Below are 57039 nucleotides of genomic sequence, written 5' to 3'. Positions count from 1 at the left end.
GCGGCTCTGGGTGATGCCGGAGGCCCGGAGGAAGGGCCTCGCGAAGGCGCTCATGGCCGAGGCCGTGCGCCGGGCCGCCGCCTCCGGGGTGCCCGCCGTACGCCTCACGGTCTGGTCCTGGCGGGACGAACCGCTGGCCCTCTACCGGACCCTCGGCTTCGCCGTCGTGGACCCCTGGGACGACCGGCGGGACCTGCTCTGCCTGGAGAAGCCGCTCGACGTCGTCGAGCGGCTGACTCCCGAGGGCGTACGGGCCGCCGCCGACGGTCTCGCCGCGCTCCTCGTGGACGCCGTGGACGGCGGCGCCTCCGTCGGCTTCCTGGCGCCCCTGGACCCGGCCGTGGCGGCCGCCTGGTGGGCGGGCGTCGCCGACGAGGCCGCCAGGGGCGCCCGGGAGGTCTGGGCGGCCCACGGCCCGGACGGGAGCCCGGCCGGCGTCGTCACCCTGGTCCGTACGGCCGCGGCCAACGGCCGCCACCGCGGCGAGATCGCCCGGCTCCTCGTGCACCGCTCCGCGCGCGGCCGGGGCCTCGGACGGCGGCTGCTCGCCACGGCCGAGGCCCACGCCGGTGCCACCGGCCTCACCCTGCTGGTCCTGGACACCCAGACCGACAGCCCCGCCGAGCGCCTCTACCGGGGCGCGGGCTGGACGCCCGTCGGCACCGTCCCGGACTTCGCCGCCGACCCGTCCGGCGTCCTGCGGCCCACGACGCTCTACTACAAGCGCCTCGGATAGACCCGGGCACACGGAAGGGCCCCGGAGGCGCATCGCCTCCGGGGCCCTTCTCGTACGTCGTCCGCCTACGGCAGCTGGGCCGCCCGCGCCTCCCGGCTCTCACGCCGGTTGCCGCGGAAGGTGTTCACCCGACGGGCCGTCGCGAAGAGGGGGATCACGGCGCCCATCACTACCTGGAGCGCGCAGCCGGTCTGGAGCAGGAACTGTCCGCCCGGGGCGTCGAACGCCCAGGCCGCCAGCATGCCCATCGCGCCGACGATCCAGCTGAGCATCGCCACCGCGAGGACACCCCGCGGCTTGGGGTACTCGACCCGGCTCACCATCAGCCAGGCGACACCGATGATCGCGAGCAGCGTCGGGATGAACGGCAGCTCGAGCAGCACGATCGAGACCACCGTCAGCGCGCCGAAGGGGCTCGGCATGCCCTGGAACATGCCGTCCTTCATCGTCACGCAGGAGAATCTCGCGAGCCTCAGCACCACCGCGAGCAGCACCACGATCGCGGCGACCGCCGAGACCTTCTGCTGCGCGTCGTCCGCGACCATGCCGTACACGAGTACGAAGTAGGCCGGGGCCAGACCGAAGCTGATCAGGTCCGACAGGTTGTCGAGCTCCGCACCCATGGGCGAGGAGCGCAGCTTGCGGGCCACGATCCCGTCGAAGAGGTCGAAGATCGCGGCGGCCAGCATCAGGATCACGGCGGTGGCGGCGCTGTTGCGTGCCATGCCGGTCTCGCTGCTGCCGGTCAGGTGCGGGATGAGGATTCCGGTGGTGGTGAAGTACACCGCCATGAATCCACACGTGGCGTTACCGAGCGTGAGGGCGTCCGCTATGGACAGCCTCAACGAGAGCGGCATCTCCTCGGCCTCTTCGGCCGCTTCCGCATCGGTGCCGGCGACCCAGTCGGCGGCCCGTGTGTCGGGATCAATCACGGTCAATGCGAGTCACCCCCGCTTTGGTGGCCTGGCCGACCTCGACGGCGACCTCGACACCCTCGGGGAGGTAGATGTCGACGCGCGAGCCGAAGCGGATCAGACCGATACGGTCACCCTGCTCGACCTTCGTCCCCTGCGGGATGTACGGCACGATCCGCCGGGCGACGGCGCCCGCGATCTGGACCATCTCGATGTCACCGAGCTCGGTGTCGAAGTGCCAGACAACGCGCTCGTTGTTCTCGCTCTCCTTGTTGAACGCCGGGACGAACCCACCGGGGACGTGCTCCACGGACGTCACGGTGCCGGCCAGCGGCGCGCGGTTGACGTGGACGTTCAGCGGGCTCATGAAGATGGCGACCCGGGTGCGTCCGTCCTTCCACGGCATGATGCTCTGCACCACACCGTCGGCGGGGGAGATGACCCGGCCCTGAGCGATCTCGCGCTCGGGGTCGCGGAAGAACCACAGCATGCCGGCCGCGAGCGCGGTGGCCGGCACGGCGATGGCCGCGGCACGCCTCGACCTGCGGGCGCGCACGAGGCTGAGCGCCGCGGTGGCGACGGTCGGGAGGAGCCACGGCGATGCTCCGCGCGCGAGGCGTACGCCGGTGAGGCTGTCGCGGTGTGCAGAGGTTTGGCTGTGGGGCATGGATGACCTTCGTAGCGGATGATGCCGCACTGGCAACGGGGGACGGCGGCTTTCCCGCGATGTTATCGGTTGCGGGGCGCAACTGGGTAAGCCAGGAACCGAGTCGGCGGCCGGAAGACGAACACAGGGTGTGATCTTCTTCGCGGCCAAACCGACCCGAAACCGACAATCAACCCTGGAATCGGTACTCCTCGAGCAGCCGACGACCAATGATCATTTTCTGGATCTCGGCGGTACCTTCACCGATGAGCAGCATCGGCGCCTCGCGGTAGAGGCGCTCGATCTCGTACTCCTTCGAGAAGCCGTAGCCACCGTGAATGCGGAAGGCATCCTCGACGACCTCCTTGCAGTACTCGGAGGCGAGGTACTTCGCCATCCCTGCTTCGAGGTCGTTTCGTTCCCCGGAGTCCTTTTTGCGTGCTGCGTTCACCATCATCGCATGCGCGGCCTCGACCTTGGTAGCCATCTCGGCGAGCTTGAACTGAATCGCCTGGTGCTGGGCGATGGCCTTGCCGAAAGTGTGACGTTGCTGGGCATACGAGACACCGAGTTCGAAAGCACGCTGAGCGACACCACAGCCACGGGCCGCCACATTGACGCGGCCGACCTCGACGCCGTCCATCATTTGGTAAAACCCTCGGCCGGTGACCCCGCCGAGGACCCGATTGGCCGGAATGCGCAGTCCGTCCATGATGAGTTCGGTCGTGTCGACGCCCTTGTAACCCATCTTGTCGATCTTCCCGGGGATCGTGAGGCCGGGGCGGACCTCTCCGAAGCCGGGCTCCTTCTCGACGAGGAAGGTCGTCATCGACTTGTGGGGGGCGGTGCCCTCCGGGTGTCCTTCGTCACTTCGTACGAGAACGGCCACCAGCGAGGAGGTGCCGCCGTTCGTCAGCCACATCTTCTGGCCGTTCAGGACGTACTCCTCGCCGTCCTTCACCGCCTTCGACGTGATGGCCGACACGTCCGAGCCGAGGGCCGGCTCCGACATCGAGAACGCGCCGCGGGTCTCGCCGGCCGCCATCCGCGGAAGGAAGTAGTCCTTCTGCTCCTGCGTGCCGTGCTGCTTCAGCATGTACGCCACGATGAAGTGGGTGTTGATGATGCCGGAGACCGACATCCAGCCACGCGCGATCTCCTCCACGCACAGCGCGTAGGTGAGCAGCGACTCACCCAGGCCCCCGTACTCCTCGGGGATCATCAGGCCGAACAGACCGAGCTCCTTGAGCCCGTCGACGATCTGCTGGGGGTACTCGTCGCGGTGCTCCAGCTCGGTGGCGACCGGGATGATCTCCTTGTCGACGAACTCCCGGACGGTCTTGAGGATCTCCTGCTGGACGTCCGTGAGCCCGGCGGTCTGGGCGAGTCGGGCCATGGCTACTTCCCCTGTTCCTTCAGCTGGGGGCGGCCGGGCTGCTCGCCGCCGCGCTCCTTGATGTACGTCTCGGTGGGGACCATCACCTTGCGGCGGAAGACGCACACCAGGGTGCCGTCCTGCTTGTAGCCCTTGGTCTCGACGTAGACGATGCCGCGGTCGTTCTTCGACTTCGACGGGGTCTTGTCGAGGACCGTGGTCTCGCCGTAGATCGTGTCGCCGTGGAAGGTCGGCGCCACGTGCCGCAGCGACTCGATCTCCAGGTTGGCGATGGCCTTGCCGGAGACGTCCGGCACGGACATGCCGAGCAGCAGCGAGTAGATGTAGTTGCCGACGACGACGTTCTTGCCGAAGTCCGTCGTGTTCTCGGCGTAGTTCACATCCATGTGCAGCGGATGGTGGTTCATCGTCAGCAGACAGAAGAGGTGGTCGTCGTACTCGGTGACCGTCTTCCCGGGCCAGTGCTTGTACACGGCACCGATTTCGAACTCTTCGTAGGTGCGGCCGAACTGCATCGGGATCAGGCCTCCGGGATCTCGAACTTGGAGGTGCGCTGCATACCGGCGGCGCGGCCCTTGCCGGAGATGACCAGGGCCATCTTGCGGGAGGCCTCGTCGATCATCTCGTCGCCGAGCATCGCGGAGCCCTTCTTACCGCCGGCCTCGGACGTGTAGTAGTCGTACGCGTCGAGGATCAGCTCGGCGTGGTCGTAGTCCTCCTGCGAGGGCGAGAAGATCTCGTTCGCGGCGGCGACCTGGTCCGGGTGCAGCACCCACTTGCCGTCGAAGCCCAGGGCGGCGGCGCGCCGCGCGACGGCCTTGTAGCCCTCCTGGTTGCGGATCTGGAGGTAGGGGCCGTCGATCGCCTGGAGGTTGTTGGCGCGGGCCGCCATCAGGATGCTCATCAGGATGTGGTGGTACGCGTCCGCCGGGTAGCCGGGCGGCTGCTCGCCGACGACCAGCGACTTCATGTTGATGGAGGCCATGAAGTCGGCCGGGCCGAAGATGATCGTCTCGACGCGCTGGGAGGCCTGCGCGATGGCGTTGACGTTCGTGAGGCCCTGGGCGTTCTCGATCTGGGCCTCGATGCCGATCTTGCCGACCTCGAAGCCCATCGTCTTCTCGATCTGCGTCAGCAGCAGGTCGAGCGCCACGATCTGCTGGGCGTCCTGGACCTTCGGCAGCATGATGCAGTCGAGGTTCTGGCCGGCGCCCTCGACGACGGTGACGACGTCACGGTACGTCCAGTGGGTCGTCCAGTCGTTGACGCGGACCACGCGGGTCTTGCCGGTCCAGTCGCCCTCGTTGAGGAACTTCACGATGGTGTGCCGGGCCTCGGGCTTGGCCAGCGGGGCGCACGCGTCCTCCAGGTCGAGGAAGACCTGGTCGGCCGCGAGGCCCTGGGCCTTCTCCAGGAAGCGCGGGTTGGAGCCGGGGACCGCCAGGCAGGAGCGGCGGGGGCGGAGCCGGTTCACAGGGCTGGTCATGCGAGGACCTCCGTACTTTCAAGGGGGCTGAGCTTGTGAGCTGTCCGGATCTCGTCGACGATACGTCCGATGATCTCCGTGATACCGAAGTCCTTCGGTGTGAAGACGGCGGCCACGCCCGCACGCTTCAGTTCCGCGGCGTCGGCGTTCGGGATGATCCCGCCGACGATGACCGGTACGTCGGCCGCGCCCGCCTCACGGAGGCGGTCGAGGACGTCCGGGACCAGCTCGGCGTGCGAGCCGGAGAGGATCGACAGACCCACGCAGTGCACGTCCTCGGCGAGGGCCGCGCTCACGATCTGTTCGGGGGTCAGCCGGATGCCCTGGTAGACCACCTCGAAACCGGCGTCACGCGCGCGTACGGCGATCTGCTCGGCCCCGTTGGAGTGTCCGTCGAGACCCGGCTTGCCGACCAGGAGGCGCAGCCGCCCGACACCGAGCTCGTCGGCCGTCCTGGCCACCTTCTCGCGGACCAGGGCCAGCGGGGTGCCGGCCTCGGCCGTGACCGCGACCGGGGCGGAGGAGACGCCCGTGGGGGCGCGGAACTCGCCGAACACCTCGCGCAGGGCCCCGGTCCACTCGCCGGTGGTGACACCGGCGCGGGCGCACTCCAGGGTGGCTTCCATCAGGTTGCCCGTGCCCCGCGCGGCCTCCTTCAGGCGCTCCAGCGCCTTGCAGGGGCGCGGGTGGTTGAACGGCGGCTGGTAGCGGTTGTCCCGCCAGGTGGTCAGCGAGCCGACCACCCGGGCCTCGACCGCCGGGTCCACCGTCATGATCGCGGTGTCCAGGTCGGCGGTGAGGGGGTTCTCCTCGGTCGCCTGGAAGATGTTGACGCCGATGATCTTCTCGTCGCCGGCCTCGATCCGGGCGCGCCGCTCGGCGTGCGAGGAGACGAGCTGCGACTTGAGGTAACCGGACTCGACGGCGGCCATCGCGCCGCCCATCTCCTGGATCCGCTCGATCTCGGCCAGGCACTCCTGGACGAGCGAGTCGACCTTGGCCTCGATCACGTGCGAGCCGGCGAAGATGTCCTCGTACTCCAGCAGGTCGGACTCATGGGCCAGGACCTGCTGGATGCGGAGCGACCACTGCTGGTCCCAGGGCCGGGGCAGACCGAGCGCCTCGTTCCAGGCGGGCAGCTGGACGGCCCGCGCGCGGGCGTCCTTGGAGAGGGTGACGGCCAGCATCTCCAGGACGATCCGCTGGACGTTGTTCTCCGGCTGGGCCTCGGTCAGTCCGAGCGAGTTGACCTGCACGCCGTAGCGGAACCGGCGCTGCTTGGGGTTCTCGATCCCGTACCGCTCCAGCGTGATCTTGTCCCAGATGCGGCCGAAGGCGCGCATCTTGCACATCTCCTCGATGAAGCGGACGCCCGCGTTCACGAAGAAGGAGATGCGGGCGACGACCTCGCCGAAGCGCTCCTCGGGGACCTGGCCCGAGTCGCGGACGGCGTCGAGCACGGCGATGGCGGTGGACATCGCGTACGAGATCTCCTGGACCGGAGTGGCCCCCGCCTCCTGCAGGTGGTAGCTGCAGATGTTGATCGGGTTCCACTTCGGGATGTGGTTGACCGTGTACGCGATCATGTCCGTCGTGAGGCGGAGCGAGGGGCCGGGCGGGAAGACGTGCGTCCCGCGCGACAGGTACTCCTTCACGATGTCGTTCTGGGTGGTGCCCTGGAGCTGGGTCACGTCCGCGCCCTGCTCCTCGGCGACCACCTGGTAGAGCGCCAGGAGCCACATCGCCGTGGCGTTGATGGTCATCGAGGTGTTCATCTGCTCCAGGGGGATGTCCTGGAACAGCCGCCGCATGTCACCGAGGTGCGAGACGGGGACCCCGACCCGGCCGACCTCGCCGCGGGCGAGGATGTGGTCGGGGTCGTAGCCGGTCTGCGTCGGCAGGTCGAACGCGACCGAGAGGCCGGTCTGACCCTTGGCGAGGTTGCGCCGGTACAGCTCGTTGGACGCCTCGGCGGTCGAGTGACCGGCGTACGTCCGCATGAGCCACGGCCGGTCCTTCTGACGCTCAGTCATCTATGGTCCCGGGCTCAGATGTTGCGGAAGCGGTTGATGGCGTCGATGTGACGGTCGCGCATCTCGGGGTCGCGGACACCGAGGCCCTCCTGGGGCGCCAGCGCGAGGACGCCGACCTTGCCCTGGTGGAGGTTGCGGTGGACGTCGTACGCGGCCTGGCCGGTCTCCTCCAGGGAGTAGACCTTCGACAGGGTGGGGTGGATCTTGCCCTTGGCGATCAGGCGGTTGGCCTCCCACGCCTCGCGGTAGTTGGCGAAGTGCGAGCCGACGATCTTCTTGAGGGACATCCACAGGTAGCGGTTGTCGTACTCGTGGTTGTAGCCCGAGGTGGAGGCGCAGGTGACGATGGTGCCGCCCTTGCGGGTGACGTACACGGAGGCGCCGAAGGTCTCGCGGCCCGGGTGCTCGAAGACGATGTCCACGTCCTCGCCGCCGGTCAGCTCGCGGATCTTCGAGCCGAAGCGCTTCCACTCGCGGGGGTCCTGGTTGTGGTCGTCCTTCCAGAACTTGTAGCCCTCGGCGTTGCGGTCGATGACCGCCTCGGCGCCCATGGCCCGGCAGATCGCGGCCTTCTCGGGGGAGGAGACGACACAGATCGGGTTGGCGCCGCCGGCCAGGGCGAACTGCGTGGCGTACGAGCCGAGTCCGCCGCTCGCGCCCCAGATGAGGACGTTGTCGCCCTGCTTCATGCCGGCGCCGTTGCGGGAGACCAGCTGGCGGTACGCGGTGGAGTTGACGAGGCCGGGGGCCGCCGCCTCCTCCCAGCTCAGGTGGTCGGGCTTCGGCATCAGCTGGTTCGACTTGACGAGCGCGATCTCGGCGAGGCCGCCGAAGTTGGTCTCGAAGCCCCAGATGCGCTGCTCGGGGTCGAGCATCGTGTCGTTGTGGCCGTCCGAGGACTCCAGCTCGACGGAGAGGCAGTGCGCGACGACCTCGTCGCCGGGCCGCCAGGCGTTGACGCCGGGTCCGGTGCGCAGGACGACGCCCGCGAGGTCGGAGCCGATGACGTGGTACGGCAGGTCGTGGCGCTTGGTGAGCTCGGAGAGCCGGCCGTAGCGCTCCAGGAAGCCGAAGGTCGAGACCGGCTCGAAGATCGAGGTCCAGACCGAGTTGTAGTTGACCGAGCTGGCCATGACCGCGACGAGGGCCTCGCCCGGGCCGAGCTCGGGGAGCGCGACGTCGTCGAGGTGGAGCGACTTGCGCGGGTCCTTGTCGCGGCTGGCGACCCCGGCGAACATCTCCGCCTCGTCCTTGTGGACGGTGACGGCGCGGTACGACTCGGGGAGCGCGATGTTCGCGAAGTCGGCGGACGTGGCGTCCTGCGACTGGATCGCGGCCAGGATTTCCTTCACGGGTTGCCTCCGGCGGTGAGCGTCCGAGGGGAGGACGCCTGAGGGTTACGGCGGGGAGTCTGCTGCTGTGGAGGTGTGCCGTCGGTTCGGCTGGGTGGTGCGGTGGCGCGGCGCCGGGTGAGGCGCGGGGTTGCCTGTGACGCAGGCGTCCGGGCGCACAATCACGATCGCTTGTGGGGACAGCCGGCGCACGAGGAGAACTCTGCGCGCCGGCCGCCCGGACAACATCAACGTATGGCACGCCGTGTCACCTGACAAGGCACTGCGTGCCAACAATTTCACTCAGATGCCATCTGCCGGTCACAGATGAGCGATGATCGATCGAATCAGGGGTGAAAACGGACGAAGGCCGCCCCGGAGCGGGGCGGCCTTCGTCGTGGAATGGGGGTCAGCTGGGCTTCAGAGCCTGCTGGATCGTCCGCATGACCTCGTCGAGGGATGCGTCCGTACGGGCGACCGCGACCATCACGTCACCGGTGGTGGAGGCCCGTACGGCCGGAGCCGGCTCGGCGGTCCGGGACGGCGCCAGGGGAGACGCCGACGGCGTCGCGGAGGCCGTGGAAGGGGCCGGGCGGCCCGCGCCTATGCCCGAGCCGAAGGTCTCCCGCACGATCGCGAAGGCGTGGTCGAGCTGGGTCTCCACATCGCCCTCGCCGCCCGCCCGCAGCCAGCGCCGCAGTACGTGGTTGTGGGCCGTGACGACCGCCGAGGCGGCCACCTCGGCGAGCAGCGGGTCGTCGTTGCCGTCGTGGTGGTCCCGCTCGTCGAAGTGCCCGAGGAGATAGCGGGTGAACAGCCGCTCGTAGCGGGCCACCGAGGCGATCTCCCGCTCCCTCAGGGTCGGCACCTCACGGGTGAGCCGGTAGCGCGCCACGGAGACCGAGGGCGACCCCGCGTACATCTTCATGACTTCCTTGATGCCCCGGCACACCGTGTCGAGCGGGTGCTCGTGCGGCGGGGCCGCGTTCAGCACCGCCTCCGCCCTGACCAGGGTGTCGTCGTGATCGGGGAAGATCGCCTCTTCCTTGGAGCGGAAGTGGCGGAAGAAGGTCCGCCGGGCGACCCCGGCCGTGGCCGCGATCTCGTCGACCGTCGTGGCCTCGTACCCCTTGGTCGCGAAGAGTTCCATCGCGGCGGTGGCGAGCTCCCGGCGCATCTTGAGCCGCTGCGCGGCGGCACGAGTTCCCGCCGCGCTCTCCGGAGCGTCGGACGAGGAGGTGGCACGGGGTGTCTTCGCGGCCTTGGGCATGGTCCGAACGTACTGCATCGGAGGGGGAGTGTGCCCAGGTGGGGGCGGGCGCACCCCCGGGGCACCGACGGTGCCCGGGGGGCTCAGCAGACCGCCCCAGCCGGCCGCTCCCGGCTCAGCGTCGGGCATATTCGCGGAAGCCGCGCCCCGTCTTGCGGCCCAGGCAGCCGGCCGCCACCAGGTGCTCCAGGAGCGGGGCCGGGGCGAGCCCCGGGTCGCGGAACTCGCGGTGCAGCACCTGCTCGATCGCCAGGGAGACGTCCAGGCCGACCACGTCGAGCAGCTCGAACGGGCCCATCGGGTAGCCGCCGCCCAGCTTCATCGCCGCGTCGATGTCGTCCAGGGTCGCGTAGTGGTCCTGGACCATCTTGATCGCGTTGTTCAGGTACGGGAAGAGCAGCGCGTTCACGATGAACCCGGCCCGGTCGCCGCAGTCCACCGGGTGCTTGCGGATCTTCGCCGTGACCTCGCGGACGGTGGTGTGGACGTCGTCGCCGGTCAGCACCGTACGGACGATCTCGACCAGCTTCATGGCCGGCGCCGGGTTGAAGAAGTGCATCCCGATGACGTCCTGCGGACGCGTGGTCGCCCGCGCGCAGGCGATGACCGGCAGCGAGGAGGTCGTGGTGGCGAGCACCGCGCCCGGCTTGCAGATCTTGTCGAGCCGGGCGAACAGCTCCTGCTTGATCTCCAGGTCCTCGGCGACCGCCTCGACCGCCAGGTCGACCTCGGCGAAGGCGTCGAGCGTGCCCGCCGCCGTGATCAGGGCCAGGGTGGTGTCACGGGCCTCGCCCGTCATCCTGCCCTTGTCCACCGAACGGGCCAGCGACTTGGCGATCCGGGCCTTGGCCGTGTCCGCCTTCTCCTGGGAGCGGGCCGCGAGCACGACCTCGTACCCGGCCTTGGCGAAGACCTCGGCTATGCCGGAGGCCATCGTGCCCGAGCCGGCGACGCCGACCGAGCGGACCTCGCGGCCCGCGCCGCCCTCCGCGGAGCCGAGCGGGGTGAGCGCGTCCCGCACGACCGTGCCGGAACCGGGCGCCTCGTACGTGTAGAAGCCGCGGCCCGACTTGCGGCCGGTCAGCCCGGCCTCGCTGAGCTGCTTGAGGATCGGGGCGGGGGCGTGCAGCCGGTCGTGCGAGTCCGCGTACATGGCCTCGAGGACCGTACGGGCGGTGTCGACGCCGATCAGGTCGAGCAGTTCGAGCGGGCCCATGGGCAGGCCGCAGCCCATCTTCATCGCCGCGTCGATGTCCTCGCGGGAGGCGTACTTGGCCTCGTACATGGCGGCGGCCTGGTTCAGGTACCCGAAGAGCAGCCCGTCCGCGATGAAACCGGCCCGGTCGCCGACCGCGACCGGCTCCTTGCCGAGCTCTTCGGCGAGCCGGGTCACCGCGTCAACGGCGCGCGGGTCGGTCAGCACGGAGGAGACCACCTCGACCAGCTTCATGGCCTGGACCGGGGTGAAGAAGTGCAGGCCGAGGACGCGCTCGGGGTGCGCCGAGTCGGCGGCGAGCCGGGTCACGGACAGCGCGTTGGTGCCGGTGGCCAGGATCGTCCCGGGCCGGACGATCCCGTCCAGGGCGCGGAAGACCTCCTGCTTGGCCTCGTACGACTCGGGCACGACCTCGATCACGAGATCGGCCTCGGCGGCGGCCTGGAGGTCGGAGAAGGTACGGAAGCGGGCCAGCACGTCCTGCCGCTCCTCCTCGGTGATCCGCTCGCGCGCCACGGCGCGGGCGGTGGAGGCCTCCAGGGCGGCGACGGCCTGGGCGGTGGCCACGTCGCTGATGTCGATGCCGATGACCTCGCGGCCGGCCCGCACGAGGACATCGGCGATGCCCGTGCCCATGGTGCCGAGACCGACGACGGCGATGGTGGAGAGAGGGGTGTCCATCAGGGGACTCCTGGGAGGAAGAGTGACGACTGAGGGCAGTACGCGCACGAAAGGGTGCGGGAAAGAGCGAGGGCTCTGCCCGGAGAAAGGGCGATGCCCTGGAAAAAGGGGCCGACGGACTCTGTCCCGGAGTCACATCGAAACTGCCGAACCGACGAGCGAACACAACGGCTGCGTCACCAGGCCGTTGTGCGAAGTGCGGGGGGTGACCCGCTCACCTGAGACTAACCGGCCGGTAACGAGCGCGCCAGTCCCGGCAAGTTGGGAAAGTGTGATCTGGATCGCGGATAGGGTCGGATTCATGGAAATCTCCGCGGATCCGGAATTCTGCTCGATGATCGATCGATTGCGGGACGAGATCGAGAATGACTCCGGAGAAGTCCCGGCGGCATTCACGGAACTGGCCGGAACCGAGGACCCCGAGGAACTGCACCACGTCCTCACCGCACCCGGACAGCCCCTCTGGGCCCGCGAGATCGCCGCCTACGCCCTCGGGGTCGCCCGCGACCCGCGCGCCTTCGAGGCGCTCGTCCTCCTCCTCAACCACCGCGACCCGGAGCGCTGCGTCACGGCCGCCCACGCCCTGACCCGGCTCGGCGACCCGCGCACCGCCCGCGCGGCCGCCGCCCTCGCCACCAACGAACTCCGCGTCGCCTACGCCCTGCTGCCGGTCCGGCTGCTCGCCGACCTCCGCGCCCCCGAATCCGTCCCGGCCCTGATCACCGTCCTCGAACGGCGCCTCCCGGCCGCCGACCCCCACTGGCGGGTCGGCCTCGCCTGCGTCGAGGGCCTCGGCGCCCTCGGCGACCCCCGGGCGCGTCCCGCCCTCGAAGCGGCGCTCCCGCACCCCCGGCTCGGCGCGGCGGCCGAACGGTCGCTGGCGCGACTGGGCCCCGCCGACTGATCCGTCAGCGCAGCAGACGGAGCTCCGCCCCCGCCTCACCGGGCGCCGCCGGCGCCCGCTCCGGGACGAGGGCGAACGCCTCGATCTCCAGGAGCAGTTCGGGACGGACCAGCGCCGACACCTGCACCGCCGAACTGGCGGGCAGCGGCGCCCCCGCGAAATACGCGTCCCGGGCGTCCCGCACCGCCGGCAGATGCGCCACGTCCGTGACGAAGTAGGTGAGCTTCACGACGTCCGCGAACCCGGCCCCCGCCGAGGCGAGACAGCGCTCCAGATTCGCGAAGACCTGACGGGCCTGCGCCGCCGCGTCGCCCTCGCCGACCACCGCGCCCGAGGCGTCGAACGCGCACTGGCCGGATATCGCGACGAAGCGGCCCGTCCCCCACACGACATGGCTGTACTGCGGGCTGGCGGCGACGCCCTCGGGGGCGGGGACGTGGGTGAGGTGGCTGGTCATGGCCCACATCCTCGCGCACGGCACTGACAATGCCCGCGCCTCTGGGGGCGCGGGCATCGTGGGCGGGCTTTCAGGGGTCGGTCAGAGGTCGGTCAGAGGTGTGTCGGAGGGCGGGCGGCGGTGTCAGCGCACGTGGCCGAGGAGCCCGTGCAGGACCGCGGCGGCGGGCTCGGCGGGCTCGGATGCCCCGGCGGGAACCGCGACGGACCGGCTCGCGGTGGTCCCGGCCGGCTCGCCGGTCTCCTCACCGCTCCGCTCCCCGGCCCGCTTCCCGCTCTGCTGGCCCGTCGGGGGCGTCACCGGCTCCGGCTCCGGTTCCGGGCGGGAGGCGCAGACCGCGTCGACCTCGCCGTCGTCCTTCGCGCGCGGGACCTTCCCGGTGGCGAGGTAGGTGGCCAGGTGCTCGTCGAGGCAGTCGTTGCCGCCCAGGGTCACCCCGTGGTTCTCGCCGCCCTCCTCCACGACCAGGCTGGAGCCGCGCAGCAGCCGGTGCATGGCGACCCCGCCCTCGTACGGCGTCGCCGCGTCGTCCGTGGCCTGGAGGACGAGGACCGGCGGCACCTGGTCGTTGCGGACGTCCGGCGGGGTCAGCGGGTCCACCGGCCAGAACGCGCACGGCGCGTTGTACCAGGCGTTGTTCCACGTGGAGAAGGGTGCCTTGGCGTGCACGTCCCAGCTGTCCTTGCGCCAGACGCTCCAGTCCCGGGGCCAGCCCGCGTCCCGGCACTGCACGGCCGTGTAGACCGAGTAGCCGTTGTCGGCGGAGGCGTCGGCCTCGCCGTACCGCGCGTACGCCTCCGTCAGCGGCACCGCGTTCCGGTCGTTGACGTACGCGGCGAACGCGCTCGCCAGCCGCGGCCAGTAGCCGTTGTAGTACCCGCCGGGCAGGAACGTGTCCTCCAGCTCGCCCGGTCCGACCTTCCCGCCGGCCGGGGTCGCGCGCAGCTCGTCGCGCATCCGGTACCAGGCCGCCTCCACCGCCGCCGGGTCGGTGCCCAGCCCGTACGTGGCGTCGTTTCGGGCCACCCACGCCATGAAGTCCTTGTGGCGGGCGTCGAAGGCGTAGTCCTGCGCGATGTTGTCCTCGTACCAGACGCCGTGCGGGTTGACGACGGAGTCCAGCGCCATCCGCCGCACCTTGTCCGGGTGGAGCCGGGCGTAGACGGCGCCCAGGTAGGTGCCGTACGAGTAGCCCAGGTAGTTGATCTTCGGCGCGCCGAGCGCCCGGCGGATGACGTCCAGGTCCCGGGCGGTGCTCACGGTGTCGATGTACGGCAGCACGTCGGCGTGCTTCTCGCCGCAGGCCCTGGCGAAGGCCTGCGCCCGTTCGACCGCGACCCGCTCGTCCTCGGCGCCGCGCGGCACCGAGTCCGGGCGGACCGGCTTGAAGTGGCCGGGCTTGCAGTCCAGCGCGGGCTCGCTCTTCCCGACCCCGCGCGGGTCGAAGCCGATGACGTCGTACTGGGCGGCCACCTTCGCGGGCAGCGCGGCCGCCACGTACCCGGCCATGCCCCGCCCGCTGCCGCCGGGCCCGCCGGGGTTCACGAGCAGTGGCCCCTGGAAGGTCTTCGCGGTGTGCTGGACCCGGGTCAGGGCGAGGGTGACGGTCCGGCCCGCCGGGTCGTCGTGGTTGAGGGGCGCCTTGACGGTGGCGCACTGGAGCTTCGGGTACGCCTTCGTGGCGCAGTCGGTCCAGGCGAGCGGGGGGAAGGGGCGGGGGGTCGGTTCGCCGGCGCCCGCGGGGGTGGCGGGCAGGACGGCGACCGTCCCGGCGACCAGCGCTCCAGCGGCGATCAGCATTCCTGCGCGTGGGGTCATAGGGCGTCCGTGCCCCGAACGGGCCGTGACAGGACCTGTTCCGGCCAGAGTTGACCCGAACAGAGGACGGTCCGACGGTGTGTCAGGAGACCGGTCCGATGATCGGACGTCAGAGGAGGGTCAGCTGCTCGGGGGCGGCGGGGGCGGTAGGGGCGGCGCCCTCCGATGCCCGTGACCGTGCGGGCGCCGATGCGGATCCCGTTCCCGAGGGCGTTCCCGCTCCCGATGTCCGCCGCGACGCGCCCCGGTCGGCCGGGCGCATCCCGAACTGGGCCGCGAGTTCGTGCACCTGACGGGTGATCCGGCGCTGGTACCAGGTCGGGGCGTAGGCCCCGTCCGCGTACATCCGCTCGTACCGCCCCACCAGGCCGGGGTGGTGGCGGCGCAGCCACTGCATGAACCACTCGCGGGCGCCGGGCCGCAGGTGCAGGACGAGCGGGGTGACCGAACTCGGCCCGGACTCGGCGATGGCCCGGACCGTGTCGCGCAGCTGCTCGGGCCGGTCGCCGAGGAAGGGGACCACGGGTGCCATCAGGACCCCGCAGTCGATGCCGTGCTCACCGAGCGTGCGGACGACGTCGAGCCGGCGCTGCGGGGAGGGCGTGCCGGGCTCGATCGTCCGCCACAGCTCCTGGTCGGTGAAGCCGACCGAGACGGAGATGCCGACCTCGGTGACCCGGGCCGCCTGGGTGAGGAGGTCCAGGTCGCGCAGGATCAGCGTGCCCTTGGTGAGGATCGAGAACGGGTTGGCGTGGTCGCGCAGCGCCGTGATGATGCCCGGCATCAGGCCGTACCGGCCCTCGGCCCGCTGGTAGCAGTCGACGTTGGTGCCCATCGCCACGTGCGCGCCCTGCCAGCGGGCGGAGGCGAGCTGGCGGGCCAGCACCTCCGGCGCGTTGATCTTGACGACGATCTGGGAGTCGAAGCCGAGCCCGGTGTCGAGGTCGAGATAGCTGTGGGTCTTGCGGGCGAAGCAGTACACGTACCGTACTGCTCGTTAAGACCCGCTAGGATCCCGGCACCCAGGGTAACCACGAACGGGGCGACCATGACCGGCTTTCAGCGGGGTGCGATCTACACCCGGATCAGTCGAGACGACGAACTCACCGGGGACGGTGTGACCCGACAGGACGAGGATGCCGGGACGCTCGCCCTCGCGCGAGGCATCCCGGTACAGGGCCGCTACACCGACAACGACATCTCCGCGACCACCGGCAAGCGGCTGCGCCCCGACTACGAACGACTCATGACCGCCGTACGCGCCGATCAGGTGGACGTAGTGATCGTGGCCGCCCTGAGCCGACTGTGGCGCAACCGGCGCGAGCGAGCCGAGGGCATGGAACTGTTCCGCAATCACGGGGTATCGATCCTCGCCGTCAAGGGTCCCGAGCTGGACCTGACCACAGCGAGCGGCCGGCTCCTCGCGGGGCTCCTCGGCGAGGTCGACTCGTTCGAGGTGGAGCAGATGAGCGAGCGCGAGAAACGGGAGATGCTCCAGCGGGTGGAGAAAGGCCTGCCCGCGACCGGCCCGAGGGCGTTCGGCTACAGCGCAGACGGCTGGACGATCATCCCCGAAGAGATGCCCGAGGTCGCCAAGGCGTACGAGAAGTTCGTGGTCACGAGGTCCGTGTCCGGCATCACAAGGGACCTGCGTGAGCGAGGAGTCCTCAACAAGGGTGGGGAGCCCTGGACCACCAACGGGGTGCGGTGGATGCTGAAGAACCCTCGGTACGCGGCGCTTCGGGAGTATGAGGGAGAGCTGTATCCGGGCAAGTGGCCAGCGGGCGTTCCGGAGGATCTATGGCGAGCCGCTCGGGCCATCTTCGAGGAAGAGGACCGGGCCACCTCCCCGGGACCGGCGCGGCGCCATCTCCTCTCGGGCATTGCATTGTGCGGTGTCTGCGCCGACGGGGAGACCACCGTGACCAGTGGATCCCGAGGGGTGAAGAAGAACCAGGCCGAGGGCGACGAGGAGCGCCTAGAGGACGAGGCCGAACTCCTCCTGGAAGACGGTGCGGGGACGTCGCAGCCGATCTACAAGTGTCGGCTGAGCAAGCACCTCGCCCGGAATATGGAGCCGGTGGACGCCCTCGTGGAGGAGTTCGTGATCGCCCGGCTCTCCCGCCCGGACGCGGCCGATCTGTTCCACGACGAGGCGGCCCCGGGTGCTGGGGAGTTGCGGACACAGGCGGTCGCCCTGCGGGCCCGTCTGAAGGCCCTCGCCGCCGCATTCGCGGAAGACGACGCGGCGGACGTGATGGAGTTCCGCGACGCCACGCGGCGCCTGCGCGAGCGCGTCGCCGAGGTGGAGGGCAGCATGGCCCACCCGCAGCGGGCACGCGTGCTCGCCGGACTCGTGGACGCCGACGACGTGCGCGCCGCGTGGGAGAGGCTCGGCCTGGACCGTAGGCGCGCCGTGGTGGATCTTCTCGCCTGGGTCACGATCCTGAAGGCGGGCGGCGGTGGGCGCCGGCCGTTTAACCCGGACACGGTGGTCATCCGCCCCCGCGTCTGACGCTGGACGCACGAACGCCCCCTCGGGACTGGGATCCGAGAGGGCGTTCGCATCCGCGGATTCCTCGGGGAGAACGCCCTGGGAATCCGCGGCTCAGGGGCCACCTCCGCCTCAGTGCCGAGAAACGCGGACACGGCGCTCTGAAGAGCGCCCCCCGTCCTCCTTCAGGGAGTCCAGGACGGGCGCCGCGAGGTTCGTGGCGAGGGGGTTCGCCGTGTCCGCTTCAGCGCGTTCTGGAGTCACGCGGTCACGTCCCAGCGCAGCTCGGGAAAGTTCTCCGTGAACCTCTCGTCGGCGAGTGCCATCACCCTGTCGGCGTGCTCCGCGCCGAAGTACTCGTATCCCCTGACAGGGCGGACCCCCTCCAGAGCGAGGCGGTCGAGTACGTGGCCCTCCACGCTGCGTGCCACGCCGACCGGGAGCCCGGTGACGAGACGACGCGTCCGGTCGATCCCGTGCGTTACCCGGTGGGTGTCGAGACGACCCCGCCCGTCGCCGGACGAGATGCCCGGCTTCACCATGCCTCCGCCGGTCGCCACGTAGTAGACGGTGGGCTCGGGGTGGTCTCTGCCGGAGCATCGGGCACACAAGGTCCCGCGCTTCACAGCAGCGCTGACCACGACCGAACTGAGATGACCAGCCACGCAGGCGATGTCCGCCCGAGAGGCGAGCCTGTCCGGCATCGGGCTCAGGACTAGAACGCCCTCTTCCCAGGCCCGCCGCTTGAACTCGGAGAGCCGGGGAGTCCGATCGATGTGTGAGCACGAGCGGCAAGACAGCGGGCTGCTGCCATAATCCCTGTGAGGGGTCTCGCTCGGCAAGAAGGGGGGCACGCATGTAAGTACCGTCGACTCGTGCCCCATAGACACCGGACCGCCTTGCGGCCGTTCTCCGTGTCGCCGAGGATCCGCAGTCCGGCTTCCGCTGCCCACGCGGGGAAGGCGGCTCGCGACTTCTCTTCGAGGTTCCGCCGGTTGCACGAGGAGCACCCCGTGAACGCGGTTGGGATCTCTTCGGTGAGAGCCCCGATCCGCAGGGTGAGGGTGCAGCTTCCAACCTCGGGGTGAAGAGCGGTCAGGGGCGTCACCCGGACCGTGTGTCCGCAGGCTGCGCAGCTCAGTTCCACAGGGTCAAGGATCCCGCGTACGGCGCTGCGTACGCTCCAGCCCAACTCGTAGGCCCGTGCCGAGAAGAGTGCCATGACTGCCCCCTCGGCGCGAGCGAGCAGCCTGATGGAGCGCAGTGCCTCCTCAGGTGACGACGCTGAAGCCTGGACGCCTTCGTTCGTATCGTCCCTTCTTGATGGCTAGGTCCCCGAACGGCTAGCGCCGGAGGGAGCGTTGCACGAGGCGCTGACAAGCAGGGCGGGCACTTGCCTGGTAGGTGGCCGCACAGGCGAGAGCGCCCACTCCCGGGACGTGGGGAGGGGCGCTCCGGCATGCTGGCTCAACGGACCCGGTCAGGGTCGAGTGCCCGGTAGATGGTGGCGCGTCCCACGCCGAGTTCGTCGGCGATCTCCTGCACGGTGTGCCGCGGTCGGCCGTCCTCGTTCCGCTCGTCGCGCATGAACCGGGCGTGCCGGACCTGTGCCGGGGTGAGCGCGCTCTTCCGGCCGCCCACCTTCCCCTTGGCCCGAGCGGACGCGAGTCCATCCATGGTCCGCTCCACGTTCAGGCTGCGCTCGAACTCGGCGACGGCGCCGAGGATCTGGCACATGAACCGCCCCACGGGGGTGGAGGTGTCCAAGCCCTGATCCAGCACGACGAGGTCCACGGTGCGCGCCTCCAGTTCGGCGGACACCTCCAACAGGTGCTTCAGGGAGCGTCCGAGCCGGTCGAGCTTCGTGATCACGAGGGCGTCCCCGGCGCGCAGCCGGGTCACCCTGGAAGCTCTGAGTCGTGGTCGCCACGAGCATCCGGGCGGCGAGCGCACCTGACTCGTCGGCGAATGTCGGGATGTTGTTGGGCGGGATCGCGAGCCGGCCCGGTTGAGGATCGAGCGGGCGCGTACCTCGTGGAAGGTGATGCCCCGGAACTCGGGGGTGTCGAAGGTCCTGGTGGTGACCGCGTCCGTGCCGAACAGGGCGATGTCGGCGGGAGCGGCGGGGGTGTCGCCCAGATTGTCCCAGCGCATGGACGCCTCCTCGGTGGTTCTGCTGCGGGCCTGCTTCGGTCTGCCGGGGGTCTTCGCCGGTTCTGCCCGGGCTCCGTCGCGGCCGTCCCGCGGCTCGGTCCTCGGCTCGGCTCTTGGCCGTTCGGTCAGAATAGAACACTTGTTCCCTTAATCGTTGCAACCCGGATTTCGCGCCCCGGAGCCCACGTGGTTCGCTTGGCCCACACCCCCTGAGAACCACGAGCTGGAGGAAGTCATGGCGCAGGTCGAGGCCACCACGGAACGGATCGTCGCCGCGGACGCGGAAACGGTGTTCGACGCGCTGGCGGACTACAGCGGCACGCGCGCGAAGCTGCTGCCCGAGCACTTCAGCGAGTACGAGGTGCGCGAGGGCGGTGACGGCGAGGGCACCCTCGTCCACTGGAAGCTCCAGGCCACCAGCAAGCGCGTCCGCGACTGCCTCCTGGAGGTCACGGAGCCCACCGACGGGCAGCTCGTCGAGAAGGACCGCAACTCCTCCATGGTCACCACCTGGGTCGTGACCCCCGCCGGCGAGGGCAAGTCCCGCGCCGTCGTCACCACCGTCTGGGACGGTGCGAGCGGCGTCGGCGGCTTCTTCGAGCGGACCTTCGCCCCCAAGGGCCTGGGCAGGATCTACGACGCCGTTCTCGCCAAGCTGGCGGACGAGGTCGAGAAGTAACGCCCGGAGCGTTCACCGATTCGAGTGGATCGCCCGCACCCCCGTAACGGCGCCCCGGCGCATCAGGGGGCGCGGGCCCCCTCGTAAACGCGCTGATGAGCGACCCAAGTGCGCCGGAGCGCGGGGTCGTTCGGCACCCCGGACGTCACCGGCCTCCCGTACCGCCCGACTTGCTCCCGCTTCGCGACGAATGCGAAGAATGGCGCGGCGCAGACGCCGTCACGAGGGGAGCAGGTACGTGGGTGCGATCACGATGGTGAAGTCCGCCGAGGACACGGCGGACACCGAGGGCGCGCAGCCGCCCGCCGACCTCGCACCACCGCCGCCACCTGGTCCCGGACCCGCCGCCCTCGATCCCCGCCGCGTCCGTCTCGTCTTCTGCGGCCTCATGCTCGCGCTGCTCCTCGCGGCGCTGGAGCAGATGATCGTCGCCACCGCCCTGCCGAAGATCGTTGGTGAGCTCCAGGGCCTCGACCGGATGTCCTGGGCGATCACCGCCTACCTGCTGACCTCCACCATCGGCCTCCCGGTCTACGGAAAGCTCGGCGACCTCCTCGGCCGCAAGGGCGTCTTCCTCTTCGCCATCGTCGTCTTCGTCATCGGTTCGGGACTCGCCGGCTGGTCCCGCAGCATGGACGAGCTGATCGCCTTCCGCGCGGTCCAGGGCCTCGGCGCCGGCGGCCTGATGATCGGCGTCCAGGCGATCATCGCCGACATCGTCCCCGCCCGGGAACGCGGCCGGTACATGGGTCTGATCGGCGCCGCCTTCGGCCTCGCCTCCGTCGCCGGACCCCTGCTCGGCGGCTTCTTCACCGACCACGTCTCCTGGCGCTGGTGCTTCTACTTCAACGTGCCGTTCGGGCTGGTCACCCTCGCCGTCGTCGCCGTCGTCCTCAAACTCCCCAAGCCCACCGCCCGCGCGCGCTTCGACGTCCTCGGCGCCCTGCTCCTCGCCGCCGCCTCCACCTGTCTGGTCCTGCTGACCAGCTGGGGCGGCACCGAGTACGCCTGGGACTCGCGGGTCGTCATCGCCCTCGCCTGCGGCGCCGCCGGAAGCGCCCTGCTCTTCCTGGTCGTCGAGCACTTCGCGCCCGAACCCCTCATCCCGCTCCGGCTGTTCCGCGACCCGGTCTTCGCCGTCACCGCCCTCGTCGGCGCCGTCATCGGCATCGCGCTCTTCGGCGCCGCCAGCTACCTCCCCAGCTTCCTGCAGATGGTCGAGGGCGCCAGCGCCACCGAGTCCGGCCTCATGATGCTGCCGCTCATGGGCGGCATCGTCGTCTCCTCGGTCGTCTCCGGGCAACTCATCAGCCGCACCGGCCGCTACAAGATCTACCCGGTGACCGGCGCGGCCGTCGCCGTCCTCGGCATGTGGCTGCTCTCCCGCATGGACACCGACACCCCGCGCATCCAGCACAGCCTCTGGCAGGCCGTCCTCGGCGCCGGTATCGGCCTCGTCATGCCGGTGCTGATCCTCGCCGTACAGAACTCCGTACGCCCCGGCGACCTCGGCACCGCCACCAGCGCCCACAACTACTTCCGCCAGATCGGCGGCAGCGTCGGCGCCGCCGTCTTCGGCACCCTCTTCGCCTCCCGGCTCGACGACGCCCTCGGGGACCGGCTCGCCGGGGTCCTCGCCGCCGGTACGGCCCTGCCGCCCGCCGAGTCGATCACGCCGCAGTCGGTGCACACCCTGCCGCCCGCCGTGCGCGACGCCTACATCCAGGCGTACGCCGACGCCATGCCGCGCATCTTCCTCTACCTCGTGCCGGTCCTCGCGGTCGGTCTCGTCCTCGCCTTCTTCCTCAAGGAGAAACCGCTGGTGTCCCACCACAGCCCCACCACCGAGGCCACCGAGGCCGACGACTTCGGCTCCACCCAGGCGGTGCCGCAGGCCCGCCACGCCGCCCCGCAGTACGGCGCCCCGCACCCCGCCGCGCCCGCCTCCGCCGCCCCGCCGCACTCCGGCCTGCCCGTCTGCGGCACCGTCCAGCACCACGACGGCAGCCGCGTCCCCCGGGCCGCCCTCACCCTCATCGACGTCCAGGGCCGGCAGGTCGGCCGGGGCGCCAGCGGCGAGGACGGCCGGTACGCGCTGAGCGTCCCGGGCGGCGGCGCGTACGTCCTCATCGCGGCGGCCGGCGGACACCAGCCCCAGGCCGTCTCGGTCACCGTCGGCGACCGCCCGATCGAGCTCGACGTCGTCCTCGGCGGCGCCGGGCGGCTCGCGGGCAGTGTCGTCACCGCCGACGGGACGCCGGTGCGCGACGCGTCCGTCACCCTCACCGACGTACGCGGCGAGGTCGTCGCCTCCACCCGCAGCGGCCGCGAGGGCGGCTACGAGATCACCGAACTGGTCGCGGGCGAGTACACGCTCGCCGCCAGCGCCCCCGCCTTCCGGCCCGCCGCGCTGCCGGTCAGCGTCCAGGCCGCCCGTGAGACCCGCCAGGACATCGAACTCGCCGGCGGCGCGGTCCTGCGCGGCACGGTGCGGGCCGGCGGCGGGCGCCCCGTCGAGGACGCCCGGGTCACCCTGCTCGACGCGGCGGGGAACGTCGTCGACACCCTCACCACCGGGGCCGACGGCACCTTCCGCTTCGTGGACCTGTCCTCCGGCGAGTACACGGTGATCGCCGCCGGCTACCCGCCCGTCGCCACGGTCCTCCAGATGGCCGGCGGAGGCCGCACCGAGCGCGACCTCCAGCTCGGCCACCAGGACTGAGCGACCGCTCTCAGGAGGTGGTCGACGCCTTGCGCAGCGCGCTGATGCAGGTGCCGATCGCCTCCTGGAGGGCTTCGAGGCGCTGGAGCATGTCCGCCTCGTAGATGTCCTCCTCCATGACCTCGTCGAGCGTCAGCTCCTCGAAGACCTTGGTCGCCTTCTGCAGGCTGTTGTAGAACTTCGTCCGCCGCTCCTGGACGCGCAGCTCCGGGTCCTCCTCCACCGCCTTGGCGACCAGCCCCTTCACGGTGTCGTACGCCTCACCGGCCCACTCGCCCGCCTCCTCGGAGTCGTCGAGCTCGTCGAGGAGCGAGAGGTGCCGCTCGGCCTCGGCCCGCAGCTCGGCCGGCGCGTCCACGGTCTGCCCGGCAGGGGTCTTGATCTGGCCGTTCTCGACGATCTGCCGGACGTACCCGATGCGGTCGGCGGCCTTCGCCTCGCTCGCCACCGCCTTCTTCAGGTCGTCCGTCCGCGCGATGGCGCGGGCCATCTCGGTCTGCAGCGCCGGGTCCTCCTTCATCCGGTCGAGCAGCGCGCCGCGCGCGGCCTCCGCGGTCCCCGGGTCCGCCAGGATCGCGGCCCGCAGCGCCGTCGGGTTCTCGGCGACCTCCAGGGCCTTCGTCGGCCGGATGCCCTCCGCCTCGGCCGCCGCCGTGATCGCCTGGCCGCGCACCGACGAGGCGCTGTTGCGGGAGGTGTAGTACGACAGCCAGACGTCCGCGTCCGGCAGCTCGATGTCCTCACCCGGGACGAGCACCTCGAACTGCGGGACCAGACCGTCGTCGGCCGCCATGTCCCAGGCCTTGTAGTGGCGCATCACCCGCTCCGGCGAGCAGCCCGCGAGCTCGGCGAAGGCCTTGGCCGAGATCTTCGTCCGGGCCGTCCCCTCGGCGGCCTGGCCGCCGGGCCGGACGCTCCGGGCCACCTTGAGCGCGAAGGCCCAGCCGCCGGTGCGCGCGTACACCCCGAAGTCCCGGGCGTCACGGACGACGACGGGGTCGAGGTCCTGGGCGGGCTCGTCGTCGGTCATAGGGACGTCCTGCTCGTCCTGCGTCCCCTGCGCCTGCTGGGTCTCCTGGGGCTCACGGGCCTCCTGGGGCTCGGGAGCCGACGGCACCCAGAACTCCGGCTCGGAGATCGCCGTGACGGTCTCGGGCGCGGCGGGGGACGTTTCGGACGGGGTGAAGGCGATGGTCACCGAGAGCTCTCCGGAAGGTCGACAACGACAACTGCGGCCGACAGCCTATACGCACCCGTTGACGATGTTTCGTCCGATTCGAAGCCTCGGAATATCGGTGGCGGGGCAGGCTGCCAGGAGGACAGGATGCCGCCATGACTCATGGAATCGAGCACCACCCCGCGCGATGAGCGCCCCGTCCGAGCGTCCGACGCTCGCGCCCTCCCTGTACGCGTACGCCAAGGGCCTGCGCGACAGCGACCCCGACGGACCGCCGCCCCAGGGCGGCCACCCCGTACCCGACAGCGCACGGCCCCGCCGCCGACGTCCCGGCCTCCGCCACCAGGAGGCCTGCGCCGCCGTCACCGACACCCTGCTCCCGTTCCTCGGAGCCCTCGAAGCACCTGCCGCCGGCGACCTCGCACGGGCGGCCGCCGAGGCGGATGCCGCGCTCGCCGCGACGGGCGTCGTCCGCGAGCCGACCGTCTACAGCGCCGCTGCGGCGATCGAGCCACCCGGTGCACCCGCCGCCCGGGCCCTGGCCCGATCGTTCGCCCGGCACCTCGTCCGTACCGGAACGACCCTCCCCGGCGTATCCGCCGGACTGGGACTCCTGAGCCGGCTCGCGGAACCCGAGGACGTGCCCTACCTGCGGGTCCTCGGCCTGCTCGACGGTCTCGTGCACCCCGTCGACACGGCCCTCGGGCCCCTGGATCCGGAAGCCGCCGCCCTGGTGTGGCTGATCCACCGGCCCCAGGGCGAGGAACTGCGGGCCCTCGTCGACACCCTGGCCGCCGGGGACCGCGCGGCCGTGCCCGACCGGCTCCTCGCGCTCCCCACGGAGAGACGCGGTGTGGGGCCTGAGGCCGCCCGGCGGGTCGCCGAGGCCGTCGGCCTCGCGGCTCTCCTCCGGTCGGAACCGGACCACCTCGGGCTCCTCGCGCGGGCCGTGTGGCTCCTCACCCGGATGACCAGCAGCCGGGACTACCGGGCAGAGATCCTGCGGTACGGCGAAGCCGTCGACCTGTACGAGGCGGTGGCGGCCCACGCCCACCGGCTGCCCCGCGAGGTGGAGCACCGGGCCCGGCTGCTCACCCTCGCCCAGGATCTGCGCGGCGGCGCCTCCCACCTGCTGCCGTGGCCGTCCGGCCGGCGCGAGATCCTCCACCGCAGCCTCCTGGACACGGCGGCGCGGCCGGGGGAGACCCCGGCCGACCGGGCGGAACGGCAGCGCGCCGACTGGATCGGCCGTACGGCACGTCAGCTGCGGGCCGCCCCGCAGGACCCGCCCCGGTTCCGGATCGAGGTGGCCGTCGCCGACCCCGGCGACCCGGACGTCGTCGAGACCCGCTTCCTGGTCGACGGGCGCCCGCTCGTGCCGGAGGCCTTCGGCCGCGGCCCCGGGGAGTCCCCCGAGCGGCTCCTCGACAGCGGCGCGCTGCGGGCCGTGCCCGAACCCCGCGAGGTCCGGCTCGCCGAGGCGTACTGCACCGAGGGTTGCTGCGGCGCGCTGTACGTGACCGTCCGCCGGGAGGACGAGCACGTCGTGTGGAGCGACTGGCGCCGGCCCGGCGGCCCCGCCCGGCAGCCGGACCTGCCCGCGTACCGCTTCGACGCCGCCGCGTACGACGCCGAGGTCGCGCGCGCCGAGCACGACCACGACTGGACCTGGCCGGCCCGGCGCACCTCGCGGCTGATCACCGCCGGGCTCCGCGACCGGCCGGACCTGCTCACCCGCTGGGGCCTGCGGCAGGGCTGGATCAGCACCGACTTCCGGGAACGGGACACCACCGTGGTCACCTTCGACGGGCCGCCGCTCGGGACCCCGGACCGGAACGAGGAGCAGGGCGGGACCCGCCAGTTCCTCTGGTACCTCCCGGACGACGGAAGGCCGCCCGAGGAACAGGCGGCGGCCGTCCTCCGGCGGCTGGCGGCGGAGGACCCCCGGACGTATCCGGAACTGGCCGGGTGACCCGTACCGCCGACCCGGTGACCGCCAGTGGTCCACTCCAACGGTGGTTATCCACAGGGGTGGTGGGGTCGCCGGGCGGCGCGTACGGTGCCAGACATGAAGATCCTCATCAGCGCCGACATGGAGGGCGCGACCGGTGTGACCTGGCCCGCCGACGTAATGCCCGGCACCCCCGAGTGGGAGCGGTGCCGTGCGATGTTCACCTCCGACGTGAACGCCGCCGTGCTCGGCTTCTTCGACGGCGGCGCCGACGAGGTCCTCATCAACGAAGCGCACTCGTCCATGCGGAACCTGCTCCTGGAACGGCTCGACGAACGGGCCGAGATGCTCACCGGACGGCACAAGTCCCTTTCCATGGTCGAGGGCGTCCAGCACGGGGACGTCGACGGCATCGCGTTCGTCGGCTACCACACCGGCGCCGGAGCCGAGGGCGTCCTCGCGCACACCTATCTCGCCAACTCCATCACCGGTGTCTGGCTCGACGGCGAGCGCGCGAGCGAGGGGGTGCTCAACGCACACGTGGTCGCGGAGTACGGCGTCCCCGTCGTCCTCGTCACCGGGGACGACCTCACCTGCGAGGACGCCCTCGGCTACGCCCCCGAGGCACCCAAGGTCGCCGTCAAGGACCACATCTCGCGGTACGCGGCGGTCTGCCGCACCCCGGCCAGAACCGCCGCCGACATCCGCGAGGCCGCCAAGGCCGGCGCCGCGCTCGCCGTGCGCCACGAACCGGTCCGGGGCGGGCCCTTCACCGTGGAGCTGGAGTTCGACGCCGAGCACCTGGGCGCCGCCGCCACGGTGGTTCCCGGCGTGGCACGGAGCGGCGAGCGTCGCGTCTCGTACACGAGCGGGACGATGTACGAGGCAATTCGTACGTTCAAGGCGGTCACGACCATCGTCTCGGCCGCGGTGGAGGAACAGTATGGCTGAGGAGGTCCGGGTACCGGACACGACAGCGCTCGACGAGGTGGTCACCTTCACCTCCGAGCTGATCCGCATCGACACCACCAACCGGGGCGGCGGCGACTGCCGCGAGAGGCCGGCCGCCGAGTACGTCGCCGAGCGACTGGCCGCCGCCGGCATCGAACCCACCCTGCTGGAGCGGACCCCCGGCCGCACCAACGTGGTGGCGCGCATCCCCGGCACCGACCCCACGGCCGACGCCCTCCTCGTCCACGGGCACCTCGACGTGGTGCCCGCCGACCCCGCCGAGTGGACCGTCCACCCCTTCTCCGGGGAGGTCCGCGACGGGCTCGTCTGGGGGCGCGGGGCCGTCGACATGAAGAACATGGACGCGATGGTCCTGGCCGTCGCCCGCGACTGGGCCCGGAAGGGCGTCCGGCCGCGCCGCGACATCGTCCTCGCCTACACCGCCGACGAGGAGGCCAGCGCCGAGGACGGCTCCGGCTTCCTCGCCGACCGGCACGCCGCGCTCTTCGAGGGCTGCACCGAGGGCATCAGCGAGTCCGGGGCGTTCAGCTTCCACCCGCAGCCCGGCACCGCCCTCTATCCGATCGCGGCCGGGGAGCGGGGCACCGCCTGGCTCAAGCTGACCGCCCACGGCCGGGCCGGACACGGCTCGAAGGTGAACACGGCCAACGCCGTGACCCGCCTCGCCGAGGCCGTCGCCCGGATCGGCGCGCACACCTGGCCGGTCCGGCTCACCACCACCGTCCGCGCGGCCCTCACCGAACTCGCCGCGCTGTACGGCATCGACATCGACACCGGGGCCCCCGACCTCGACGTCGACCTCCTCCTCGACAAGCTCGGACCCGCCGCCGCGCTCGTCGAGCCGACCGTCCGCAACAGCACCAACCCGACGATGCTGGATGCCGGATACAAGGTCAACGTCATCCCCGGCCAGGCCGTCGCCTACATCGACGGACGGACCCTGCCGGGCACCGAGGACGAGTTCGCCGCGACCATGGACCGGCTCACCGGACCGGACGTGCGCTGGGAGTTCCACCACCGCGAGGTGGCCCTCGAAGCACCCGTCGACTCGCCCACCTTCGCGAAGCTGCGGGCCGCCGTCGAACGCTTCGACCCGGCCGGGCACGTCGTGCCGTTCACCATGTCCGGCGGCACCGACGCCAAGCAGTTCTCCCGCCTCGGCATCACCGGCTACGGCTTCTCGCCGCTCCGGCTGCCCCCGGGCCTCGACTACGCGGCGCTCTTCCACGGCGTCGACGAACGGGTCCCGGTGGACGCCCTGCACTTCGGCGTCCGGGTGCTCGACCACTATCTGAAGACCGCGTAGAACCATGACAGGGGGAGATGGGATGGCCACGACCACGGCCGGATACGGCAGCTGGCCGTCACCCGTCGGCGCCGCGCTCGCCGCCGCGCACGACGGGCGGCCCGAGTACCTCGGCGCCGTCGGCGACGAACTGTGGTGGACCGCGCCCCGCCCGGCCGAGGGCGGCCGGCGGGCCCTCGTCCGACGGCGCGCCGACGGCACCGAGGAGAGCCTGCTGCCCGCGCCGTGGAACGTGCGCAGCCGGGTCGTCGAGTACGGCGGCCGGCCCTGGGCGGCGGTCGAGCGCCCGGCGGGCGGACCCCTCGCCGTCCTCTGCCACTTCGCCGACCAGCGGCTCTACGCGTACGAACCCGACGCCGCCCCCGGCGCCGAGCCGCGCCCCCTCACCCCCGTCTCCGGGGCCGGCGGCGGGCTGCGCTGGGTGGACCCGGTGATCCACCCGGACCGGGGCGAGGTGTGGTGCGTCCTGGAGGAGTTCACCGGACCCGCACCCACCGACGTGCGGCGCGTCCTCGCCGCCGTGCCGCTCGACGGATCGGCTGCCGAGGACCGCACCGCCGTACGGGAACTCTCCGACGGGCGCCACCGGTTCGTCACCGGGCCCCGGGTCTCCCCGGACGGGCGGCGGGCGGCGTGGATCGCCTGGGACCACCCCCGGATGCCCTGGGACGGCACCGAGGTCCAGCTCGCCGAGATCGGCCCCGACGGCACCTTCCTGGACGCGGGGACCGTCGCGGGCGGGACCGCCGAGTCGATCCCCCAGGTCGACTGGGACGCGGCCGGACGGCTCCTCCTCGTCAGCGACCGCACCGGTTGGTGGAACCTCTACCGCGCCGAGGTCGACGCCGACGGCGGACTCACCGAACCGGTCGCGCTCTGCCCCCGCGCCGAGGAGTTCGGCGGACCGCTCTGGCAGATCGGCCTCCGCTGGTTCGCCCCCCTGGAGAACGGGCTGATCGCCGTCGTCCACGGCAGGGGGACCACCACCCTCGGGATCCTCGACCCCGAGCGCCGCGCCCTCGTCGACGCCGGCGGATCCCGCACCGAGTGGGCCGCGACCCTCGCCGCCCACGGCACCCGGGTGGTCGGCGTCGCCGCCGGCCCGCACCGCTCCGCCGAACTCGTCGAACTCGACACCCGCACCGGCCGCAGCCGTGTGGTCGGCGCCGCGCACACCGACGCCGTCGACCCCGCCCTCCTCCCCGAGCCCCGCGTCCGGACCTTCACCGGACCCGGCGGAAGGGAGATCCACGCCCAGGTGTACCCGCCGCACCACCCCGGCTTCACCGGGCCCGAGGGGGAGCTGCCGCCCTATGTGATCTGGGCGCACGGCGGCCCCACCGGGCGGGCGCCGCTCGTCCTCGACCTGGAGATCGCCTACTTCACCTCGCGGGGCATCGGCGTCGCCGAGGTGAACTACGGCGGCTCGACCGGCTACGGCCGGGAGTACCGGGAGCGGCTGCGCGAACAGTGGGGCGTCGTCGACGTCGAGGACTGCGCGGCCGTCGCGGCGGCCCTCGCCGCCGAGGGCACCGCCGACCCGGCCCGGCTCGCCGTGCGCGGCGGCAGCGCGGGCGGCTGGACGACCGCCGCGTCCCTCGTCGCCACCGACGTGTACGCCTGCGGCACCATCATCTACCCCGTCCTGGACCTGCGGAACTGGGCCACCGACGAGACCCACGACTTCGAGTCCCAGTACCTCCACGGACTGATCGGCCCGCTCGACGAGGTGCCCGCCCGCTACAAGGAACGCTCACCGATCGAGCACGTCGACCGCATCACGGCCCCCTTCCTGCTGCTCCAGGGCCTCGACGACCCCATCTGTCCGCCCGCGCAGGCGGAGCGGCTCCTCGACCGGATGGCCGGCCGGGGCGTCCCGCACGCCTACCTGTCCTTCGAGGGCGAGGGGCACGGCTTCCGCAGGGCGGACACGATGGTGCGCGCCCTGGAGGCAGAACTGTCCCTGTACGTACGGGCCTTCGGCATCAGTCGGTCGGACGTGCCCGAGCTGGAGTACCGGACGTGACCGCCGAAGCCCCGCCCGCCGCCGTCGACCCCCTGGCCAGGGCCCGGCGGCTGCGGCCCGGGTCGAAGGTCGCGGTCGTCGCCCCCAGCGGACCCGTCCCCGAGGAGCGGCTGCGGGCGGGCCTGGCTGTCCTGCGCGGCTGGGACCTGGACCCGGTGGTCGCCCCGCACGTCCTGGAGGCCCATCCCGCCCTCGGGTACCTCGCGGGCGCCGACCGGGACCGGGCCCGCGATCTGACCGAGGCCTGGTGCGATCCCTCGGTCGACGCGGTGATCTGCGCCCGGGGCGGGTTCGGGGCCCAGCGCATGGTGGACCTGGTGGACTGGACGGCGGTCCGGGCGGCCGGGCCCAAGGCGTTCGTCGGCTACAGCGACGTCACCGCCCTGCACGAGGCCTTCGCGACCCGCGCCGGATACGCCACCCTGCACGGCCCGATGGTCGCCGCCGGCACCTTCCTGGCGGACCCGCGCACCCAGGAGTCGCTGCGGGCCACGCTGTTCGAGCCCGAATCGGTGCGGACGCTCGGCCTGGACACGGCGCGGCCCCTGGTGCCGGGCCGGGCCCGGGGCGTCACGCTCGGCGGCTGCGTCAGTCTTCTCGCCGCCGACCTCGGCACCCCGCACGGGCGTCCCTCGGCGCGCGGCGGGCTGCTGCTCCTGGAGGACGTGGGCGAGGAACCGTACCGGCTCGACCGCATCCTCACCCAGCTGCTGCGCTCCGGATGGCTGGACGGGGTGGCGGGCGTCGGCCTCGGCTCCTGGGTGGAGTGCGGTCCGTACGAGGAGGTGCGGGCGGTGCTGGCCGACCGGCTCGGCGGGCTCGGGGTGCCGGTCCTGGAGGAGATGGGCTTCGGGCACAGCGGGACGGCGCTGACCCTGCCCCTCGGTGTGCCCGCCGTACTCGACGCGGACACGGGCACGCTCACCCTGGACGTACCCGCCCTGCTCTGAGCCCCGTACGACGCCGACGCGTGAGGGTCGTTCTTCGGCTGAAGGCGATCGTGGTTCCTACTCGGGCGCCGTCCCGCGCTGATGGGCGGCGGCCTCGTCGCGGCTCGTCTCCAGATGGCGCAGGGCCAGCTTCTCGACGCGCTCCACGTCCCGCGCCTCGATCCCCCGGTACAGCTCCGCGTGCTCCTCGGCGACGACGGTGAAGTCGTCGTGCTGGCCGAGCATCCAGCGCATCCGGCTGCGCAGGGTCTCGTTCAGCTCGCTGAGGAGGGCGTTGTCGGCCAGCTCCGTGACGGTCTCGTGGAAGTCGGCGGCCGCCCGGCGGGCGGCCTGGCCGTCGCCCTTGGCCGCGGCGGCCAGTTCGGCGTCGAGGTCGGCGCGGAGCTTGGCGAGCCCCGCCCGGGTGCGGCGCTGCGCGGCCAGCCGGAAGCCGAGGATCTCCAGGGCGGACCTGACCTCGCCGAGGTCCGAGATGTCGGACGCGGTGAACTCGCGGACCACCGCCCAGGTACGCGGGCGCGGCGTCACGAGGCCCTCCGCGACCAGGTCCCGCAGGGCGTCGCGGACGGGCAGCCGGCTCACGTCCAGCTCCGCCGCGATCTCGCGCTCCACGAGCCTGCTGCCCGGAGCCCGGGTCCCGTCGATGATCTGATCGCGCAGGGCGCGCGTGACCCGCTCCGATTCGGGTGTGAATTCCTCAGCGCCTGTCATGCCGCCATTCTCCCATCGGGGGGAGGGGTGGTGATCCACGGGACCCGGCCGTGGAGGTTCCGCGGTGCCTGGCCGTGCGGGTTCCGCGAGACCCGGCCGTGCGGGTTCCGTGGCACCGGGGTACGCCGGTTCCGTGGCACCGGAGCACGGTGCGCTGCCCGCTCCGGTGCGCGCGCCTTCACTGAATCTCCGTCAACAACCTTGGTCGGATGCGTTGACGAGGTCTGACACGTGTCACAGCATGGGCGCTGCCCCGGGTACCTACCAGTCGGTAGGCCGGTGGGTCCCTCGGTGTCGTCCTCAGCGTGGAGGTCTCTGTGTCCCGTGCCCTGCCCCGGTCCCGCAAGGCCTCCCGTGCCGTGCCCCGAACCCGCCGGGCCCTCGCGCTGGCGGCCGGAGCGGCCGCGCTCGCCGCGCCCGTCGCCCTCGCGGCGCCCGCGAGCGGTGCCGAGAGCGCCCCGGGCGCGTACACCGTGACCCCGCTCCGCTTCACCGTCGAGGCGGGCGGCCGGAGTTGCGCGATCGACGCCGACCTCTACCGTCCGGCGGGGGTGGACGCCGCCCACCCCGCGCCCGCCGTCCTCGCGACCAACGGCTTCGGCGGCAGCAAGAGCGACGGTTCCACCGACGCCATCGGCAGGGCCTTCGCCGAACGCGGCTACGTTGGCCTCGTCTACTCGGGGCTCGGCTTCGGGAGGACCGGCTGTCTGATCTCCCTCGACGACCCGGAGATCGACGGCCGGGCCGCCGCGAGGCTCGTCGACTTCCTCGGCGGGACGGGAGCCGCCGACGACGGCACCCGCGTCGACTTCGTCACCCGCGACGGCGCCGGACCCGGCGACCCGCGCGTCGGCATGATCGGCGGCTCCTACGGCGGCGCCGTGCAGCTCGCCGCCGCCTCCGTCGACGACCGCGTCGACGCCCTCGTCCCCCTCATCACCTGGAACGACCTCGCCTACTCCCTCGCCCCCAACGCCGCCGACCGCGCCACCCCGGGCGTCTTCAAATGGCAGTGGGCCAACGGCTTCTATCTGATGGGGGAGGGGCAGCCGCTGCTCGTCCCGTCCCTCGACCCGAGCCGAATCAACTCGCTCGGCTGTCTGCACTTCGTCACCGACGCCTGCGACACCGTGCGCCTCCTCAACTCCGGGCGCTATCCGGCGGCGGAGACCGAGCGGATGCTGACGTACGCCCGCAGCGTCTCCCCGGTCTCGTACCTGGACCGGATCACCGCCCCCACGCTCGTCGTCCAGGGCCAGTCCGACAGCCTCTTCAACCTCAACGAGGCACGGGCCACCTACGACCGGCTGCGGGAGCGCGGCGTCGACACCCGGATGATCTGGCAGTCATGGGGACACAGCGGTGGCCAGAAGCCGGGTGAACTCGACCTGGGGCAGGGGAATCTGGAGACCAGTTACGTCGGGCAGCGGGTGCTCGCCTGGTTCGACCGGTACCTGCGGAAGAACCCGACGGCGGACACGGGGCCGGCGTTCGCCTGGTACCGCGACTGGGAGAGCGGCTACGGAACGGCGTCCGGTGTCCCGGCGCTGAGCCAGCGGCTGTACCTCTCCGGCGACGGCAAGCTCGTCGACAACCGTACGAAGGTGGCACGCGGCTCCCGCTCGTACGGCAACTGGCTGATCCCGACGAGCCATTCGGAGTCCTCGCTCGCCGGCATGATCGGACTGCCCGACCCGCGGCCGTACGACACTCCCGGGACCTACCTCGGCTGGAGCAGCGCCCCGCTCACCGGGCCCGTCGACCTGGTCGGCGCCCCGAAGGCCACCCTGAAGGTCGTGTCACCGGCGACCGAGCGGGTCCAGGGCTCCGGGGACGCCGCCGACAAACTGGTCCTCTTCGCCAAGCTCTACGACGTCGCCCCCGACGGCACGAAGACCCTCGTCAACCGCCTGGTCGCACCGGTCCGGGTACCGGACGTGACACGCCCCTTCACGGTCGAACTTCCCGCCGTCGTCCACCGCTACGAGACCGGCCACCGCCTGGAACTGGTGATGGCGGCAAGCGACACGGCATACGCGGGCAACCGCGGCATCAAGCCGGTCACGGTCGTCAGCGCTCCCGAGGACACGGGGACGCTGGAACTTCCGCTGGTGCGGGGGAAGGTGCGGTGAGAAGGGCGCGCGGCGCCCGGGGTGGGGCCGGGACCTGACGCGGCGACGGGGGAGGTGACGCGGCGCGGGGCGCGGGGCGCCGTGCGGGTCCGGAGGGGGTCGTGCTCCGGACCTCGCGTACCGCCTCGGCCGTCTAGAGCCTGTCGTCAGACTCCCGTCTGCCCCGCGACACCTGGCACGCGCTCTCGCCGCACCGGGCGAAAGCCCGAGTACGGTCCAGTACGAGGTCTTCCGCCCGGCACGCCGAGAGCACGCACCAGACGCCGCGGGGCCGCCCTTCGGGCAACGACAGGAGTTTGACGACAGGCCCCTAGAGCGCCGCGTACCCCGGGCGGACGACCTCGTCGATGAGGCGCCGGCGGTCCGGCAGGGGCAGGAACGCGGCCTCCAGTGCGGCGACCGTGAACTCCTCGAAGACCTCGGGGCCGTAACCGAACGCGTCCGCCATGTGCTGGAACTCCTCGCTCATGGTGGTGCCCGAGACCAGCCGGTTGTCCGTGTTCAGCGTGATCCGGAACCCGAGGCGGCGCAGCTCGTCGATCGGGTGCGAGGCGTAGTCCTTCGCCGCGCCCGTCTGGAGGTTCGACGTCGGGCAGACCTCCAGGGCGATGCGGTTGTCGCGGACGTACGAGGCCAGCCGGCCCAGCGTGCCGTCCTCGGCGATGTCGTCCGTGATCCGCACGCCGTGGCCGATCCGCTCCGTGCCGCAGACCTGCACGGCCTCATGGATCGACTCCGCGCCGACCGCCTCGCCCGCGTGGATCGTGAAGTGGCAGTTCTCCCGCTTCAGGTGCTGGAACGCGGGGAGGTGGCGGGCCGGCGGGTTGCCGATCTCGCCGCCGGCGATGTCGAAGCCGGCCACGCCCTTGTCCCGGTGCGCGACCGTGAGCTGCGCGATCTCCAGCGACCGGTCCGTGTGCCGCATCCCGGTCAGCAGCGTGCGGACGGTGATGCGACCGCCGGAACGGCGCTCGCCCTCGCGGAATCCGTCGTTCACCGCCTCCACGACCTCGTCGAGGGTGAGCCCGCCCTCCAGGTGCTGCTCCGGGGCGTAGCGGATCTCCGCGTACACCACCCCGTCCGCCGCCAGGTCCTCGGCGCACTCGGCCGCGATGCGCGTCAGCGCCTCGCGGGTCTGCATCACCGCGCAGGTGTGGGCGAAGGTCTCCAGGTAGCGCTCCAGCGAACCGGAGTCCGCGGCGTCCCGGAACCAGACCGCGAGCGCGGCCGGGTCCTCCGTCGGCAGTGCGGTGTAGCCGCACTCGCGCGCCAGCTCGACGATGGTCGCCGGGCGCAGGCCGCCGTCGAGGTGGTCGTGGAGGACGGCCTTGGGGGCCCGGCGGATCCACTCGGAGACGGTGGCGGCGGCGGGCGTGGCAGGGTTGTCAGACAAGTGCATGGCGGGGAAGTGTACGCGAAGGGCGCGCGGGGGTGGTGTGGCGGACCCGACAGAGGGAGGCCGGGGAGGTCCAGGGGCGGGGCGGGCCCGGCCGGGAGCGCCCCGTTCCAGGGGTTCGGGTCAGTGGGACTGGAGTACGGGCAGCGCCGGCGCACCCGTCGGCAGCATGTGCTTCGCCGCCATGACCGGAGTGTCCCCGACCCGTACGACCTGGGTGATCAGCACCGCGGGGGTGTCCGCCGGGCGCCGCAGCTGCTCACCGCGCCGCCGCCCGAGCAGCGTCGCCGTGATCCCGCTGTGAGCGCCGAGCGCGGTCTCCCGCGAGGCCCCGAGCAGCACCGAGAGCATCGAGACGGCGGCGGAACCGCACCTCCCCGCCCCGCCGTCCGCTGCTCCGGCTGCTCCGGCTGCTCCGGCTGCTCCGGCTGCTCCGGTGCCGCCGCCGGCGCCCGTGCCCGCGCGCGATTCCGTCTCCGCCTCCGTCGCCCGCAGCGCCCGCGCGAACTCCGGGTGCACCCGGTCGAGCAGCGCGTCGGGCGCCGCCCACTCGTGGCTCAGCGCCGCCGCCGCGCCCTCCCCGGTCAGGACCGACTCCCAGAACCGCAGCTCGGCGCGGGCCGGGGCCAGCAGGTGCTGGGTGGTGAAGTCGGTCGGCTCCTCGAAGGTCCGCACCAGGGCCCGTACCCGCAGCGGCGTCCCCGCCCCGATCAGCTCCTCCAGCGGCTGGACCTGCTCGAATCCGCGTCGGGGCGGCCGGTCGTTGACGGTCCGGCCCACCCCGCGCCGTACGCTCAGCAGCCCGTCCTCCTGGAGCAGCAGCAGCGCCTCCCGCAGGGCCGGCCGGCTGACGCCCAGCTCGGCCGCGAGCTTCGGTTCGGAGGGGAGCGTCGACCCCGGCGGGTACGTGCCGTCGTGCACGGCGTCCGCGATCCGCTCGTAGAGCGCCACGACCGGTCGCCGCCGGTGTCCGCTGACCGCCACGGCCGCTCCTCGTGTCGATTCCGGCGCTCGTTCCCGCGCCGGGTCCGTCGGTGTCCGGCACCACGGTAGTCGGCCCGCGTTGTCTGACAAGTCACCCGTACGGCGGTCCATGCCGTCACGGTGGGGTCCCACCCGCATCATTCTGGTCCCACGGCGGTGGCCGGGTACGACCGACGCCACGACGGAGGAGAGGGCCGCGCATGAGTCCCAAGGACACGTCACGGACATCGGGCGGAGGCAGGTCCCGGCTCGCCGAATCGTTCACGCCGGGCCGGATCGCGATGATCGTCGTCGCGATCCTCACCCTCGTCTTCATCTTCGAGAACACCCGCCAGGTCAGGATCCGGCTCCTGATCCCCGAGGTGTCGATGCCGCTCTACGTGGCCCTGCTGGCGACCGCGCTGCTCGGCGGCATCTGCGGGTACTACCTCGCCGCCCGGAGACGGAAGTGAGGCGGCGGGCCGTCGTGGGCGCGGGGGCCGTCCTCGCGCTCGCCGCCATGGCCGTCGGTTCGACCGAGGAGGCCGCCGCGCCGGACGGCGAGGCCGGGACCCGCCCCATGCCCGACTTCCTCGGCCGGGGCCTGTGGCGGGTCTTCACCCGGCTGGACCGCCGTACCCGGCTCGACGTGCACGACGTGAGCGGCCGGGACCGGCGGGTGCTGTGGCCGCCGAGGTGGCAGGTGTGCACGCAGTACCCGGCGGCCGGCACGGGCCTCGACCGGCGGACCACGGTGATGATCGGAGTCGTCCGCAAGGGCGAGACCTGCCCGGCACGGGTACGGACGGCCCGGCGGTGAGGCGGTCGACGGCCCCGGGCGCCGGGCCGTGGCCGGCCAACCGCCCTCGGCCCCCCGGCTCAGCCCTTCGGCTGCGGCCGGACCGTGAGGATCTGCTCCGCGCGCCCCACCGGTCCTTCGATGTCGTGCAGGACGCTGCTGGTCAGTCCCTGCCCCGTCGGGCCGAAGGTGGCCGTGGTGTCCAGGCCGGTCCACGGGCCGCGCGGCTGACGGTGCAGATGGATCGTCAGGTCGAGGTTCGGGAACATCCACTCGGCCGGGTCCTGCTGCACGGCGACGCCGTTCGCGGTGTCCACGAGCGCGATGTACGAGGCCAGGGGGCTGCTCGGTTCGCCCGCGACCAGGTCCAGGTGCGAGGAGATCCAGGCCGTCGTGCGGCCCCTGCGGGCCGGGGGCGTACGGCGGACGTCGATGGAGGAGACGTAACCGCCGCCCCACGCCGCGCCCATCGCCCACGGTTCCAGCGTCTCGGGGGCCGGGAGGGGCGCGACGGGGCTGTCCGCCACGGCGGAGGTGTCGAGGGAGGCCAGCAGCCAGGCGCGGGCGCGGACGACCGGACGGCCGTCGATGACCACGACGGCTTCGAGGAGCTCGATGGTCCGGCCCGGACGCACCGTCTCGACGGTGATCTCGCACTCGTCGAGGGCGATGCGGCCGAGGATGTCGTAGCTGATCCTCGCGAGCGTCAGGTTCCCGGGCCGCCGCGCGAGGTACCGGTCGATCTCGTGGACGACGAGCCCGGCGAGGGGGCTGAAATGCTGTTCGTCGGCGCTCCACGCGCCGCCGGCGTGGGCGGTGGGCTTGTGGCGGTTCTCGCCGGTCCGCTCGTAGTAGCTCTCGCGCGCGACGATGCCGGTGGTCACGGGATCGGTCTCCTCGAACAGGGGGCGTAGACGCGTACACCAGGAAGAAAGATGTAAGGCTCAATCATCCTAGGGAGTGCGGCTCCGGGAGGCCATCGTGATCCACGGCACAACCCGGGACGGGGACCGTAGCCGGAGCCCCACCCCGACTCCCGATTCACGGCGCAACCCGGGACCGGAGCCGGAGCCCCACCCCGACTCCGCACCCCGGCCCGCCGCCCCGGCCCCGCGCCCCGGACCCTCAGCGCTTGTAGTTGATCTTCATCGTGTCGAGGTCGGTCACCGTCGAGCGCAGCCCCTTGTACCCGTGCCCCAGCTCCCCGAGCGCCGTCTCCACCCGGTCCTCCGCGAGCGCCCCCGCCATCTCGTCGCCGTCCTCGGCGTCGGAGACGACGACCAGGCGGTACGAGAAGTGCTTCAGCGTCCGGTCGTAGGCGAGCGAGCCCTCCTCCGTGAACTGCATCGCGGTCAGCCCGTGCTGGTCGACCTCGGCGAGCAGCCGGGTCCGGCTCTCCTCCGACAGACCCTCGAACGTGCCGCGCACGATGACCCGGTAGGTGTGCTGCGTGCCCATTCCTCGTACTCCCAGTGCCATGGCTCCCCGGCCGCCGGGCGGCGCACCGACTCCACCCTAGGCGCGTCCCCGTCCCCGCGCCCGGGAATTTCCCGTCCTCCGGACCCTCTCCTTTACCGAAGCCTGACGTGGAGAACCCCTGGTCAGGACGGGCCCCGGCGTGTTCCATGGATCAATGACGACCGTACGACGTGCCGTACTGACGCTGCCCGCGGCCCCGTTGGGCCCGGACAACCCCCTTCCCGCACTGCGGGCGCCCGCCGGCGCCGGGGCCCACGCGGTCGACGCGCGGACCCTCGCGGGACTCCCGCGCGACATGGCCCGGGGCATCGGACGGGCGCCCCTGCGCAGCCTGCTGCCCGCCCCCGTGCGCGACGGCTACGGCCGTACGCGCACCCCCGCGGACATCGACACGATCGTGATCGAGAACGACCGCCTCCGGGCGACCGTGCTCCCGGGCCTCGGCGGCCGGATCCACTCCCTCCTCCACAAGCCCACCGGACGTGAACTCCTCTACCGCAACCCCGTGTTCCAGCCCGCCGCGTTCGCGCTCAACGGCGCCTGGTTCTCCGGTGGCATCGAGTGGAACATCGGCGCCACCGGCCACACCACCCTGTCCTGCTCGCCCCTGCACGCGGCGACCGTCCGCGCGCCCGACGGCGGGCCGATGCTCCGCCTCTGGGAGTGGGAGCGACTGCGCGACCTGCCGTTCCAGGTCGACCTGTGGCTCCCGGAGGGCTCGGACTTCCTGTACGTCGGGGTCCGCATCCGCAACCCGCACGAGCGCGTCGCCCCGGTCTACTGGTGGTCCAACACGGCCGTCCCCGAGGACCGCAGGGTCCTCGCGCCCGCCGAGGCCGCCTGGCACCACGGCTACGACCGGGGGCTGCACCGGGTTCCCGTACCGTCCGCCGAGGACGGCGTCGACCGCACGTATCCGCTGAACAGCCCCCACGCCGCCGACTGGTTCTACGACCTGCCCGAGGGGCGGCGCCGCTGGATCGCCGCGCTGGACGCGGACGGCACGGGCCTCGTCCAGACCTCCACCGGGGCGCTGCGCGGGCGCAAGCTCTTCGTGTGGGGCACCGAGCGGGGCGGCCGCCGCTGGCAGGAGTGGCTGACGGAACCCGGCACGCCGGGATACGCCGAGATCCAGGCCGGGCTGGCCCGGACCCAGCTGGAACACCTGGAGCTCGGGGGCGGCGAGGAGTTCAGCTGGCTGGAGGCGTACGGACCGCTCGCCGCCGACCCGGCCACGGCACTCGGCGAGGACTGGACGGCGGCCCGCGCCGACGTGGAACAGCGGCTGGCGGCCGCACTCCCGGGGGCGGCGGTCCACGCCGCGTACACGGCCTGGCGCGAGGGCGCGGCCGACACCGCGCCGGACGAGGTCCTCGCGGCCGGATCCGGCTGGGGAGCGCTCGAAGTCCTGCGGGACCGACTGGAGTTGCCCGGTACTCCGTTCCCCGCGTCCACGCTCGGACCGGAGCAGCGGCCATGGCGCGAACTCCTCCGCACCGGCGTCCTGCCGCCGCCGCCGGCGGGCCGCGCACCGGGCGCGCCGCTGGTCGCGGTGCCCTGGCGGGACATGCTGGAGACCGCCCCGGCGGACCCGTCCACCGAGTACCACCTCGGCATCGCGCAGTGGCACGCCGGGGACCGGGCCCAGGCGGTACGCAGCTGGGAGCGCGGCCTGAAGCAGGCGCGCGAACGCTGGCCGCTGCTCCACTGCCTCGCTGTGGCCGACGAGGTGGACGGGCATCCGGAGCGGGCGGCGGACCGGTTCGTGGAGGCGTTCGAGGACTACGAGGAGCGCGGGGACCGGGTGGACCCCGAGGGCGACGCGGGCGGTACGGAACCCGGCGGTGACGCCCTCACCGAAGGGCCCGAAGGCGGCGGGGGCGCGACGCGCGGGACCGCGGTGGGCGCCGCCCTCGGCCGCGAGGCAGTGACGGCGCTGCTCGCCAACGGCCGGGCGGACGGGGCCCGGAAGCTCTGGGCGCGGCTGCCGGAGGAGATCCGGGGGAGCGGGGCGTTCCGGCTCCTGGAGATCCGCATCCTGCTGGCCGAGGGCAGACCGGAGGCGGCGCGCGGGGTCTTCGACGAGGGCTTCGAGGTGGCGGACCTGCGCGAAGGCGCGGAGATCCTGGGCGAGACGTGGTCCCGGCTCACCGACGAACCACTCCCGGACGCCTACGAGTTCAGGATGCGCCCCAGCTGACGCGAGCGGGCCGTCGCGCGCACGTCCACGCGCCCGGGGCCGGGTCCCTCCGGGGGCCCGGCCGGTACCCTGGAGGTCCGCGAGGGGACGGGGGTCCGGACATGGCGGCCTGGGCGACGACGACGTGCGCGTGCGGGCATCCGCGGTTCCGGCACAGGGAGCCGCAGTTCTCGGGCCGGTGTGGCCGTTGCCTCTGCGAAGCATTCGGAATGCCACCGCCCCCGCCGGACCACGCGGACCCCGACCCGCCCCGCCCGGAGCGGAACCGCCCACCGCACCCGGACTGCCCGTACCAGGATCCGGACTGCCTGGGCTTTCACGGGGACTACTACCACAGCCCCTGATCCCGCTCCTTCGTCCATGTCCACCTCTGATTCAGGCACAGGAACTGCGCCCTTCGCGATCTTGATCCGCAGCGGAGCGGTGCCGTACCGTGCGCGGCTTCACTGTTCGCAGTTCTCAGGTGGGACGAATGAAACGAATATCGAGCCGCTGGGCGGCGCTGTGTACCGCGGTGTTCGCGGTGATCTCCCTGTCGGCCGTGCAGGCACATGCGGAAGCACGGCCCGTGCCCGTCACGGCCGGCGACAAGTACGCGCTCAGGTCCGTGGGCGGCGGCGGTCTCTACGTGTCCGCGGAAGTCACGAACACCGGTGACGTCGAAGGCATGTTGCGGGCGCGCAAGTCCGCGTCCTCCGTCGCCGAGCTCGGATCGTGGGAGAAGTTCACGCTGCACACCGACGACAAGGGATGGACCGCCACCCTGCGTTCGGAGGCGAACGGGAACTACGTCACGACCGAGCGGAACGACACCGGCAGCCACAAGAATCTGCTCCGGGCGCGGGGCACGAACGTCGGCGAGTGGGAGAAGCTCCACCTCGAAAGGCAGTCGGACGGTACGTACGCCCTGAAGGCCTGGACGAACGACGGCTACAAGTACGTGACCGCCGAGATGCAGGACGCCGGGAGCGACAACGGGCTGCTGCGGGCGCGGGCGGACACGGTGGGGTCCTGGCAGAAGTTCGAGCTCGTCTTCCTCGGCGAGGAGAACGCGAGCGACGAAGGGGGACGCCCCGCCCCCGCTTCCCCCGCCCCGGCGGACGACTTCCGCGTGATGTCGTGGAACGTCTGCGCCAACAGCAATGACAAGTGCGGGAACTTCCGGGTGGAGGGCGCGGACCTGGGGAGCCAGATCGCCGCCCGGCTGGGCACCGACGCGGAGGCGAAGCCGTACCGCGCCGTCTTCCTCCAGGAACTCTGCGAGTCGCACGTCAAGGCGATCGAGCAGGCGCTGGAGACCAAGACGGATACCGGCTGGGACGTACGCTTCGCGCCCATCAAGTACACCGTCGACGGTTCGACCGTGAAGGCCGCCAAGACCTGCCACAACGCCGGGTCGGAGGCTTCGGGCTGGAAGGACCGGGGCTCCTACGGCATCGCTCTCGCGGTGCCGGACTCCAACGTCTGGTACACGTCCTACGACCTGCCCTCGCCGGAGAACGCGACCATCGGCGGAACGTGGACGCGCAGGGAACAGCGGACCGCCCTGTGCGCCGTTCTGCCCGCCCAGGCCCTGCAGTTCTGCGCGGCCCACTTCAGCTCCGGCGTGGTGGCGGAGGACCCTGACGGGAAGAAGCGCAGGGAACAGGCAGCGAAGCTGCAGGAGATCGTCCACGCGTACACTCCGGCCGGCTATCGGACCGTCTACGGCGGCGACTTCAACTCCGTCCCGCCGGACTCCGTCCTGCCGCCCGCCGAATCGCCGGACAAGCCCCTGGACGTCATGACGTCCGCCTACGCGGCGGACACGGAATGCGACGAGGGGGAGTCGGCCCTTCAGCCGCGCGACGGCAAGGACACGAAGCCGCTGGACGGCCGGAGCATCAAGATCGACTACCTGTTCGGTCCGTCCTCCGCGACCGTCTCGGCGTGCGACGTGCAGCCGATCGCCGGGCAGTCGGACCACTACCCGATCAAGGCGCGCTTCCGGTTCTGAGAGCGGTGACGAGACCTCGGCCCGGAACGCCCGCAGGCGTTCCGGGCCGAGGTCCGACGGGCCTGCCCGGCGGGTGGTCGATTTCGGGCGTCCGAGCGAAACCCCTTGCGCAATGGTCAAGAGTTGTTGACCATTGGGGGCATGCCGACCGACGATGTACCCGACGCGTTCCACGTCACCACCGACGAGCAGCTCCGCGCCGTCTCCAATCTCACGCGCCACCGGATCATGGCCGTCCTCCGCTTCGAGCCCGCGACGATCACGCAGATCGCCGAGCGGGTGGGCCTCGCGAAGGGCAGCTCCAGCTACCACGTACGACTCCTTGAACGCGCCGGCCTGGTGAAGGTGGTGCGCACCCGGAAGGTCCGGGGGGTCACCGAGCGGTACTACGCCATGGCCGCCCGGGCGATCGTCCTGCCGGACCCGGGCGAGGGTGGACCGGATGTCCTCATGCGGCATGCGGTGGCGGACCTGGAGGCGTCCCCGGCCGACGGCGAGCGACACGTGGGAATGATGCATCTGCGGCTCACCGACGAGCAGTTCGCGGAACTGGGGGCACGGCTGGAGGCGCTGGCGACCGAGTACCGGCAGCTGTCCGATCCCTCGCTGCCGGACGCGTCACTCGTCTTCGCGCTGTTCCACCCGGCATCGCGCAACCAGGCCGAAGAGGAGACCAAGTGACCTCTGACATACGGAAGTTGCCGACCGGCTTCGGTCGGCTGTGGACCGCGCAGACGGTGTCCTCGCTCGGTGACGGCGTGTCACATGCCGCACTGCCCCTGCTCGCGCTGACGCTGACGCGGGACCCGATGGCGCTCGCCGTCGTCACGGCCGCCGGAACACTGCCGTGGGTGCTCTTCGGAGTGCTCGGCGGCGCGCTGGTGGACCGCTGGGACCGCCGCCGCACGATGTGGGTCACGGACGCGCTGCGCGCGGTACTGCTCGCGATCCCGGCGGCCGCGGCCGTGCTCGACCTGCTGAGCATTCCCCTGCTCGCGGCCGTCGCCTTCCTGCTCGGCCTCGGCGGGCTCTTCTTCGACACGGCCGCCACGGCCTACCTGCCGGACCTGCTCGGCCGCGACCCCGCACTCCTGGAACGCGCCAACTCCCGCCTGCGCGGCACCCAGACCGCCGCGTCCGGCTTCGTGGGGCCGCCCGCGGGCAGCGCCCTGCTCGCCCTCGGGCGGTCGCTCCCGCTGCTCGCCGACGCGGTGTCGTTCGCGGTCTCCGCCGCGCTCGTACGATCGCTGCCCGCCGCGCCCCGGCCCGTACCGCAGGCCCGCGAGTCGCTGCTGCGGCAGGCGCGGGCCGGGGCCTCGTACGTGTTCAAGGACCGGCTGCTGCTCGGGCTCGCGCTGCGCCCGGCGGTCGGGAACGTCGCCTTCCTCGCCGTGGAGACGGTCCTCGCCCTCTTCGCGCACGACCGTCTCGGCATCGGCGCCCTCGGCTTCGGCCTGCTCCTCACGGCGGAGGCCACCGGCGGCCTGCTCGGTGCGGGCATCGCGTCGGGCCTCGGCCGACGACTCGGCACCGGCACCGCGCTCACCTGCACGGCGGCGATCGAAGGGCTCGCCGTCCTGGGCCTGGCCCTCGCCCCGAACCCGTACGTCGCCGGCCTCGCGCTCGCCGTCTGCGGTGCGGGCATGGGCGCCACGATGGTGCTCGCCCCCTCCCTCCGGCAGGCGATCGTCCCCGCCCACCTGATGGGCCGGGTCGCCTCCACCTCACGCATGCTCGCCATGTGCGCCGCCCCGTTCGGCGCCCTCCTCGGCGGCTGGCTGGCCACCGCCTACGACGTGCGCACCCCGCTCTGCGTCGCCGGCGGGCTCCTCCTCGCCATGACCGCCGTCACGGCCACGATGACCAGCAACCGCCGGGTCGAGGCGGCCCTGCGCGCCGCCGCCCCGACCGACGCTCCGGATCACCCGGCCGCCGAGGCCCCCGCCGAGGAGACCGCCCCCGCGTCGTCGTGACGCCCGGCGGGAAGCCGGCCGCTCAGTGCACCCGGCACACGATCTCGCCGTGCGGGGTCATGAACCAGGCGTCCTCGTCGGCGCCCCACGCGCGCCAGGCCTCCGCCACGGACGCCAGTTCCTCTTTCGTGGCGTGGCCGCCGGACACGGCCAGGTCCGCGTAGCCGGAGTCGGTCGTACGGTCCGCCCACAGGCCGCTCCACCACGCACGCTCCTCGGGGGTGGCGAAGACCCAGGTGCCCGCCGTCGTCGTGATGTCGGTGAAGCCGGCCTCCCTCGCCCACGCGAACAGGCGGCGCCCGGCGTCCGGTTCGCCGCCGTTCGCGCGCGCCACCCGGTGGTAGAGGTCCAGCCAGCCGTCCAGGGCGGGCGATTCGGGGAACCACGCGAAGGCCCCGTAGTCGCTGTCGCGCGCCGCGACCACGCCACCGGGCCGGCACACCCTCCGCATCTCGCGCAGTGCCCGCACCGGGTCGCCCACGTGCTGGAGCACCTGGTGGGCGTGGACCACGTCGAAGGAGTCGTCGGGGAAGTCCAGCGCGTGGACGTCGGCGACCGCGAACTCGACGTTGTCCAGGCCGCGTTCGGCCGCAACGGCGCGCGCCTTCGTCAGGACGTCCTCGGCGGCGTCGACCCCCGTCACCCGGCCCGGCGCGACCAGCGCGGCGAGATCGGCGGTGATGGTGCCGGGGCCGCAGCCCACGTCCAGGACGTCCAGGCCCGCGCGCAGCGAAGGCAGCAGATAGGCCGCCGAGTTGGCGGCGGTGCGCCAGCTGTGCGAGCGCAGGACGGACTCGTGGTGACCGTGGGTGTACACGGCGGTCTCGTGGGCCGCGGAGGGGGTGGAGGCGTGCGATATGGAAGCGTCTCCCTCGGTGTGGGTGCGTGACCTCACCGTACCGACGGATGTCGAATGATGAGATAGGCGTCTTGCTATATGGACGTCGGGGGAGGGGTCGCCCGGTCGAACAGCTTTCGCTGGTATCGGAGTTCGTCGAGCATCACGCCTCCCGTCTCCTCCGTCACGACCGTGCCGTCCGCCCGCCAGGCCGCCGCCTCGTAGAACCGGCGCCCGCGCGCGTTCCCCGCCAGCACCCACAGCGCCGCCGTGCGGAAGCCCTCCCGCGCCAGTGCCTCCGTGGAGGCCGCGAGCAGGGCCCGTCCGACACCCCGGCCCCATGCCTCCGGCAGGGCGTACAGCGCCGCCAGCTCCGCCGCGGTCCCGGGCGGGAACCCCTCACCCCGCCACGCGCGGAAGCAGGAGAAGGCGACCACCCGCCCGTCCCCGGCGGTCGCGACCAGCACCCGGGGGCGGTCCGGCGCCGTGAGGCGCTCCCGCCAGGTCGCGGCGCGCTCCTCCGCGTCCAGGGCGTCCAGATAGGGGCCGGGGAGCAGGTCGCGGTAGGCGGCCCGCCAGGACCGGACGTGCACGGCGGCGATACCGGCCGCGTCCTCGGGGAGCGCGTCGCGGATCGGGATGGGCGGGGGAGCCGGGGTGAGTGGGGGAGCCTGAAGGAGCGGGGGAGGCGGGATGAGCGGGGGAGCCTGAAGGGGCGGGGTGGTCGGGGCGAGCGGGGGAGCCGGAGTCGACGCCTGCGTGTGTGTTCCGGGCTCTGCCCGTGTCGGTCGCTGCATGCCGCATTCTCGGACCCGGGGCGCTCCGGGCGCCTCCGTAATTCCACGGCCCGCCTGCCCGTACGGCCCCCGCCCGCCTGCCCGTACGGCTCCGCCCCCCTCACCCGCCCTTCCCGCCGACCTGACGAACCCTCGTGTGACAGCACCATGAACAGACCGTTCCCGCCGCCCCCGCGCCCCTAGGATCGGCCGCGCCGCCGCCCGGCGGTTCGTCTCTTCCCCCGCCGAGGAGTCCCGTGCCGAACCAGCCCGCGCCCGCCCGTCGCGCCCTGCTCAAGCTGCTCGCGGCGAGCCCCGCGGCCTCCGCCCTCGGCGGGCTCGCCGCCGCCCCCGCGCACGCCGCCCCCGCCGCCCCCGGCATCGTCAAAGCCCTCCCCGCCGAGTACTTCACCGTCCGCGGCACCAACGCCGAGGCCCGCTTCGACTCCTTCGCCGACACCGGGCTCCTCACCCCCAACGACCGCTTCTTCGTCCGCAACCACACGGCCACCCCCGTCCTCGACGCCGCCGACTGGCGGCTGACGCTCTGGGGTGACGGGCTCCACGGCCGCGCCCCGGTCCACTTCACCTACGGGCAGCTCCGCGACCTGCCCTCCGTCACCCGTACGGCCCTGATCGAGTGCGCGGGGAACGGCCGCAGCCTCTACGCGAGCCAGCAGGGCGAGCCCGTCGCGGGCACCCCCTGGACCCTCGGCGCCGTCGGAGCCGCCCGCTGGCGCGGCGTACGGCTCTCCGACGTGCTCCGACGCGCCGGGATCGCCCGTGACGCCGTCGCCCTCCAGCCGCGCGGCCTGGACGACCCGTACGTCTCCGGTGGCGTCGACTACGGCCGCGTGCGCCGCCCACTGCCGGTCGCCAAGGCCTTCGACGACGTGATCCTCGCGTACGAGATGAACGGCGAGCCGCTGCCGTACGACCACGGGTACCCGGTCCGGCTCGTCGTGCCCTCCTGGGTCGGGATCGCCTCGATCAAGTGGCTCGGCGACATCGAGGTGTCCACCCGCCCGCTCGGCTCGCCCTGGACCACCGACTGGTACCGGCTCTTCGGCGACGCCCACCCCGCCGGTGGCGGCGAGCCGATCACCCGCCAGACCATCAAGTCCGCCTACCAACTCCCCTTCGGCGCCGCCCTGGAGGCCGGCCGCGTCCACCGGCTCACCGGCCGCGCCTGGTCCGCCCTGGCCCCCGTGCGGTCGGTCGAGGTCTCCACCGACGGCGGCGCGCACTGGCGCCACGCCCGGCTCCTCGACACGCCCCGGCGGGACGGCTGGGTCCGCTGGTCCGTGCCGTGGCGCCCGCACGCCACCGGCCCGGTCACCCTGCTCTCCCGTACCACCGACACCGCCGGCAACACCCAGCCCGAGCGGGCCGTCCACAACACCCAGGGGTACCTCTTCAACGCGGTCGTCCGTCACCCGGTCACCGTCGTCTGAAGGGGCGGAACCTCGCGAACCTTCGTATAAAGGGCACGGGGGTGCCCGCCCGGCGCCCCCGTGCGCTCAGGAGGTACGCGACATGCGGCAGACGGCTCCGGAGGGCCGCGGCCCGGTACGCTACGGCCCTCCCGCCCCCGACACCGGCCTGCCCGTCCTCCCCGGACTCGCCGGCCTGCTCGCCGCGGCCGCCGGACGGACCGATCCCGAGCCGCCCGGCGGAGGCCCCGTCCTGCGCGAGGCCGCCGCCGGATACTGGTGGCGCCGCGGCCTGCGCACCCACTCCGAGGACGTGGTGGCCGCCCCCGGCGCCCCCGCCCTGCTGCTCGCCCTGCTCGCCGCCCACGGCGGCGACCTGTTGCTGCCCCGGCCCTGCCCCGCCTGGTGGACCCCGCAGGCCCGTCTCCTCGGCCGCCCCGCCTACCACGTGCCGACCCCCGCCGAATGCGGAGGCGTCCCCGACCCGTACGCCCTCCTGGAGACCGTCCGGCGGATCCGCGCCGAGGGCGGCACCCCGCGTGTCCTGCTGCTGTCCGTCGCCGACGACCCGACGGCCACCGTCGCCCCGCCCGAGATCGTCCGAGAGGCCTGCGAGGCCGCCGTCGCCGAGGGCCTGCACGTCATCAGCGACGAGACCTGGCGCGACACCCTCCACCACCCGGAGGACGCCGTGTTCCTGAGCCCCGCCGAGATGTGCCCGGACGACGTCACCGTCCTCGGCGACCTCGGCGGCGCCCTCACGCCCGCCGCCTGGCCCTGCGCCGTCGCCCGCTTCCCGCCGAACGACCCGTCCCGCGCCGACCGCTGGACCGACCGCAGATCCCGCGCCCTCGACGTGCTCACCGCCCTCGGCGCCGTCGTCGCCGGACCGGTGGCCCCCGCCGCCGCCCACGCCCTCGACGAACCCGAGGACGTCACCGTACGGGCCCGCCGCGCCGCCACCGTCCACGGCCGCCTGGCCGCCGCCGCGTACCGCGCCGTCCTCGCCGCCGGGGCGCTGGCCCGCCCTCCGCAGGCGGGACGCCACCTCTACGCCGACCTCGGTCCGCTGCGGGCCGGACTCGCCGCCCGCGGCGTCACCGACTCCCTGGAACTGGAGAGCCACCTCACCGCGCGGCTCGGTGCCCCGGCGGTCGGCGGCCACCGGCTCGGAGACGAACTCGGTGCGCTCCGCGTCCGGTTCGGCACCGGCATGTTCCTGGGCGCCACCGGGGAGGAACGAGCGGAGGTGCTCGCGGCGGACGACCCCCTGGAACTCCCGCACGTCGCCCGGAGGTTGGCGGAGTTCGGCGGAGCTTTGGAGGAACTCCGGTGACGATGAGGCCGAAGGGACGGGATCGGCGCCCCGCGCGCCGTACTCTGCGGCGGCGAGGACATCCGTCGGCACCGGACTCCGTGGCCGGACTCCCCACCTCGAACCGCGCCGAACCGGACCCTCACCGAGTCGACCCGGCTCCTCGCCGCACCCGCCCGGGACCACCCGTACCGCCCGCCCCGCCCTTACCGACACCGACACCGGCCGCCCCACCGCTCCTGACGGTCCACCCCGCCCCGGCCGTACGAGCCGCCCGACCTGCCCCACCGGTCCCACCCGCACGACCCGTCCGACCCGTCCGACCCGCACGAGCCGCGCAGAACGGAGCCCGCAGATGACCGAACGTACGGCGCACCCCGCGCGGGCACCACAGACCCCGCACCACCCGCCCGCCGGGCCACCCACCGCTCCCGGCGCGCCCGCCCCCGCCCCCGCCCCCCTCCTCCAGCCCGTCGGGCGGCTGCGCTGGGACTGGCCCCGGAGCTTCGCCGACCGGCTGACCGCACCCCTCCCCGGAGTCCGCGCCCTGGCCCGCCTCGCCCGGGAGGGCGCCGTACGGCCCCGCCCCGAGGGGCTCCGTGACATCCCCCTGCTCCCCTTCGAGCCGGGTCCGATGCCGGCCGCCGGGCCCGACACCCTCGCCATCACCTGGGCGGGGCATGCGAGTTGGGTGCTGCGCATCGGCGGGCTCACCGTCCTCACCGACCCGGTCTGGTCCCGTCGGATCTTCGGCACCCCCGCCCGGCTCACCCCCGTCGGCGTCCGCTGGGAGGACCTGCCGGCCGTCGACGCCGTCGTCATCAGCCACAACCACTTCGACCACCTCGACGCCCCCACCCTCAAACGGCTGCCCCGGGACACCCCGCTCTTCGTCCCGGCGGGTCTCGGCCGCTGGTTCGCCCGCCGCCGGTTCAGCCGGGTCACCGAACTCGACTGGTGGGAGGCGGCCGAACTCGACGGCGTGCGCTTCGACTTCGTCCCCGCGCACCACTGGTCCAAGCGCACCCTCCTGGACACCTGCCGTTCCCTGTGGGGCGGTTGGGTGCTCACCGACCGCGCGGGGCGCCGTGTGCACTTCGCCGGGGACACCGGGTACGGCCACTGGTTCGCCGAGATCGGCCGCCGCTACCCCGGCATCGACCTGGCGCTCCTGCCCATCGGCGCGTACGACCCCCGCTGGTGGCTCAGCGACGTCCACACCGACCCGGAGGAGGCGGTCCGGGCCCTCCAGGACCTGGGGGCCCGGCGGATGGCGCCGATGCACTGGGCCACCTTCGTCCTGTCCTCCGAGCCCGTCCTCGAACCGCTCGCCCGGGTCAGGGCCGCCTGGGAACGGGCCGGGCTGCCCCGCGAGGACCTGTGGGACCTGCCGGTGGGCGGTTCACGGGTGCTCGTGCCCTGACACCACGTCCACCTTCGGCGCGCGGACCCGACGCCACAGCGCGGGCACCGCGCTGACCAGCAGGGTCAGGCCCACCGCCGCGACGACCCCCTGCCACGGCTCGGGGAAGAGGGAACCGCCCAGGATCCCGATCAGCTGGTACGTCGCCGCCCACGCCAGACAGGCCGCGATGTCCCCGCGGACGAAACGACGCAGCGGCATCTCCGAGAGCAGGCACGCCAGCATCACCGGGATGCGCCCGCCCGGCACGAGCCGGGACAGGACGAGCACGGACACCTGATGGGTGTCGAGCCGCTCCTGCGCCTGGGCCAGCCGCTCCGGCGTGACCCGGCCGCGCAGCGCCGCGAGCCACCGCGAACCGTTGCGGGACCGGACCCCGCGCTGCCCGAGCCAGTACAGGGCCGCGTCACCGAGGCAGGCGGCGAAGGACGCCACCAGGAAGACGAAGAGCAGCGAGAGCGGCGAGGACTGGTGGAAGGCGACCACGGCCGCCGAACTGACGATCGCACCCGTCGGCACGACCGGCACCAGCGCGCCGAGCGCCACGAGCAGGAACAGCGAGGGATACCCCACGGCCTGCTGCGTCGACTCCGGCGGCAGCTCCCGCACGGAGGCCACGATCCGGGTGAACCCGTCGATCACCGGGCGACCTCCGGCCGCACCCGTTCGCCGTGGCCGAGCAGGTGGACCGCCACCTTCGGCGCGAGCCGGGCCGCGTGCCGTACGAACTCGTCGCCCGGCGAGTGGAACTCGTGCGGCCGCACCCCGTCGAGCCCGATCGGCCAGTACGTGCCGTAGTGCACCGGCACCGCCGCGGCCGGCGACAGCGCGGCGAGCGCCTGCGCGGCCCGGCCCGCGTCGAGGTGACCGTGCCCGAGATACGGGCCCCAGCCGCCGACCGGCAGCAGCGCCACGTCCACCGGGCCCACCGCCTCCGCCATGCCGTCGAAGAGCCCGGTGTCCCCGGCGAAGTACGTCCGCGCCTCGCCCTCGACGACGTACCCGAGAGCGGGCGCGCGGTGCGGCCCCACCGGCAGCCGCCGGCCGTCGTGGAGCGCCGGCACGGCCCGTACCGTCACGCCCTCCACCGTCACCGTGTCGCCCGCCTCGACCTCGGTCAGCCGCAGCCCGTTCCCGTCGAGCCTGCGCAGACCCGGTACGGCGGCCGGGGCGCCGCGCGGCACCACGACGAGCGTCCCGGGCGCGAGCCGGGCGAGCGAGGGCAGGTGCAGATGGTCGGAGTGCAGGTGCGAGACGAGGACCGCCTCGGCCACCGTCGCCTCGTGCGGCGGCGCCGCGCCGCGCCGCCGCCGCAGGTGCGCGAGCCGCCGCGCGAACAGCGGATCGGTGAGGAAGCGGACCCCGGAGTCCTCGACCGTGCAGGTCGCGTGACCCCACCAGGTGACCTCCACCGGCATGCCGCCTTCCGTTCTCCTGGGTGCCGGCCGCCGTTCGCGATGTCCGGGGCCGTTCCGTAACTCCGTAACGAGGGTAAATGTCCCGGGCGGGTGCCGGAGGATGTTCGGCCGTGCCGTACCGCAGTAGGGTCGGCCCATGGACGACGTTCGGGTGGCGGCGATCGCCAGCCTCACCCCGCTCGAAGAGCTGGACAGCGAACCCTTCCTTGTGGACACACGCGGTCAGCACGCGGTGTGCGCCCGCTGGGCCGAGGACAAGGGATACGTGGTCGCCCGCCAGCTGCTGTTCTACGGCATCCGGCCCGACCACGAGGCCCTCTGGGCGGACGTGGAGGCGGGGGCGGTCGACCTCTTCGTCGCCGCCAACGAGCGGGTGCTCGCGCGCGCGGTGACCTCCGTGCCCGGATTCCGGGCCGAATGCGAACGGCGGGGGGTGCGGGTGGAGACCGTCGCGGTCGACGAACCGGCGTACGACGCGGCGGCGAAGGCGGGGGTGCACAGACGGCTCTCCATGCCGACGGCCGGGTACGACGGGGCCTGACGCCGCGCGTCGCACCTCGCCCCTCCGTACGCGATTCTCCGTTCGACCTGACGCACCCGGGTCGACCTGACACACCCGGGCCGCTCCCCGTCACCCGTTTTCCACGCCGATCATGGGCGTTGTGCCACGCTTGAGGCAGGAAACGGGTGAAAGGTGTAGCGGGCGTGGGTGACGGGCGATGGGGTGGCGCCGACCGCTGGCGGTCCGCGGGCAGGACGCTGGCACGGGTGATCGTGGTCTGGGCGGTGTCGACGCTCACCATGCTCGTCCTCGCCGGGCTGCTCCCGGACTTCCAGCTCCAGTCCGCGGACGGTGACAGCTTCACGCGGACGGCGCTGACCGCCGCCGCCGCGGCGGGGGCCTTCGGTCTGCTGGGCGCGCTCGTCTGGCCGCTGATCGTCCGCGCGCTGCTGCTGGTCCCGGCGCTGGTGCTCGGCCTGCTCGTGTTCTTCCTCAACGGATCGCTGCTGCTCGTCGCCCTCTGGCTGATCCCCGACGGGCGCGGCGCCGCCGCCCCCGAGACCGCCGTGGTGGTCGCCGCCGTCATGTCCGCCGTCGCCTCCGCCACCTCCACCGCCCTCGCCGTCCGCGACGACGACGCGTACCGCCGCCGCCTCTACCGGCTGACCGGCCGCACCCGGCCCCGCGATGCGGGCGGGCCGGGCGGATCGTCCGAGCAGCCCCCCGGCACGGTCTTCCTCCAGCTCGACGGCGTCGGCCACCACGTGCTGCGCGGCGCCGTCGCCGACGGTCTGATGCCGACGGTCGCGGGCATGCTCGACGCGGGCCACCGGCTCACCCCCTGGCGCACGGACTGGTCGAGCCAGACCGGCGCGAGCCAGCTCGGCATCCTGCACGGCTCCAACGAGGACGTGCCCGCCTTCCGCTGGTACGAGAAGGACACCGGCCGGATCATGGTGTCCAACCGCCCCGCGAGCGCCGTGGAGCTCCAGCGCCGGGCCGTGCGCCGCACCGGGTGCGGCGGGCTCCTCACCTTCGACGGGGCCTCCCGGGGCAACCTTTTCAGCGGCGGCGCCGACCAGCTCGCGCTGGTCCTGTCGATGGCGGCCCGGCGCGGCCCGCGCAACCGCTCGCGCGCCGGCTACTTCGCGTACTTCTCCGACCCCGCCAACGCCGTCCGCACCGCGGGCTCGTTCGTCGCCGAGTGCTTCCGCGAGATGGGCCAGTCCACCCGCGCGCTGCTGCGCCGCGAGACCCCGCGGATCCCACGCGGCGGCACCTACCCCTTCGTCCGCGCCTTCGCCACGGTCCTGGAACGGGACGTCGTGGTCTCCGCCGTGATGGGGGACATGCTCGCCGGGCGGACCGCCGTCTACGCCGACCTGGTCGCCTATGACGAGGTGGCGCACCACTCGGGCCCGCACGGCCGGGACACCGACCAGGTGCTGCGCCGCCTCGACCGCTCGATCGCGCTCATCGCGACCGTCGCCGAGCACGCGCCCCGCCCGTACCGGATCGTGCTCCTCTCCGACCACGGGCAGAGCCCCGGCGAGACCTTCGAGGGGGCGTACGGGCTGACGCTCAAGGACCTCGTCAGGGCCGGGTGCGGGCTGCCCGTGTCGCGCCGGGTGCGGCGGACCCGGTGGGGACACCCGCAGACGGAGTCCGGGGGAGGGTCGGAGGCGCGGGACGCGGCCAGGGACGCCCTGCGGCTCGCGCTGCACCGGCCCGTGGACGAGAACGGCGAGTCCGCGCGGGAGCTGCCCGCCCGGCCCTCCGAACCGGTCGTCCTCGCCTCCGGGAACCTCGGCCTGATCTCCTTCCCGGACGTGCCGCACCGGATGACCCGGGAGGAGATCGACCGGCGCCACCCGGCGCTGCTGCGCACCCTCGCGCACCATCCCGGCATCGGATTCCTGCTCGTGGCGAGCGCCGAGCACGGCTCGGTGGTGCTCGGCGGGGACGGGTCGGAGGTGCCGGTCTCCGCGCTCGACGACGGGGGACCGCTGGCCGTCTTCGGGCCGGGCGCGGCGCGTGCGGTACGGCGTACCGACGGTTTCCCGCACGTCGCGGACATCATGGTCAACTCGATGTACGACCCGGCGAGCGGCGCCGTGCACGCCTTCGAGGAGCAGATCGGCTCGCACGGAGGGCTCGGCGGCGAGCAGTCGCACCCCTTCCTGCTGTCGCCGCCGGAGCTCTCGCCGCCGGTCGGGTCGGGGGAGGAGCTGGTCGGCGCGGAGCACGTGCACCAGGTGCTGCGGCGCTGGCTCGGGGAGTCCTCGGGGCCGCAGGTGCCGCTGGGGTCGGTGGGTCCACTGGAGATTTCGCCGTCCGAACACGAAGCGGAATCAATTCTTCCGGTGGAAGGGCCGGTCGCACCGGACAAAAGTCACTGATTTGGACGCCTGTTCGCCGTTACCGGACGATGGTCCGGATTTGTACGACGGAAGGCGCCCCACCGCATGAGCACGGCCACCACAACTCCACAGAGCGGGCCCGGCACAGGGAACACCGGCAACACCGGCAACGCAGCCGGCACCGAGAGCACCGGGAACACCGGCAACGCAGCCGGCACCGCCAACACCGCCGACACCGGCAAGGCCGTCGACGGCAAGCACGCCCGTCGCTTCGGGCTCCCCGTCGCGACCGCCCTGGTCATGGGCAACATCATCGGCGGCGGGATCTTCCTGCTGCCCGCCTCCGTCGCCCCCTACGGGACCGTCAGCCTCGTCGCCTTCGGCGTCCTCACCCTCGGCGCGGTCGCGCTCGCCCTCGTCTTCGGCCGGCTCGCCCACCGCCACCCGGCGACCGGCGGACCGTACGTCTACGCCCGCGAGGCCTTCGGCGACTTCGCCGGATTCCTCACGGCCTGGTCGTACTGGGCCACCACGTGGGTCTCCAACGCGGCCCTCGCCGTCGCCGCCGTCGGCTACCTCGACGTGCTGCTCCCGCTCCACGGCTCGACGGCCGCCACCCTCGCCGCCGCGCTCCTCCTCCAGTGGCTCCCGGCCCTCGCCAACCTCGCCGGCACCCGCTACGTGGGCGCCGTGCAGCTCGTCGCCACCGTGCTCAAGTTCCTGCCGCTGCTGCTCGTCGCCGTCTGCGGTCTCTTCTTCTTCGACAGCGCCAACCTCGGCCCCTTCCACGCCGGCGGCGAGAGCTCCCTCGGAGCCGTCTCGGCCTCGGCCGCGATCCTGCTCTTCAGCTACCTCGGCGTCGAGTCGGCCGCCGTCAGCGCGGGCGAGGTCCGCGACCCGCGCCGCAACGTCGGCCGTGCCACCGTCCTCGGCACCCTCGCCGCCGCCCTCCTCTACCTCCTCACCACCCTCTCCGTCTTCGGCACCGTCCCGCACGAGCGGCTGGTCGACTCCGACGCACCCTTCACGGACGCCGTCGACCTCATGCTCGGCGGCTCCTGGGGCGGCGCCGCCGTCGCCTGCATGGCCCTCGTCTCGATGGTCGGCGCCCTCAACGGCTGGACCCTGCTCAGCGCCCAGACCCCCTACGCCGCCGCACGCGACGGACTGTTCCCGAAGGCCTTCGCCCGCAAGCGGCGCGGGGTCCCCACCGTCGGCGTCGTCGTGACCGTCGTCCTCGCCTCACTGCTGACCGTCTACAACTACACGTCCGGCACCCAGCAGGTCTTCGAGACCCTCGTCCTCGTCACCACCTTCACCGCCACCGTCCCCTACCTGCTCTCCTCCGCCGCGCAGCTGTACTTCCTGCTCTCCGGACAGTCCGACCGGGTCCACCGCTCCCGCCTGGTCCGCGACACCGTCCTCGCCCTCGCCGCCTTCGGCTTCTCCCTCTGGTTGGTCGCGGGCTCCGGCTACGCCGCCGTCTACCAGGGCGTCCTGTTCCTCTTCGCCGGAGTGCTCGTGTACGCGTGGATGTCGGCCCGCCGCGTGCGCGCGGCGGCCGGGGGGCCCACGCCCGGCACCGCGACACCGACGGCCGCCGCGCCCGGCACCCGACCCTGACGGCGGGTCGGGGGCCGGAGGCGCCACCGCCGGGTCAGTGAAAGAAGGGCCCCGGCCGTAGGCCGCCCGGGCGGATCTCCCCTCCGGGGCGTCGGCCGGCGCCCCCTACGGGGCAGGCGGATCTCCGTGAGCCCCCAGCCCGTGCCGACCGTCGCGCCCGCCACCCCGGCGGGGCGTCCCCCGCGCCCGGAGCGGGGGCGGCACCGCTGGATCGCGCTGCTCCTCGTCCTCGCCGCGCTGTTCGGCAGCGGAGCCGCCACGGTCAGCGGCGGCGCCGAACTCCGGCCCGCGACAGCCGCCCCGGCATCCGACCCGGGCGGCGAGACGCACGACACCGCCGCGACCGAGGCCGGACTGCCCGGCCGCGCCCGCCGGCACCGTAC

The 57039-nt window shown here is 72.7% G+C and carries 47 protein-coding genes and 1 pseudogene (2 of these 48 only partly in view); 24 read left to right on the top strand and 24 right to left on the bottom strand.

All coding sequences use genetic code 11. The features are described from left to right. On the top strand, positions 1–736 hold the 3' portion of the coding sequence (locus tag ASD33_RS36965) for a GNAT family N-acetyltransferase (RefSeq protein WP_079044924.1). The gene continues 263 nt to the left of window position 1, outside the view; the window shows 736 of its 999 coding nt (coding positions 264–999); its start codon lies off the left edge, out of view; the stop codon is at positions 734–736. Positions 737–801: 65 nt separating this feature from the next. On the opposite strand, the gene pssA is transcribed toward ASD33_RS36965, so the two are convergent. The 9 genes from pssA to ASD33_RS21945 form a co-directional block, all read right to left on the bottom strand. Continuing rightward, complete coding sequence (gene pssA / locus ASD33_RS21985; protein ID WP_079044923.1) at positions 802–1668, bottom strand: CDP-diacylglycerol--serine O-phosphatidyltransferase; 867 nt, start codon at positions 1666–1668, stop codon at positions 802–804. After that, positions 1661–2317, bottom strand: a complete 657-nt coding sequence (locus tag ASD33_RS21980; protein ID WP_056562933.1) for a phosphatidylserine decarboxylase — start codon at positions 2315–2317, stop codon at positions 1661–1663. The genes pssA and ASD33_RS21980 overlap by 8 nt, the downstream gene beginning before the upstream one ends. Before the next feature lie 169 nt (positions 2318–2486). Then, complete coding sequence (locus tag ASD33_RS21975) at positions 2487–3692, bottom strand: acyl-CoA dehydrogenase family protein (protein ID WP_056562931.1); 1206 nt, start codon at positions 3690–3692, stop codon at positions 2487–2489. Between the two features lie 2 nt (positions 3693–3694). Beyond that, complete coding sequence (locus tag ASD33_RS21970) at positions 3695–4207, bottom strand: MaoC family dehydratase (RefSeq protein WP_056562929.1); 513 nt, start codon at positions 4205–4207, stop codon at positions 3695–3697. Between the two features lie 5 nt (positions 4208–4212). Then, positions 4213–5178: a CoA ester lyase gene (locus tag ASD33_RS21965; protein ID WP_030686470.1), complete on the bottom strand. Its 966-nt coding sequence runs from the start codon at positions 5176–5178 to the stop codon at positions 4213–4215. Further along, complete coding sequence (locus ASD33_RS21960; RefSeq protein WP_056562926.1) at positions 5175–7211, bottom strand: protein meaA; 2037 nt, start codon at positions 7209–7211, stop codon at positions 5175–5177. Before ASD33_RS21960 ends, ASD33_RS21965 begins: the two co-directional genes overlap by 4 nt. A 14-nt stretch (positions 7212–7225) precedes the next feature. Further along, positions 7226–8563, bottom strand: coding sequence for a crotonyl-CoA carboxylase/reductase (gene ccrA, locus ASD33_RS21955; protein ID WP_056562923.1), 1338 nt, complete (start codon positions 8561–8563; stop codon positions 7226–7228). 388 nt (positions 8564–8951) lie between these two features. Further along, on the bottom strand, positions 8952–9812 hold the full coding sequence (locus ASD33_RS21950; RefSeq protein WP_199863564.1) for a TetR family transcriptional regulator: 861 nt from the start codon (positions 9810–9812) through the stop codon (positions 8952–8954). 115 nt (positions 9813–9927) lie between these two features. Continuing rightward, a complete protein-coding gene (locus ASD33_RS21945) occupies positions 9928–11709 on the bottom strand; it encodes a 3-hydroxyacyl-CoA dehydrogenase (RefSeq protein ID WP_056562918.1) in 1782 nt (593 codons plus the stop codon). Between the two features lie 301 nt (positions 11710–12010). Between ASD33_RS21945 and ASD33_RS21940 the strand changes: the two genes are divergently transcribed. After that, positions 12011–12613, top strand: a complete 603-nt coding sequence (locus ASD33_RS21940; RefSeq protein WP_056562915.1) for a HEAT repeat domain-containing protein — start codon at positions 12011–12013, stop codon at positions 12611–12613. Between the two features lie 4 nt (positions 12614–12617). Here the strand turns inward: ASD33_RS21940 and ASD33_RS21935 are convergent, their stop codons facing one another. From ASD33_RS21935 to ASD33_RS21925, 3 genes and pseudogenes are all read right to left on the bottom strand, one after another. Then, a complete protein-coding gene (locus tag ASD33_RS21935) occupies positions 12618–13070 on the bottom strand; it encodes a RidA family protein (RefSeq protein ID WP_056562913.1) in 453 nt (150 codons plus the stop codon). 123 nt (positions 13071–13193) lie between these two features. Continuing rightward, positions 13194–14888 carry an alpha/beta hydrolase gene (locus tag ASD33_RS21930; RefSeq protein WP_063991987.1) on the bottom strand — a complete coding sequence of 565 codons (1695 nt, stop codon included), beginning with the start codon at positions 14886–14888 and terminating at the stop codon, positions 13194–13196. A 109-nt stretch (positions 14889–14997) separates the two neighbouring features. Next, positions 14998–15870 (bottom strand): annotated as a pseudogene (locus ASD33_RS21925) (radical SAM protein); the annotation flags it as partial. 66 nt (positions 15871–15936) lie between these two features. On the opposite strand from ASD33_RS21925, the gene ASD33_RS21920 reads away from it, so the two are divergent. Further along, positions 15937–17403 carry a recombinase family protein gene (locus tag ASD33_RS21920; protein ID WP_056562907.1) on the top strand — a complete coding sequence of 489 codons (1467 nt, stop codon included), beginning with the start codon at positions 15937–15939 and terminating at the stop codon, positions 17401–17403. Positions 17404–17642: 239 nt separating this feature from the next. Here ASD33_RS21920 and ASD33_RS21915 read toward each other — a convergent pair whose 3' ends face one another. Beyond that, positions 17643–18086: a hypothetical protein gene (locus tag ASD33_RS21915; protein WP_056562903.1), complete on the bottom strand. Its 444-nt coding sequence runs from the start codon at positions 18084–18086 to the stop codon at positions 17643–17645. A 763-nt stretch (positions 18087–18849) separates the two neighbouring features. Next, positions 18850–19536, bottom strand: a complete 687-nt coding sequence (locus ASD33_RS36960) for a recombinase family protein (protein ID WP_079044922.1) — start codon at positions 19534–19536, stop codon at positions 18850–18852. A 235-nt stretch (positions 19537–19771) separates the two neighbouring features. Between ASD33_RS36960 and ASD33_RS21900 the strand changes: the two genes are divergently transcribed. Beyond that, on the top strand, positions 19772–20215 hold the full coding sequence (locus ASD33_RS21900; protein WP_056562895.1) for an SRPBCC family protein: 444 nt from the start codon (positions 19772–19774) through the stop codon (positions 20213–20215). Between the two features lie 253 nt (positions 20216–20468). Next, positions 20469–22937 carry an MFS transporter gene (locus ASD33_RS21895; RefSeq protein WP_199863574.1) on the top strand — a complete coding sequence of 823 codons (2469 nt, stop codon included), beginning with the start codon at positions 20469–20471 and terminating at the stop codon, positions 22935–22937. A gap of 10 nt (positions 22938–22947) precedes the next feature. On the opposite strand, the gene ASD33_RS21890 is transcribed toward ASD33_RS21895, so the two are convergent. Continuing rightward, positions 22948–23967: a hypothetical protein gene (locus ASD33_RS21890; RefSeq protein ID WP_242427168.1), complete on the bottom strand. Its 1020-nt coding sequence runs from the start codon at positions 23965–23967 to the stop codon at positions 22948–22950. A gap of 334 nt (positions 23968–24301) precedes the next feature. Between ASD33_RS21890 and ASD33_RS21885 the strand changes: the two genes are divergently transcribed. The 5 genes from ASD33_RS21885 to ASD33_RS21865 all read left to right on the top strand — a co-directional run bounded on the left by ASD33_RS21885 (position 24302) and on the right by ASD33_RS21865 (position 31319). Next, positions 24302–26086, top strand: coding sequence for a hypothetical protein (locus ASD33_RS21885; RefSeq protein WP_056562885.1), 1785 nt, complete (start codon positions 24302–24304; stop codon positions 26084–26086). A gap of 96 nt (positions 26087–26182) precedes the next feature. Then, positions 26183–27016 (top strand): M55 family metallopeptidase, encoded by an 834-nt coding sequence (locus ASD33_RS21880; RefSeq protein WP_056562881.1) that lies wholly within the window; start codon positions 26183–26185, stop codon positions 27014–27016. Next, on the top strand, positions 27009–28343 hold the full coding sequence (locus ASD33_RS21875; protein ID WP_056562878.1) for a M20/M25/M40 family metallo-hydrolase: 1335 nt from the start codon (positions 27009–27011) through the stop codon (positions 28341–28343). Before ASD33_RS21880 ends, ASD33_RS21875 begins: the two co-directional genes overlap by 8 nt. Positions 28344–28365: 22 nt before the next feature. Then, on the top strand, positions 28366–30369 hold the full coding sequence (locus ASD33_RS21870; protein WP_056562875.1) for a prolyl oligopeptidase family serine peptidase: 2004 nt from the start codon (positions 28366–28368) through the stop codon (positions 30367–30369). Further along, positions 30366–31319 (top strand): LD-carboxypeptidase, encoded by a 954-nt coding sequence (locus ASD33_RS21865; protein WP_056562872.1) that lies wholly within the window; start codon positions 30366–30368, stop codon positions 31317–31319. Before ASD33_RS21870 ends, ASD33_RS21865 begins: the two co-directional genes overlap by 4 nt. Before the next feature lie 57 nt (positions 31320–31376). Here ASD33_RS21865 and ASD33_RS21860 read toward each other — a convergent pair whose 3' ends face one another. Next, positions 31377–32030, bottom strand: a complete 654-nt coding sequence (locus ASD33_RS21860; RefSeq protein WP_056562869.1) for a GntR family transcriptional regulator — start codon at positions 32028–32030, stop codon at positions 31377–31379. Between the two features lie 359 nt (positions 32031–32389). Between ASD33_RS21860 and ASD33_RS21855 the strand changes: the two genes are divergently transcribed. Then, on the top strand, positions 32390–34162 hold the full coding sequence (locus tag ASD33_RS21855; protein WP_056563231.1) for a CocE/NonD family hydrolase: 1773 nt from the start codon (positions 32390–32392) through the stop codon (positions 34160–34162). Positions 34163–34472: 310 nt separating this feature from the next. Here ASD33_RS21855 and ASD33_RS21850 read toward each other — a convergent pair whose 3' ends face one another. Then, positions 34473–35561 carry an adenosine deaminase gene (locus ASD33_RS21850; protein ID WP_056562866.1) on the bottom strand — a complete coding sequence of 363 codons (1089 nt, stop codon included), beginning with the start codon at positions 35559–35561 and terminating at the stop codon, positions 34473–34475. 120 nt (positions 35562–35681) lie between these two features. After that, positions 35682–36542 (bottom strand): GntR family transcriptional regulator, encoded by an 861-nt coding sequence (locus ASD33_RS21845; protein ID WP_056562863.1) that lies wholly within the window; start codon positions 36540–36542, stop codon positions 35682–35684. Between the two features lie 200 nt (positions 36543–36742). Between ASD33_RS21845 and ASD33_RS21840 the strand changes: the two genes are divergently transcribed. Both ASD33_RS21840 and ASD33_RS21835 read left to right on the top strand, forming a co-directional pair. Beyond that, complete coding sequence (locus ASD33_RS21840) at positions 36743–36994, top strand: LapA family protein (protein ID WP_056562861.1); 252 nt, start codon at positions 36743–36745, stop codon at positions 36992–36994. Beyond that, entirely contained in the window at positions 36991–37341 is a 351-nt protein-coding gene (locus ASD33_RS21835; RefSeq protein ID WP_056562858.1) for a hypothetical protein, read from the top strand. The genes ASD33_RS21840 and ASD33_RS21835 overlap by 4 nt, the downstream gene beginning before the upstream one ends. Positions 37342–37400: 59 nt before the next feature. Here the strand turns inward: ASD33_RS21835 and ASD33_RS21830 are convergent, their stop codons facing one another. Together ASD33_RS21830 and ASD33_RS21825 are read right to left on the bottom strand one after the other, a co-directional pair. After that, on the bottom strand, positions 37401–38204 hold the full coding sequence (locus ASD33_RS21830) for a thioesterase family protein (RefSeq protein ID WP_056562855.1): 804 nt from the start codon (positions 38202–38204) through the stop codon (positions 37401–37403). Positions 38205–38445: 241 nt separating this feature from the next. Further along, positions 38446–38778 (bottom strand): DUF6204 family protein, encoded by a 333-nt coding sequence (locus ASD33_RS21825; RefSeq protein ID WP_056562852.1) that lies wholly within the window; start codon positions 38776–38778, stop codon positions 38446–38448. Between the two features lie 175 nt (positions 38779–38953). Here ASD33_RS21825 and ASD33_RS21820 point away from each other — a divergent pair, with 175 nt between their 5' ends. From ASD33_RS21820 to ASD33_RS21805, 4 genes are all read left to right on the top strand, one after another. Beyond that, entirely contained in the window at positions 38954–40999 is a 2046-nt protein-coding gene (locus tag ASD33_RS21820; protein ID WP_056562849.1) for a DUF5107 domain-containing protein, read from the top strand. 472 nt (positions 41000–41471) lie between these two features. Then, complete coding sequence (locus ASD33_RS21815) at positions 41472–42995, top strand: hypothetical protein (RefSeq protein ID WP_157870066.1); 1524 nt, start codon at positions 41472–41474, stop codon at positions 42993–42995. A gap of 141 nt (positions 42996–43136) precedes the next feature. Next, on the top strand, positions 43137–43676 hold the full coding sequence (locus ASD33_RS21810; RefSeq protein ID WP_056562844.1) for a winged helix-turn-helix domain-containing protein: 540 nt from the start codon (positions 43137–43139) through the stop codon (positions 43674–43676). Further along, positions 43673–44968 carry an MFS transporter gene (locus ASD33_RS21805; RefSeq protein ID WP_056562842.1) on the top strand — a complete coding sequence of 432 codons (1296 nt, stop codon included), beginning with the start codon at positions 43673–43675 and terminating at the stop codon, positions 44966–44968. The genes ASD33_RS21810 and ASD33_RS21805 overlap by 4 nt, the downstream gene beginning before the upstream one ends. A 22-nt stretch (positions 44969–44990) precedes the next feature. Here the strand turns inward: ASD33_RS21805 and ASD33_RS21800 are convergent, their stop codons facing one another. Beyond that, positions 44991–45827: a methyltransferase domain-containing protein gene (locus tag ASD33_RS21800; protein WP_056563228.1), complete on the bottom strand. Its 837-nt coding sequence runs from the start codon at positions 45825–45827 to the stop codon at positions 44991–44993. 74 nt (positions 45828–45901) lie between these two features. Beyond that, positions 45902–46603, bottom strand: a complete 702-nt coding sequence (locus ASD33_RS21795; protein ID WP_199863562.1) for a GNAT family N-acetyltransferase — start codon at positions 46601–46603, stop codon at positions 45902–45904. Between the two features lie 236 nt (positions 46604–46839). On the opposite strand from ASD33_RS21795, the gene ASD33_RS21790 reads away from it, so the two are divergent. The 3 genes from ASD33_RS21790 (at position 46840) to ASD33_RS21780 (ending at position 50753) form a co-directional block, all read left to right on the top strand. Next, a complete protein-coding gene (locus ASD33_RS21790; protein ID WP_056562836.1) occupies positions 46840–48036 on the top strand; it encodes a sulfite oxidase in 1197 nt (398 codons plus the stop codon). An 82-nt stretch (positions 48037–48118) separates the two neighbouring features. Further along, on the top strand, positions 48119–49351 hold the full coding sequence (locus tag ASD33_RS21785) for an aminotransferase class I/II-fold pyridoxal phosphate-dependent enzyme (protein ID WP_056562833.1): 1233 nt from the start codon (positions 48119–48121) through the stop codon (positions 49349–49351). 334 nt (positions 49352–49685) lie between these two features. After that, positions 49686–50753, top strand: a complete 1068-nt coding sequence (locus tag ASD33_RS21780; RefSeq protein ID WP_056562830.1) for an MBL fold metallo-hydrolase — start codon at positions 49686–49688, stop codon at positions 50751–50753. On the opposite strand, the gene ASD33_RS21775 is transcribed toward ASD33_RS21780, so the two are convergent. Both ASD33_RS21775 and ASD33_RS21770 read right to left on the bottom strand, forming a co-directional pair. Further along, a complete protein-coding gene (locus ASD33_RS21775) occupies positions 50733–51395 on the bottom strand; it encodes a VTT domain-containing protein (protein ID WP_079044919.1) in 663 nt (220 codons plus the stop codon). The two genes, ASD33_RS21780 and ASD33_RS21775, sit on opposite strands and share 21 nt — an antisense overlap. Beyond that, positions 51392–52171, bottom strand: a complete 780-nt coding sequence (locus ASD33_RS21770) for an MBL fold metallo-hydrolase (protein WP_056562827.1) — start codon at positions 52169–52171, stop codon at positions 51392–51394. Before ASD33_RS21770 ends, ASD33_RS21775 begins: the two co-directional genes overlap by 4 nt. A gap of 136 nt (positions 52172–52307) precedes the next feature. Between ASD33_RS21770 and ASD33_RS21765 the strand changes: the two genes are divergently transcribed. The 4 genes from ASD33_RS21765 to ASD33_RS21750 form a co-directional block, all read left to right on the top strand. Then, positions 52308–52712 (top strand): hypothetical protein, encoded by a 405-nt coding sequence (locus ASD33_RS21765; RefSeq protein WP_056562824.1) that lies wholly within the window; start codon positions 52308–52310, stop codon positions 52710–52712. A 164-nt stretch (positions 52713–52876) separates the two neighbouring features. Continuing rightward, a complete protein-coding gene (locus tag ASD33_RS21760; protein ID WP_056562821.1) occupies positions 52877–55072 on the top strand; it encodes a phage holin family protein in 2196 nt (731 codons plus the stop codon). Positions 55073–55333: 261 nt separating this feature from the next. Then, complete coding sequence (locus ASD33_RS21755) at positions 55334–56656, top strand: amino acid permease (RefSeq protein ID WP_242427167.1); 1323 nt, start codon at positions 55334–55336, stop codon at positions 56654–56656. A gap of 126 nt (positions 56657–56782) precedes the next feature. Then, a protein-coding gene (locus ASD33_RS21750; RefSeq protein ID WP_056562818.1) for a hypothetical protein crosses the window boundary here: on the top strand, positions 56783–57039 show its 5' portion. 127 nt of this gene lie beyond the right edge of the window; 257 of the gene's 384 nt are visible here — the first part of the coding sequence; the start codon lies at positions 56783–56785; its stop codon lies off the right edge, out of view.

The sequence above is a fragment of the Streptomyces sp. Root1304 genome (genome assembly GCF_001426405.1).
GTDB lineage: Bacteria > Actinomycetota > Actinomycetes > Streptomycetales > Streptomycetaceae > Streptomyces.
This window is presented reverse-complemented; position numbering and strand designations above follow the sequence as displayed.

Excerpts from the sequence above, each read along its gene's own strand:
- ASD33_RS21980 (WP_056562933.1), bottom strand. The coding sequence starts at position 2,317 with ATGCCCCACAGCCAAACCTCTGCACACCGCGACAGCCTCACCGGCGTA.
- ASD33_RS21975 (WP_056562931.1), bottom strand. The coding sequence starts at position 3,692 with ATGGCCCGACTCGCCCAGACCGCCGGGCTCACGGACGTCCAGCAGGAG.
- ASD33_RS21970 (WP_056562929.1), bottom strand. The coding sequence starts at position 4,207 with ATGCAGTTCGGCCGCACCTACGAAGAGTTCGAAATCGGTGCCGTGTAC.
- ASD33_RS21965 (WP_030686470.1), bottom strand. The coding sequence starts at position 5,178 with ATGACCAGCCCTGTGAACCGGCTCCGCCCCCGCCGCTCCTGCCTGGCG.
- ASD33_RS21960 (WP_056562926.1), bottom strand. The coding sequence starts at position 7,211 with ATGACTGAGCGTCAGAAGGACCGGCCGTGGCTCATGCGGACGTACGCC.
- ASD33_RS21950 (WP_199863564.1), bottom strand. The coding sequence starts at position 9,812 with ATGCCCAAGGCCGCGAAGACACCCCGTGCCACCTCCTCGTCCGACGCT.
- ASD33_RS21945 (WP_056562918.1), bottom strand. The coding sequence starts at position 11,709 with ATGGACACCCCTCTCTCCACCATCGCCGTCGTCGGTCTCGGCACCATG.
- ASD33_RS21940 (WP_056562915.1), top strand. The coding sequence starts at position 12,011 with ATGGAAATCTCCGCGGATCCGGAATTCTGCTCGATGATCGATCGATTG.
- ASD33_RS21935 (WP_056562913.1), bottom strand. The coding sequence starts at position 13,070 with ATGACCAGCCACCTCACCCACGTCCCCGCCCCCGAGGGCGTCGCCGCC.
- ASD33_RS21930 (WP_063991987.1), bottom strand. The coding sequence starts at position 14,888 with ATGACCCCACGCGCAGGAATGCTGATCGCCGCTGGAGCGCTGGTCGCC.
- ASD33_RS21920 (WP_056562907.1), top strand. The coding sequence starts at position 15,937 with ATGACCGGCTTTCAGCGGGGTGCGATCTACACCCGGATCAGTCGAGAC.
- ASD33_RS21915 (WP_056562903.1), bottom strand. The coding sequence starts at position 18,086 with ATGCCGGACAGGCTCGCCTCTCGGGCGGACATCGCCTGCGTGGCTGGT.
- ASD33_RS36960 (WP_079044922.1), bottom strand. The coding sequence starts at position 19,536 with ATGCGCTGGGACAATCTGGGCGACACCCCCGCCGCTCCCGCCGACATC.
- ASD33_RS21900 (WP_056562895.1), top strand. The coding sequence starts at position 19,772 with ATGGCGCAGGTCGAGGCCACCACGGAACGGATCGTCGCCGCGGACGCG.
- ASD33_RS21895 (WP_199863574.1), top strand. The coding sequence starts at position 20,469 with ATGGTGAAGTCCGCCGAGGACACGGCGGACACCGAGGGCGCGCAGCCG.
- ASD33_RS21890 (WP_242427168.1), bottom strand. The coding sequence starts at position 23,967 with ATGACCGACGACGAGCCCGCCCAGGACCTCGACCCCGTCGTCGTCCGT.
- ASD33_RS21885 (WP_056562885.1), top strand. The coding sequence starts at position 24,302 with ATGAGCGCCCCGTCCGAGCGTCCGACGCTCGCGCCCTCCCTGTACGCG.
- ASD33_RS21880 (WP_056562881.1), top strand. The coding sequence starts at position 26,183 with ATGAAGATCCTCATCAGCGCCGACATGGAGGGCGCGACCGGTGTGACC.
- ASD33_RS21875 (WP_056562878.1), top strand. The coding sequence starts at position 27,009 with ATGGCTGAGGAGGTCCGGGTACCGGACACGACAGCGCTCGACGAGGTG.
- ASD33_RS21870 (WP_056562875.1), top strand. The coding sequence starts at position 28,366 with ATGGCCACGACCACGGCCGGATACGGCAGCTGGCCGTCACCCGTCGGC.
- ASD33_RS21860 (WP_056562869.1), bottom strand. The coding sequence starts at position 32,030 with ATGACAGGCGCTGAGGAATTCACACCCGAATCGGAGCGGGTCACGCGC.
- ASD33_RS21850 (WP_056562866.1), bottom strand. The coding sequence starts at position 35,561 with ATGCACTTGTCTGACAACCCTGCCACGCCCGCCGCCGCCACCGTCTCC.
- ASD33_RS21840 (WP_056562861.1), top strand. The coding sequence starts at position 36,743 with ATGAGTCCCAAGGACACGTCACGGACATCGGGCGGAGGCAGGTCCCGG.
- ASD33_RS21825 (WP_056562852.1), bottom strand. The coding sequence starts at position 38,778 with ATGGGCACGCAGCACACCTACCGGGTCATCGTGCGCGGCACGTTCGAG.
- ASD33_RS21820 (WP_056562849.1), top strand. The coding sequence starts at position 38,954 with ATGACGACCGTACGACGTGCCGTACTGACGCTGCCCGCGGCCCCGTTG.
- ASD33_RS21815 (WP_157870066.1), top strand. The coding sequence starts at position 41,472 with ATGAAACGAATATCGAGCCGCTGGGCGGCGCTGTGTACCGCGGTGTTC.
- ASD33_RS21810 (WP_056562844.1), top strand. The coding sequence starts at position 43,137 with ATGCCGACCGACGATGTACCCGACGCGTTCCACGTCACCACCGACGAG.
- ASD33_RS21795 (WP_199863562.1), bottom strand. The coding sequence starts at position 46,603 with ATGCAGCGACCGACACGGGCAGAGCCCGGAACACACACGCAGGCGTCG.
- ASD33_RS21785 (WP_056562833.1), top strand. The coding sequence starts at position 48,119 with ATGCGGCAGACGGCTCCGGAGGGCCGCGGCCCGGTACGCTACGGCCCT.
- ASD33_RS21780 (WP_056562830.1), top strand. The coding sequence starts at position 49,686 with ATGACCGAACGTACGGCGCACCCCGCGCGGGCACCACAGACCCCGCAC.
- ASD33_RS21770 (WP_056562827.1), bottom strand. The coding sequence starts at position 52,171 with ATGCCGGTGGAGGTCACCTGGTGGGGTCACGCGACCTGCACGGTCGAG.
- ASD33_RS21765 (WP_056562824.1), top strand. The coding sequence starts at position 52,308 with ATGGACGACGTTCGGGTGGCGGCGATCGCCAGCCTCACCCCGCTCGAA.
- ASD33_RS21755 (WP_242427167.1), top strand. The coding sequence starts at position 55,334 with ATGGGCAACATCATCGGCGGCGGGATCTTCCTGCTGCCCGCCTCCGTC.